Consider the following 57,671-nt stretch of genomic DNA (forward strand, 5'->3'; position numbering starts at 1 on the left):
TGATTGGCAACGATAGCTATGGAGGTACACCCAGTAACATTTCGAACCTGGAAGTTAAGCCCATAAACGCTGAAAGTACTTGGGGGGCAGCCCCCTGGGAGGATAGGAAGTTGCCAATCTTTTTTATTTTTTGTAAAAATAAAAAGATTAATTTAATGGTGGTAGTAGAAACTTTATAATGATAAAAGATAATTTAAAGGATTAAATTCGTCTGTTATATGATTTGAAAATCAAATTTTTTAGAAAAAAATGTATTTTTTCCAACCAATTTATCTTGACTTTTTCCATTTAATTGGGTATAGTAAATATAGAAACATAAAAAATCAGGAGGTATTTAGAATGCACGTAATAGATAAAGACACTTGTATTGGATGTGGAGCTTGTGAAGGGACTTGCCCAGTATCAGCAATATCAGCTGACGCTAATGGAAAATATGAAATTGGAGAGGCTTGTGTAGACTGTGGAGCTTGCGCAGGAGTTTGCCCAGTATCAGCAATAACAGCATAGTTATGAATTTGAAGTTTAAAGCTTAGGGAAAAACCTAAGCTTTATTTTTTTTTGTTTTTTTTGTATACTAAAGTAAAAAGGACGGTTATTATGAATTTAAATTTAAGCCAAAAAGAAGCTGTAGAAAATGTTGATGGACCTTTACTTATAATAGCTGGTCCAGGTTCTGGAAAAACAAGAACTCTAGTTGAAAGAATGATCTATATGATAAAGGAAAAAAATATAAAACCAGAAGAAATTTTAGTTTCTACTTTTACAGAAAGAGCAGCAAGAGAGTTGACAACAAGAATAGGAAATAGATTAAAAAATGAAAAAATATATTTAGAAGGTTTGTATATAGGAACACTTCATTCAATTTGCTTAAAACTAATAGATGAGAATATAGAGTATTCAAATTTAAAAAAAGGATACAGAGTTTTAGATAATGTAGATCAAAAGTTTTTTGTTTTTTCAAAATTAAAATTTTTTAAAGAGGTTAATGGATTCAAAGAGTTTTTTCAAAATAAAAATTATTTAACAAATTGGAAAATTGGAGAAATTTTAATAAAATGGTTTAATAAATTTAGTGAAGAGGGGCTTAATTTAGATGATAATAGCTTTTTAACACAAAGTTATCAAATGTATAAAAGATTAATTTTTCAAGAGAATGTCATAGATTTTTCTATGATTCAATGTGAGGCTTATAGAATTTTAAAGGAAAATTTAGAAATTTTAAAAAAACTTCAAAGTAAAATAAAATATACAATGATTGATGAATATCAAGATACAAATACAATACAAGAAAAATTAATTTTTCTAATAGGTGGAAAAGAACAAAATATTTGTGTAGTTGGAGATGACGATCAAGGAATATATAGGTTTAGAGGTGCTACAATTAGGAATATTCTTCAATTTGAAGGTAGAGTGGGAAGAGTATGTAAAATTGTTAAATTGGAAGTAAATTATAGGTCAGAAAAAGATATTGTTAATTTTTGCAAAGAGTGGATAGATAGCTTATATTGGGATGACTTTAGACACTCAAAAGAACTAATAGTGCCTAAAGAAAAAAATATAGATAGAACACGAGTTGTAAAATTATCTGTGGAAAATTCTGAAAATAAATGGCAAGAAAGAATTGCTAATTTTTTGATTTTTATGAAAAATTCAAAAAAAATAAGTGATTATAATCAAGTAGCTTTTTTATTTAGATCAGTGAAGAATAAAAAAATAGTTTCACTGGCGCATTATTTGGAATATAGAGGGATTGGTGTCTATTCTCCCAGATCAAATCTATTTTTTAATAGAGATGAAATTGTACTAATTATAGGTATTTTTCTTTATGTTTTATTAAGAGAAAATAGTAGGGTTTATAATAGTGAATATAAATTAGAAATATTAGATTATTATAAAAAATGTTTAAATATTTTAGAGAAAAAAATAAAAGCAGACGAAGAGTTAAAAAAAGAGTTAGAAATAATAAAGAGTGAATATGAAAATATAGATAAAAATATAGGAAGCCTTCTAAATCTATATTACAAAATTATCTCTGTAAAATGTTTTAAAGAGATATTTGAAAATGAAGATAATAGTGTCTTAGAAAATAGAGCTTTATATAATTTAGGTATATTTTCAAAAATTGTTGAAAAGGCAGATAAAATATCTAGTGTTCAAAATTTAAATAATGAAAATATAGTAAAAATTGGAGATTATTTTTTTACAATGCATTTGAAATTTTTAAAACAAAATGGAGTAGATGAGTATGAGGATATAAAAGAGTATGCTCCAAAAGGGGCAGTTTCATTCTTAACAATTCATCAGTCAAAAGGATTAGAATTTCCTATTGTAATAGTAGGATCTTTAGAAAGTGTTCCTGAGTCAGATAAAAATGATGAGGAAGAACTAGAAAAAAAATACATTCCTTATAACGATTTTGAGCCTGAATATAGAATAAAAGATTTTGATTTTTGGAGGTTATACTATACAGCCTTCTCAAGAGCTAAAAATTTGTTGATTTTGAGTTGTATAGAAAGTAGCAAAGGGAAAAGACAGATACCATCTTTACCATTTAAAAGAGTTTATGAAAATATTCCAGATATATTATCTGGAGACTTAAATTTTTCAGAGTTAAATATAGAAAATACAAGTATTATAGATATTAAAGATAGTTACTCTTATACAGGAGATCTTTTAAAATATAAAGAGTGTCCGTATAGATATAAATTAAATAAAATTTATGATTTTCAAAGAAAAAAAACAATTGAAAATTTTTATGGAACTTTAATTCATGAAAGCTTTGAGTATTTAAATCTTTCTATATTAAATGGCAAGGATTTAAATGTAGAGAAAATACAAAATAAATATTATTCTGATTATGAATCTATGAAAAAGAAGGAGAATTTATTTTTAGATAAAGAGGTTTTAAATAGAGGATTAGAACAAATTTTAAACTACTATAATGGTGATTTGTTAAAAAAGAAAATAATAGATGTTGAAAAAAGTTTATTTGTATTCAGAGGTAGTTATACGATTGAGGGGAAATTAGATTTAATTATACAGGATGAAGAAAATTTGAAAATTGTAGATTTTAAAACAGGATCAGACAATATAGATAGAGAAAGTTTAGAAAATTATATATCACAAATAAAACTTTATTGTTATTTATTATCAATGAATAGTGAAAGGAAAGTTTCAGGAGGATACATATATTTTGTAAAAAATGAAAATAAAATTGAAGTTCCCTATAATTTAGGAGATGAAGAACATATTTTAAAAGATTTTGATACGATAACAGAGCAGATATCTAACGGTATATTTTCAGAAAAAAGATTATCTGAAGAAAAATGTTTAAAATGTGAATTTAAAAAGCACTGTTTTGGTATAAATATGATATAATAATAATAAAAAAATTAGGTGATAAAAATGTATGTAGTGTTAAAAGAAAGTGCTACATCTGAAGAGATCTTAGAGCTAAAGAAGTTTATAGAAAAAACAGGGCATGGAGCTTTAGAGATTTTAGATGGTAGCATAAAAAAAATAGGAATAATGGGAAAAAAGGGTGGACTAACTAAAGAGGAATTGAAGGAATTCCCAATAGTTAAAGAGATCGTAAAGGTAGGAAAGCCTTTTAAGTTCGTTAGTCGAGAGTTTAAAAAAGAGGATACCCTTATAGAAATAAAAGGTAGAAAAATAGGTGGAACAGATTTAATTCTAATGGCAGGGCCATGTTCAATTGAAAATAAAGAGATGATGATGGAGATTGCTAAAGTTGTAAAGGAAAATGGAGGAGAGTTTTTAAGAGGTGGAGCTTTTAAGCCAAGAACATCTCCATATGACTTTCAAGGTTTAGGAGAAGAAGGTCTAAAGTATATGAGAGAAGCATGTGATAAATATGACCTTATAATGGTAACAGAGGTAATGGATACCAGAGATATAGAGTTGATAGAAAAATATACAGATATATTTCAAGTTGGAGCTAGAAATATGCAAAATTTTAGCTTATTGAAAGAACTAGGAAAGACAGATAAACCTATTCTTTTAAAAAGAGGATTGAGTGCTACAATAAGAGAGTTTTTAATGGCAGCAGAATATATAGTTGCTTTTGGTAATGAAAAAGTTATTCTTTGTGAAAGAGGAATTAGAACATTTGAAATTGCAACTAGAAATACTGTTGATATAAATGGAGTGGCACTTTTAAAAGAAAAGTCTCATCTTCCAATCATAATAGATGCAAGTCATGGAACAGGTAAAAAATCTTTAGTTGAGCCAGTGACGTTAGGTTGTATGCTGGCAGGAGCAGACGGTGCCATGGTAGAAATACATCAAAATCCAGCATGTGCTTTATCTGATGGAGAACAAAGTTTAAATTTTCAAGAGTTTGAAATTTTATGTAAAAAAATGAAAAAAACATTGGAATTTAAAGAGAATTTAAAATGTTTATAGATAAAGAGTTTTATTATGAACTTGAAGAGTTTTCAAAGTTAGGATTAAAGGCAATTTATACCACTAAAAGTTTTGGAGATGTAAAAAAAGAAGAGGACAGAAATAAAATTGAGTCTTTATTAAACATCGAGAATAAAAAAATATATTCAGGATTTCAAACTCACTCATCAAATATTGTAGTTATAGATGAAGAAACAGCAACTTATTCAGAAGACACAGATGGATTTATAACTAAAAGAGATGATATAGTTATATTTACAAAATATGCCGATTGTTTGCCTATATACATATATGATAGTGAAAATGGAGCTTTTGGATGTGTTCACTCAGGATGGGTTGGAAGTTTTGAAAATATCGGTTTAAAAGCTATTGAGATGATGATAAAAGAGTTTGGTAGTAAAGTGAAAAATATTATAGTAGCATTTGGAATAGGAATATCTCTTGAGAATTATGAGGTATCAGAAGAGTTTTATTTGAAATTTAAGAGAAAATTTAGTGAGAAACTTTTAAAAAAAGTTTTTTTGAAAAAAGAGAATAAATATTATTTTGATAACCAACAACTTAATTATAATCTCATGAAAGAGATTGGAGTACAGGAAAAAAATATAGTAACTAATAATCTATGTACATATAGAGATAATTTCCACTCTTATAGAAGAGAAAAAGAGAGTTCAGGAAGAAATGGAGCATATATATTTGTTGACAAAAATAGAGAAAAATGATACAATAATTTGCTAATAAAATGCACATTGATTATTTCTAAACAAGGTGCCCTAAGGGGATGTTTAGTTTTGAGATCAGTGGAAGAAATAACCAAAATTAGGAGGAATTAAAAAATGGCAGTAATTACTATGAAACAATTACTTGAAGCTGGAGTTCACTTTGGACACCAAGCTAAGAGATGGAATCCAAAGATGTCTAGATACATCTTCACTGAGAGAAACGGAATCCACGTAATCGATTTACACAAATCTTTAAAGAAAATTGAGGAAGCTTACGCTGTAATGAGAGAAATCGCAGCTAACGGTGGAAAAGTTTTATTCGTAGGAACTAAAAAGCAAGCTCAAGAAGCTGTAAAAGATCAAGCTGAAAGATCAGGAATGTACTACGTAAACAACAGATGGTTAGGTGGAATGTTAACAAACTACAAAACTATCCAAACTAGAGTAGAGAGATTAAAAGAGTTAGAGAGAATGGATGCTGATGGAACATTAGATACAGCATACACTAAGAAAGAGGCTTCTAACTTCAGAAAAGAGTTAGTAAAACTTTCTAAAAACTTATCAGGAATTAAAGATATGAAAGAAGTTCCAGCTGCTATATTCGTAGTAGACGTTAAGAAAGAAACTTTAGCAGTAGTGGAAGCTGCTAAATTAGGAATCCCTGTATTCGCTATGATCGATACAAACGTAGATCCTGATTTAATAACTTACCCAATCCCAGCAAATGATGACGCTATCAGATCAGTAAAGTTAATCGCTTCTGTAATGGCTAACGCTATCATCGAAGGAAACCAAGGAAAAGAAAACGCTGCAGTTTCAAACGACGAAATCGTTGTTGAAGAAGGATCAGCTGAGTAATAAATACTTGAATTTAATGGAATTGAGGGCATAGCCCTCAATTCCTTGTACTATATAGATATGTAGAAATTCTAAAAATTTAGGAGGAAAAAATGGCAGAGATTACAGCAAAATTAGTAAAAGAACTAAGAGATAGAACTGGTGCTGGAATGATGGATTGTAAAAAAGCATTAGGAGAAACAAACGGAGATATCGAAAAAGCGATAGACTTACTAAGAGAGAAGGGAATTGCTAAAGCTGCTAAGAAATCAGGAAGAACAGCTGCAGAGGGATTAATATTTGACGGTGTTTCTGCTGATAACAAAACAGCAGTAGTGTTAGAGTTCAACTCTGAGACAGACTTCGTTGCTAAAAACGATGAGTTCAAGGCTTTAGGAGCAAAAATGGTAGAGATCGCTTTAAGACCAGAGATCAAAACTGTTGAAGATTTAAAAGCTGCTGAGATTGATGGAGTTACTGTTGAGACAACTATAACTAACTTAATCGCAAAAATCGGTGAGAATATGTCTCTAAGAAGATTTGAAAAAGTAACTACTGAAGGGTTTGTAACTACTTACAACCACTTAGGAGGAAAATTAGGAGTTATCGTTGAGATGACTGGAGAAGCAACAGAAGGAAACATCGCTAAAGCTAAGGATATCGCAATGCACGTAGCAGCTATGGATCCTAAATATGTTGATAGATCAGTTGTAACAACAGATGATTTAGATAGAGAGAGAGAGATTTCTAGAAAGCAATTAGAGGCTGAAGGAAAACCTGCTCAAATCATCGAAAAGATTTTAGTTGGAAAAATGAACAAGTTCTATGAGGAGAGCTGTTTAGTTGACCAAATTTTCGTAAAAGCTGAAAATAAAGAGACAGTTGCAGAGTACGCAGGAGATATTAAAGTAGTTTCTTTCGCTAGATACAAAGTTGGAGAGGGAATCGAAAAAGAAGAGGTAGATTTCGCAGCAGAAGTTGCAGCTCAACTTAACGCGTAATACAACAAAGTATAGGGGTGCGACTTAGCACCCCCTTTTTTTAAGCTAAATATGATAATAGAGGAGAGTTTTGAGATGAAGCCAATTTATAATAGAATTCTATTAAAATTAAGTGGAGAAGCTTTAATGGGAGACCAAGAATTTGGAATCTCTTCAGAGACAATAACTTCATATGCTAAACAAATAAAAGAGATAGCAGACTTAGGGGTAGAAGTAGGAATAGTTATCGGTGGTGGTAACATATTTAGAGGGTTATCTGGAACTGAGCAAGGAATAGATAGAGTAACTGGAGATCACATGGGTATGTTAGCAACAGTTATAAACTCATTGGCTCTTCAAAACGCAATTGAATTATTAGGAGTACCTACAAGAGTGCAAACAGCAATCGAAATTCCAAAGGTAGCTGAACCCTTCATAAAAAGAAAAGCTCAAAGACATTTAGAGAAGGGAAGAGTTGTAATATTTGGTGGTGGAACAGGTAACCCTTATTTCACAACTGATACAGCAGCGGCACTTAGAGCAATTGAGATCAATGCAGATGTTGTAATAAAAGCAACTAAAGTTGATGGAATCTATGATAAAGATCCTGTAAAGTTTGCTGATGCAAAAAAATATACAGAAGTTACTTATACAGAAGTTTTAAATAAAGATTTAAAAGTTATGGATGCAACTGCAATCTCTTTATGTAGAGAAAATAAGTTACCAATAGTTGTATTTGATTCATTGACAGAAGGAAATATAAAAAGAGTGGTTCTTGGTGAAAAAATAGGAACAACTGTAATAAACGGATAATTTTAGGAGGGTAAAATGAGCGCACAAGTAATAATGAATGATTGTAGAGATAAAATGGATAAAGCTATTGAATCTACAAAGCATAAATTTGCATCAATAAGAGCAGGTAGAGCTAACGTTTCAATGTTAGATGGAATAAAAATAGAGCAATATGGATCGTTAATGCCTTTAAATCAACTTGGAACTGTATCAGCTCCAGAAGCTAGACTATTAGTGATTGATCCTTGGGATAAATCAGTTATACCTATGATTGAAAAAGTAATAATGACTTCAAACTTAGGATTAACTCCAAATAACGACGGAAAAGTTATCAGATTAATGATTCCTGAGTTAACTGCTGATAGAAGAAAAGAGTACGTAAAATTTGCTAAAACTGAAGCAGAAAATGGAAAAGTTGCAGTTAGAAATATCAGAAAAGATATGAATAATAACTTAAGAAAGTTAGAAAAAGATGGAGATATAACTGAGGACGATTTAAAGAGATTTGAAGATGATGTTCAAAAGTTAACAGATGCAACAATAAAAACAATTGATCAACTTCTAGCTTTAAAAGAGAAAGAGATTACAACTGTATAGTTTAAATTGAAAGAGAGCTAATTAGCTCTCTTTTTTTGTAAGTGAAATATACAATATTAAAAACAAACCACTAAAAAATAATAAAATTATTAAAACCTTATTAGCTGAAGAATAATTTCCAGATTCAATAGCAGAGTATAGAGCCAACGGTAAAGTTTGAGTTTTACCTGGGATATTTCCAGCTATTAAAATAGTTGCTCCAAATTCACCAAAAGCTCGGCCAATTCCTAAAATAACTCCTGAAAAAACTTTTCTATAGCTCAAAGGAAGATAAATATACCTAATCATATTTAATTTAGAAACTCCAAGGCATTGTGCTGTTTCTATATAAGCTTTATCAATAGTATCAAATCCGACTTTAACGCCTTGATAAATTATAGGCAGAGAAACTATTATTGCAGCAATAGCTGCTCCTTCAAAAGAGAATATGAATCTAAAGCTAAAAAGGTTATAAAAAATTTTTCCAATAAAACTATTTTTTCCTAAAAAAATAATCAACATATACCCAATAACAGAAGGGGGTAAAAAAATAGGTAAAGTAACTATAAATTCTATTGTTTTTTTAAAATTATTTTTATTATTAAAGGAAAAATAAAGTATAATGCTAAAAAGCAAATTAAATGTTAGAGATAAAAAAACAATACTTAAAGACAATTTAAGAGGTGTAATCATTCCCAACCTTTTCCTCTTAAAAATTTTAAAAATTTCTCAGCATCCTCTTTATTTTTAGTTGTTTTTGAAATACCAATTGAATATTCAATTGGTTTATGAAGTTTTTTAGGAAAAATTTCAACAATTTTTGAATTTTTTAACAGCTTTGTATCTGTTAGGTAGATAATTCCAAAGTCGGCCTCCCCTAATTCAACATAGGAAAGTACACTCCTAACATCTTTTCCGTATACTAAAGAGTAATCTTTCAGTGGAAGATTATTTAAAACTTCAGTTGCATATTGACCAGCAGGAACATACTTGGGGTCACCAATAGCTAAAACACCACTATTGGAAGATGTGTTGCTATTTTTTATTAAAACTAAAGAGTTTTTTAAAATAACTTCTTCATTGTATATGTGATTACTGTTTTTTAAATCAATCATATAATCCCTATTAGCAAGAAATATAATATCAACATCTCCACCTTGTTCTAACTGTCTTTTTAAAGTTCCAGAACCTCCTAAATTTAAAGAGATATTTAATTCAGGGTCTATAGCTTTGTATTCTTGAATATTTTTTTCTAAATACTCTTTTAAAGAGGCTGCGCCACTTATTAAAATCTCTTTAGAAAGGATAGACTGAAATAAAATAATGAAAATAAAAATAATATTTTTCACAAATACCCCCATTAATTAATATTATTTATTCATTTGATAAAGAGTATATAGACCTCTAAGACTTAATTCAGGACAATATTCATCAATTTCTTGAATCTCAGCAAGAAGGATTTTTCCAAGACCTCCTGTAGCTATAACATATGGGTCAGAAACAATTTTTTTAATTTCGTGTATAATATTTTTTAATTGTCCAGCGTATCCATAGAAAATTCCAGCTTGGATTTGTTCAGCTGTATTTTTACCAAGAATACTTTCAGGGGTACTAAACTTAACTTTAGGAAGTTTAGCAGTATTTCCAAATAAAGCATTGATAGACATCTCTATTCCAGGTAAAATTCCACCTCCAATGTACACTCCATCTTTTAAAACTTCATACGTAGTAGCAGTTCCAAGATCAAATATAACAAGATTTCTATTTGGATAATCAATTATAGCTTGAGCAATATCAATAATTCTATCAGCACCAAAACCATTTATTTGAAGATTTTCAGCAAAAGAAAATGGAAGTTTTAAATTTAAATCTATAATCATAGGTTCGATTTTAAAGTATTTTCTTCCTAGGAATTGAAATATTCCTATTAAATTTGGAACAACAGATGAAATAACAATTCCATTTAGTTTTTTAATTTCAATACCATTAAAATCGCATATATTTTTCAAGTATGAAAAGTACTCATCCTCAGTTAATTTTTCATTTGAAGATACTCTAAAGCTAAGTAGAACTTCTCCTTTCGGATTAAGCAAACCAGTAACAATATGAGTATTTCCAATATCTACAGCTAAAAGCATGTAATCACCGCCTAATAAAAATTTAGATAATCAATATTATAAACTATATTTGAAAAAATGTAAATTTTTCTCGGATAAATTATTTAAATGAATTATAATATAACAAATAGAGTATGAGGTGTTTATATGAAAAAATCAGTAGGGATAGTTGTAGAATATAATCCTTTTCATAATGGACATAAATATCATTGTTTAAAGGCTAAAGAACACGGTGATGTTGTTGTTGCAGTTATGAGTGGAGATTATGTACAAAGGGGAGAACCAGCTTTTATAAATAGATGGACAAGAGCAGAGTTAGCTTTAAAAAATGGTGTCGATATAGTGGTGGAGTTGCCAATATTTTATTCAACTCAAAGTGCAGAGATATTTGCCAGAGGGGCGATAGGGATATTAAACTTAATGAATATAGAAAAAATAGTTTTTGGGTCTGAAACTGGAGATGTAAAAAAATTAATCGAAAGAGGAGAGTTAGAAGAGAAAGAGGAGTTTAAAGTAGAATTAAAAAAGCAATTGAAAGAGGGACATTCTTATCCAACAGCTTATTCAAATACTTTAAAGATATTAGATAAAACAGATGAATTAGATTCTAATGACATTTTAGGTGTTGAATATATTAAAGCTTTAAAGTTTTGGAAAAGTAAAATAGAACCAATTGCTATAAAGAGAGAAAAAAGTGGATATTATTCAGAGGAGATAAAAGATGGAATTGCCAGTGCCACTGGTATTAGAAAAAAAATTCAATCTGGAGAAGAGATAAAAGATGTTGTACCAGATACAACATATGAAATATTAAAAGAGAGTTTAGAAAAAAATAGTTTTGCAAAACTACAAGATTTTTATCCATTTATAAGACATAGAATACTTTTAGAAAAAGAAAGATTAGAAAGAATTCAAGATATAGAACAGGGATATGAAAATAGAATATATGAGGCTGCTTTTTCTTCTAAGGATTTTGAAAGTTTTTTTGAAAAAATAAAAAGTAAAAGATATACTCAGGGAAGAGTTCAGAGAATTTTAATTCATATATTGTTAGGAATAGAGAAGAAACAAGTAGAGAGAGTAAAAGAAAAGATTCCCTATATAAGAGTCTTAGGATTTACTAAAGAGGGACAAAATTATTTGAAAAAATTAAAAGATGAAGAAGTAGAAGTTTTAACATCATTAAAGAATATACAAAAATATTTAGAAAAAGATTCCTTAGATTTGCTAGAACAAAATGAAGTGGCAAGTAAGATTTACGCAATGGTAAATCCGTATGAGGATAGAAAAATACCTATAATTATAAAGTAGAGGCACTATGGAGATAATAAAATTAACAAAAGATATAGAAGATATTTTAAACATTTTAAATACTCAAGGTAAAGGGTATATTGTAGGTGGTTATGTAAGAGATTATCTGCTAGGGTTAATTCCTAAAGATTGTGATTTTTGCACAGATATAGATTATCCAAGATTAAAAGATATTTTTAAAGACTATTCACCAAAAGAGATTGGTAAAGCCTTTGGAATAATTCAAATAGTCTATAAGGGAAAAAGTTACGAGATTGCAAAATTAAGAAAAGATATAGTATTCACATCTTTTAGAAATATAGCTGAAGTGGAATTTATTAGCGATATCTACGAGGACTTAAAGAGAAGAGATTTTACAGTTAATGCAATAGCTTATGATGGAAATAATCTGATTTATTCATCAAAAAAAGAAATGGATGATATAAAAAATAGAGTTTTAAGATTTGTTGGAAATGGAAAAAAAAGAATAGAAGAGGATCCTTTAAGAATACTAAGAGGAATAAGAATAGCTGGTGAAAAAAATTTATTAATATTAGAAACTACAAAAAAAGAGATAAAAGAGTGTAAAAAAGAGATAAAAAGAGTTTCTATTGAAAGAGTTCAAGATGAGTTTTTTAAGATGTTAAAAGGAGAGAACTCAAGTAACTCTTTTAAATTTTTATATGATTTAGGAGTTTTGGGAGAACTATTTCCAAAGACATATGAAGATATGAAATTAAATGAAGTATTGGAAGATTTAGATAAAATAGATAAACTGTTTTTATCAGAAGAATTTTTAATATTAAAATTAGTAATTATTTTTAATAAAAATAAAGATGAATTAAATCTTTTAAAGTTGGATAATAAAAGTAAAAAATCGATTTTAAATATAATTGAAAATTTAAAAAAAATAAAAAATGTTTGTAGTAAATACGAAATAAAAAAGATGATTATGACTATAGGGCTAAAAGATTTCAAAAGTATATTAGAGATAGAAAGTTTGAGAAATAATGTGTCTTTAATAAAAGAGAGATTCAATGAAATTATAATAAATAATGAACCTATTTTTATGAAGGAGTTAGCAATTTCAGGAAAAGATATATTGGATTTAGAAATAAAAGATGGGAAAAAAATTAAAGAGTTATTAGAAAAATCCTTAGATATAGTTTTAAAAAATCCTGAACTAAACCAAAAATATTGTTTACTAAAATTGATAGAGGAGGAAAAAATTTGAAGCGAAGAATACCTTTAGCAACACAGATATTTTATGGAGTAGGAGTAAGCTATGCTATTGTGGATCAAATATTTGCCCAGTGGATTTTGTACTTCTATCTTCCACCAGAAAACTCTGGACTTAAACCATTTTTAACACCAGTTTTAATATCATTAGCATTGGCTATTTCAAGAGTTGTAGACATGATTTCAGATCCAGTAGTGGGATATTTATCAGATAAATTTAATAGCAGATGGGGAAGGAGAATACCATTTATTGCTGTAGGGGCTATTCCATTGGCTATAGCAACAGTAGCTTTTTTCTATCCTCCAATGGTAAGTGAAAGAGGAACATTTATTTATTTAGCGATAATAGGGTCTTTATTTTTTACTTTTTATACAATTGTAGGAGCTCCCTATAATGCTTTAATACCAGAAATTGGAGAGAACTCAGAGGAGAGATTGAATCTATCTACATGGCAATCAGTTTTTAGATTAATATATAGTGCAATTGCCATGATTTTACCAGGAGTTTTAATTAAGTATTTTGGTAAGGGAGATACATTAGTTGGGATTAGAGGGATGGTTATCTCTTTGAGTATTTTGTGTGTTTTAGGACTGTATGTAACTGTATTTTTAGTTCCTGAAAAGAAATATTCAAGGCCTGTTGAACATGTAGGAAATATAAAAGAGATTTTAAAAGAAGTAGTGAAAGATAAAGACTTTAGAAATTATTTGTTGGGATTACTATTTTTCTTTGTAGGATTTAACTCTTTAAGAGCTATGATGAACTATTATGTTGAGGATATAATGGGTTATGGAAAAGAAACTATAACTATAGCATCAGCTTTATTATTTGGAGCATCAGCACTGTTTTTCTATCCTGTAAATAAATTATCAAGAAAATTTGGATATAGAAAAATTATGCTGGGATCACTAATTGGATTAATAATACTAACAATAGCTTTATCACTGTTAGGGAAAATAATACCTGTAAAATATGGATTTTTAATATTCGCTCTTTTAGGAATACCAATATCAGGAGCAGCATTTATATTTCCGCCAGCAATGATGAGTGATATCAGTGAAAAAATAAGTAAAAGAATAAATAATAGAATCGAAGGAGTTTGCTTTGGAATTCAAGGGTTTTTCTTAAAAATGGCATTTTTAGTATCAATAGTTGTATTACCATTGATGCTTGTTTTAAGAGGAAGTGGAGAGGTAACAAAGTTTGGTATATACTCATCGGCAATGTTTTCAGCAGTATCTTTTGTAATCTCATATATATTTTATTTTAAATATAATGAATAGGAGGAGTGTTGAAAAAAACAGAAATTGGGGCATTAATTGTAATTTTTGCCTCAATTTTCTTTTTTAGGTTGTATTGGACAACATCTAAAGAGAAAATTGAGATAGGAGATATTATTGAACTAACTGGTAGAGTAGATGCAGGAAGAGGAAGAGTTGAAAATATAAATGGAAAATATCCAGTAAAAAAAATGTATTTTACAGTAAACAAAGTAGAAGATGGAGAGAAAATTATTTTAGGAGAAGTGAAAAAAATAGAGTTTTCTAAATGGGGAGCTCAATATACCATAGAAGCAGAAGAGGTAAAAAATAAAGAGAATATATTGAGAAATTTTTTTATAAAAAAAATAAAGAAAATAAGTGAAGATTACTCCTTTAGTTTAGAACATTTTTTAAGAGCAACGATCTTAGGAGAGGGACATTTATTGGATGAAGACATAAAAGAAAAATTTAGATACACAGGAACAGCTCACTTATTGGTAATATCGGGTTTACATATAGGAGTAATTATTGCGGGAGTATCATTGTTACTATTAAAATTAAACATTCAAAAAAGAAAGAGGTATATTCTAGTTTTTATCATTTTAACACTGTATGTTATTTCTATTGGAAAATCTCCATCAATATTTAGAGCGTATATAATGGGATCAATTTATTTATTAGGAAATATTTTATATGAGAAAGTAAATAGTAAAAAAAGCTTTATACTAGCTTTTTGTTGTTCGCTTATAATTTTTCCAACATGGATTTACTCTATATCTTTTTGGATGTCATATATAGCAGTATTTTCTATAATTTTTATCTATGAAAAAATTCCTAAAATAAAAAAATATAAGAATAAATATTTAAATAAAATATTAGATATGTTATTAATGACTTTAACAATTCAGCTTTGTATGACACCAATTTTATATATATTTTTTAATACTATTCCTTTATTTTCAATTTTTAGTAATCTAATTATAATTCCAATAGCATCACTTTTTATAATGATAAGTTTTATAACAATATTTTTATCAAATTTTTATTTAGAATTTTTGACAGTTTCATTGGTCAACTATACTTATGTAATTCTAATAAAGGGTGTTGAGTTATTGAGTGAAATTCCTTATTTGACTTTAGAATTATAGTTATGCTAAGCTATTCATACGAGGTGATAAAAATGATTGTTTTAAAGGTTATAATTTTACTATTTTCTTTGGTGTTACATGAATTAGCTCACGGATATATGGCACTTTTTTGTGGAGATAAAACAGCTAAATATTCAGGAAGACTATCTTTAAATCCATTAAAGCATTTAGATCCAATAGGAGCATTAGTACCAATTTTTATGCTGTTGAGCGGTTCAAATTTTATAATAGGATGGGCTAAACCAGTACCTGTAAATTATTTTGCTTTTAGAAATGGGAGAGTTGGAGAATTTTTAGTTTCAATAGCAGGTGTTTTAACAAATTATTTATTGATGATACTTGGTGCTATATTGATAAAATATGGAGTAATACCATTCAATGATATATCCATATACTTTATAATAATAAATATGGCTTTAGGGACATTTAACCTTTTGCCGATTCCTCCACTGGATGGTTCTAGAGTTATAGCATCCTTTTTAAATGATGATAATAGAGTGAAAATATTTACTCTAGACACATATGGTATTTTATTTATAATAGTATTAAGTTATTTTGGACTTTTAAGTAAAATAATGTCTCCTATATACAATATTTTAGTGAGATTTATAGATTTAATAATTAGGAGTTAAGTTAATGAAAAGTATAAAAAAAGCTGTGAGAATAGAGTTTGAAGAAAGAAAATCAAAATTTATAGGTTATGCTAAACCAATCTCAACGAAAGAGGAAGCTGAAGAGTTTATAAGTATGATTAGGGAGATGCATCCAGATGCTACTCATAATTGTATAGTTTATAGAGTTATTGATAATGGACAGGAGTATTTTAAAGCTGATGATGATGGAGAGCCTAGTGGAACAGCTGGAAAACCTATGGGTGAGATACTGACTTATATGGAGATCAATAATGTGGTAGTGGTAGCTACGAGGTATTTTGGTGGTATAAAGTTAGGAGCTGGTGGTTTAGTAAGAAATTATGCTAAAACTGCAAAACTAGCAATTTTAGAGGGAGAAGTTATAGAATTTATAGAGAGATTTGAGTGTTTGTTAGATTTTTCTTATGAAAAGATAAATGAAGTAGAGACATTGCTTATAAATGGGAATGAAGAGTTAGTGAATAAAGATTTTAACGAACGTGTAACGTATAGAGTTAAAGTTTCAAATGAGACATTAGAAAAGTTAAAAGAGATTAAAGATATACTGGTAATTATGTAAAAACAGGTAGATTACTCTACCTGTTTACTTTTATTTTATAATCTTTTTTTTTGAATAAAAATAGCAATAGTAAAGTTAAAGTAATATAAGCAAACTCAACAACAATTATATAGTATGGCCATTCTCCAAAATAGTTAAGAGGAGAAGAGAATGTAGGCTTTCTATTGATATAAAGATAGTTTGTTCCAAGAACTGTATTAATAAAATAAACACCAGCTGCAATAACATTTAAACCAAGAAGTGAAGCAGTCCAAGATTCCAAAGATGGTCTTAATTTAAAAACTTTGTACTCTACTATTGCAACAAAAATTATATAAAAATGTGTTGAGAAAAAACTTATGTTGAAGAAATGAGGAAATGTTTCTCTCGCTTCAGGTGTCAATAGAGCAAAAACCGCTCCGATAGACCAAAAAAATGTTGCATATAAAAAAGGTGGGAATCTAAATATAGATCCAAATACTGCAAATATAAGTGTTATATTGCAAAGGTGTAGTGGAAGTAGCTGATACCAAGCTTCACCAATTAATTTGTATTTGATAAAAAGTTCACCACATTTAATTAACAAGATAACAAAAGATATAATCCTCATAATTTTTTTTGGTTGTGGATTATATGCAACTCCAAAATAAAGAAACAGAAAAACCAAAGAATATCCCAAAAGATAAAAAAGATGTAATTTATCAAATAGTTCGAACTCCATGTACTCCTCCTAATTTATTTATGAAAACCTAAATCTGCGGGGTTGATATCCCCAGAAACGTGTTGAATAGTTCCACCTAGACTTTCAAACTGTGCTCTTTTTTCAGCGGTTTTCTTAATAAGATTTATAGTTTTTTCATTTAGTAACGATTTATTATAATGCCCTTTAGACCAATAATCAATAATTAATTTACTATCTCCAAAAATTTTAAAGTTTCTTTCTCTTAAAGCTATATCAATAGCTAAAAAAATACCAATTAATTCGCCATAGTTATTTGTACTACCTTGTGGTGCAAGGTAATTTCCAAATTCGTTTATCATTTTTTCAGGCATAATATTGTCTAATAAAGAGATACCTGAACGATTTGTAACTCTGACCTCAACTCCAATTCCTCTTCCAGTTCCAGCATCAAAATAGATACCATCTTCTAATTTAGTTTTAGCTTCTTGAATTTTTGATTTTTTATCTTCGTACAACCCACCATTTTTCAACCATTCTTTAGCTTCGTTTTCAGTTTTGAAAGATTTATAACGAGCTTTTTTTCCTTTAGTAGCGTTTTGGCATTCAGGCCAAGAGGTCACAATTTTTGAGTAGTTTTCATTATCTATAATAAAAGCATAATATTTTGTAGCCATAATTCTCCCTTTAAAGTTTTATAATATTTTATCATAAAATTAAAAAAAATAAAAAGGAAAGAGAACAAAATAGTAAAAAAACTTTAAATAGATAATAAAAAAATGTTGCAAAAATTGAAAAATTATGATAGAATTTTTACGATAAATAGAAAGATTTTAGGAAGGTGAAATTAATGAGAAAAGGAATTCATCCAGAGTACAAAGTAATAACTGTTGATTGTACATGTGGAAACAAATTTGAAACAAGATCAACTTTAGCAAAGGGAGACGAGCTTAAAATAGCTGTTTGTTCAAACTGTCACCCATTCTATACTGGAAAAGCTAAGTTCATAGACGCAGCTGGAAGAGTAGAGCAATTCAATAAGAGATTTGGATTAAAAAAATAAGAAAACGGGACTATGTCCTGTTTTTTTTTAAAGAAATATAACTAGGGAGGTTAAAATGGCTGTAATAGAAATAAATCATCCACTAATACAACATAAATTAACATTATTAAGAAATAAAAATACGGATACAAAATCATTCAGAGAAAATTTAAATGAGATATCTAAGTTGATGACTTATGAAGTAACAAAAAATTTAGTTTTAGATGAAATTGAGGTTGAGACTCCTCTAATGAAAACAACTGGATATACATTGGGAACAAACATTGCAGTTGTACCTATTTTAAGAGCTGGATTAGGAATGGTAGATGGAATTGTATCTTTAATTCCAACAGCAAAAATAGGGCATATAGGAGTTTATAGAGATGAGGAAACTCTACAACCAGTATATTATTACTGCAAACTTCCTGTAGATGTTCAAAACAAACAAGTTATATTAGTAGATCCAATGTTAGCAACTGGTGGATCAGCAATTTATGCAATAGACTATTTAAAAAATGCTGGAGTAAAAAATATAGTATTTATGTGCTTAGTAGCAGCTCCAGAGGGAATTGCAAAAGTTTTACAAACTCATCCAGATGTAGCAATCTATACAGCTAAAATTGATCAAGGATTAGATTCGAATGGATATATCTATCCTGGATTAGGAGATTGTGGAGATAGAATATTTGGAACAAAATAGATAAAAAAAGCTGAACCAAGTTCAGCTTTTTTTTATTGAGTTAAAATTATTTGAATTATTATATTTATAGTTATATAATTTAGAACAAAATTAGAAGTAAGAGGAGGTATGGGTGTTAAGTGTTATAATTCCAGCTTATAATGTTGAAAAATATATTGAAAGATGTATAAATTCAGTTTTAAATCAAAAATTAAAAAATATTGAAATAGTAATCATAGATGACGGATCAAAAGACAAAACTTCAGATATTTGTTTAGAAGTATCTAAAAATAATAAAAATATAATATATAAAAAAGTTCAAAATAGTGGTTGTAGTGCTGCTAGAAATTTAGGAATCTCAATAGCTAAAGGAAAATATATAGCTTTTTTAGATTCTGATGATTGGGTAGATTTAGACATGTATATAGATATGTTGGAAGAGGCTGAAAAAAAACAAGCAGACATAGTTATCTGTGGTTTTAAAAAATTGGATGAGAATAAAAAACTTCTTTCAACAGTTAAAGTTCCTAAAAAAAGTAATAAAGATGAGTATACTGATTGTACAACAGAGTGGTTTTCATCACCATGTAATAAAATTTATAAAAAAGATCTATTAGAAAAAAATAACATTAAATTTTTGTTAAATATTTATACTGGTGAAGATATGTTTTTTAATTTTATGAGTTTTTTTTATAGTGATAAGATAACTTCTATAGATAAACCTTATTATAATTATTTTATGAATCAAAATTCAGTTTCAAATAATTATAAAAATAGAACAGATATTTATATTGTTATAAGAGAGTTAATCTCTTTCTATAAAAGAAATGGGGTATATGAGAAAAATGTAAATAAAGTTAGGGAATGCTTTAAATATCATGGTATAATATACCCCTTTGATGTACTTCAAAAATTAAGTGAAAATAAAGTTGAAAACTGGAAAAGGTTTTATATAAAGATAAAAGAAGAAATAAATAGCTTAAAAGAAATAGCAACCGTAGATATAAAAATATATTATTGCTATAGAGTCTTTAGATTAAAAATGATATGGCTTAAGAGATTAAAAAAAATGTTAACAATAAAATAGGGTGTGGGACAGTGAAAAAAATATTAATAAAGGCATATGCGCAATTAAATTTAGGAGATGATCTTTTTATAAAAATGCTTTGTGAAAGATATAAAGATACTGAGTTTTATCTTTTTGCTACTCCTGAATATGAAAATCTAAAAGGGATTGAAACAAATAATTTGAAAATTTTATATAACGATACCTTCATAAAAAAGATATTATTTCGTTTAGGAAGAAAATTTGGAGTATCCAATATATTAGAGGATTTAAAAGCAAAAGAGTTAGATGGTGTTGTTAATATAGGGGGATCAATTTTTATAGAAAACGATTTTTCAAAAGAAGATTTCAAGATTAGAGAAAGAAATTTAGAATTTGGAAAAAATTATTTTGTTTTAGGAGCAAATTTCGGTCCTTATAAAAGTGAAAGTTTTAAAGAGATGTACCATGAATTTTTTAAAAAATGTAAGGATGTATGTTTTAGAGAAAGATATTCATATGAAATTTTTAAAGATTTAGAAAATGTAAGGTTTGGAAAAGATATAGTTTTTAGTTTAAAGCAAGATGCCATAGCAAAAGAAGACTATGTTTTATTTTCTATAATTTTACCATCAGCTAGACAAGGATTTTCTGGAATAGAATCAGAATATTTTAATAGATTGAAAACATTGACTTTAGATATTATAAAAAGTGGGAAAAAAGTTAAATTCATGTCTTTTTGTCAAGGAGAAAAGGATGAAGAAGCTATAAAAAAAATATTAAATATGATTCCAAATGAACAACATAAATATATTTCTAAATATTTTTATAGAGGAGATATGAATGAAGCATTAGAAGTACTAAATAAAGCTGATAGTATTGTAGCAACAAGATTTCATGCAATGATATTAGGATTCGTTCTTAAAAAACCTGTTTTTCCAATAGCATATAGTAAAAAAATGACAAATGTTTTAGAAGATTTAGAGTTTAAACAAAATTATGTTTCTTTAGAAAATTTACAAGGATTAAATTTTGAAAAATTTAAAGAAAATGAGGCACTATCTCCGAACACTCTCATAAGAGCAGCTCAAGATGGAGAAAGGCATTTTTTAAAATTAGATGATTTTTTAAGTGAATAGAGGTTGATATGGCTAGAAATGAACTAAAAATAGGAACAGCTCTTTCAATGATGACAATAGTTATAAGTTCTGTTATTCAAATATTATATACACCTCTATATATGAGGTATTTAGGACCAGGAGATTATGGAATAAACTCGTTGGTACAGTCAATAATGGGATATATATCTATTTTAAATTTAGGATTAGGAAATACAATGCTCAGATATACAACAAGATATAGAGCAGAAGGAAAAATAGAAGAGGAAAAATCTTTAAATGGAATGTTTTTAGTTATTTTTTCTATTTTAATGACTATAGCTTTTGTTATAGGAGTTTATATTTATATAAATATAGGAAAGTTTTTTGGTGAGAGATTTACACTGCAGGAACTGGAAAAAACAAAAGCAGTATTTGTAATATTAGCATTAAATGTGATTATATCTTTTCCCATGGGAATTTTTTCTACAAACATAACATCTAAAGAAAAGTTTATATATCAAAGAGGAATAAAACTTATAACAATCATATTGAATCCAATAGTGGGTGCGATTTTAATGATGAGTGGATTTGGACTTGTAGCAGTAACTATTTCCACTGTATGTTTTGCAATATTATCCTATTTGTTTGATATGCTTTATGCTTTTAAATTAGGAATGAAAATAAAATTTTCTAAATTTAATAACAATATTTTAAAAGAGATATTTATTTATTCATTTTTTATTTTTTTAAATGTATTAATTGATCAAATCTATTGGGGGACTGATAGAGTTATAATAGGAAAATATGTGGGAGTTCAAGGAATTGCAATATACTCTGTTGGAGCGATTTTTAATACTCTTTATATGGGGTTTGCATCAGCCGTTTCAGGTGTTTTATTTCCAAGAATAAATAGATTAATAGTAGAAGAAAAGCATCAAGAAGTAGATGAAATGTTTTTAAAAATTGGAAGATTACAATATATACTTTTAGGTTTAATATCTTCTGGATTTATATTGTTTGGAAAAGATTTTATAACTTTATGGGTTGGGAAAGAGTATATTGAAGCATATAGTATAGCATTATGGATAATGATACCCTTGACAGTGCCTTTAATTCAAAGTACTGGAGTAAGTATAATGCAGGCTAAGAATATGCATCAATTTAGATCTATCGTTTATTTTATAATAGCTATTTTAAATTTAGTTCTTAGTATTATTTTTGTAAAAAGAGTAGGAGCAATAGGATGTGCTATAGCTACAGGACTTTCCTTTATTTTAGGGCAGATAATAGTTATGAATATCTATTATAAAATTTCAGTAAAGTTAGATATAGTTAAATTTTGGAAGAATATTTTAAAGATGTCAATACCAATAGCTATTGTAATGATATTTGGATATGTTATAAACTTGTATTTAGTAGAGATAAATTATTTAAATTTCTTAGTAAAGATAGGACTTTATACTATAGCATATGGAATATTACTTTGGTTTATGGGGCTAAATAGCTATGAAAAATCTCAAGTTTATATATGGAAAAAGTAAAAAAGTGATGTAATTAAACATCACTTTTTTTATTAGTAATATATTCCTCTGTTAAGAAATGGATTCCTAAAAATAAGATATACCATCCAAAAACAACATAAACAGCTTTGTCAGTTAGTAAAGGTAATACTATGATTAAAGAACCAAAAAGAAAATGTAGAAGACCTTTTACAATAACTAAGATTTTTACTTTAGCTTTTGTATTCTCCCAAGATGTAAGTTTATTGTCTCTGCCTAAAATTAGTATTAAACCTTTTAAACAAAGAAGTCCGCCAATATAACTTGTAAAAAATAGTTGGCTTGTAAAAGTATTTAAAAGAATGACAGCTACAGATAGAAGCTCTACTAGTCCTTCTCCCAAAACAAGTCCCCAATGGAAATATGGACTTTTTCGATTAGTCATTGAATAGAAAATATGATATATACCATTTAAAAATAAAATAGTACTTAAAATATACTCTATATTTTGATTAAAAAATCCCATATTGCTAATTCCAAGAGCACCTATTAGAATGTAAAAAATTCCTAGTGTTAAGAAAAATGATTTAAATTTTATTGTCATTATAAATTCTCTCCTTATAAAGAATAGTTATTAATTGAATTATATCAGAGTTTAGAAAACACTTCAATTAAAAAAAACTTCACATAAACGCGATAGATTGGTATAATATTAAAAAAGTTTTTTTAGGAGGGACAGATGTTTTCAAAAAATATACAAAATTTAAAAACATCTCCAGTGAGAGAGTTAATACCATATTCAAAAAAGGCTAAAGATGCTGGTGTAGATATAATACATTTAAATATAGGTCAACCAGATTTAGAAACTCCAAAGGAGTTCTTTGAAGCATTAGAGAATTTTGGAGAGAGAACAATAGCTTATTCAGACTCATCAGGGAGAAAAGAGTTAATAGACTCAATAAAAAAATATTATAATAATTTAGGAATAAATTATGAAAATGACGAAATACTAATAACTGCTGGTGGAAGTGAAGCACTACTATTTACATTGATGACACTTTTTAATGCAGATGAAGAAGTTTTAATTCCAGAACCATATTATGCAAATTATAACAGTTTTTTTGCTATGTTAGGAATAAAAGTTGTAGGAATTCCTACAAAATTTGAGGAAAACTTTAAACTTCCAGAAAAAAGTGTAATTGAAAATTTAATTACAGAAAAAACAAAAGCTATAATGTTTTCAAATCCAGGAAATCCTACAGGATCAGTTTATTCCAAAGATGAATTGTTAATGTTAAATGAGATTTCAAAAGATAAAAATTTATTTTTAATAAGTGATGAAGTTTATAGAGAGTTTATTTATGATGGAAAAGATACTGTTAGTTGTGGAACTTTTGTAGATAACCTAGAGAGAATAGTATTAATAGATTCTATTTCAAAAAGATTTTCAACATGTGGTGCAAGAGTTGGAACTATTTTAAATAAAAATAAAGAGTTTATGTCTTATATTTTAAAGTTATGTCAATCAAGATTATCAATATCAACTCTTGATATGATCGGGGCAGAAGCACTATATAGATGTATGGGTAAAGATTACTATGAAGCTGTGAATAAAAAATATATGGAAAGAAGAGATTTTCTATATGAAGGATTAAATAAAATAGATGGAGTAGTATTAAATAAACCAGAAGGAGCATTCTACTGTATTGTGGAACTTCCTGTAAAAGATGCGACGGACTTCTCTAAATGGTTGCTTGGGGAGTTTTCATATGAAAATTCAACGGTTATGCTAGCACCAGCAAAAGGGTTCTACCAAAATGAAGAGTTAGGATTGAATAAAATTAGAATATCATATGCTTTAGAATTGGATAGATTGGAAAAAGCTATAAAAATAATAGAGTTAGGATTAAAAAAATACAACAGTAAATAGAGAGGCTGACCTTAATGGTCAGCCTTATTTTTTTAAAAGAAGCTCTCTAAACTCTTTAGCAGTCATTCTATTGCTTTTAATCTCTTTCTCTATTTTTGTAGGTGCTACTACTTTAGGAGTATATAAAGAATTAGTGAGGGAGTTGATGTGTGTAATGGCTACAGCGATAGCATCAGCGGCATCATCTGGTTTAGGAATCTCATCTAATTTTAAGATTTTTTGAACCATAAGTTGTACTTGCTTTTTATCTGCTTTACCATAACCAGTAATTCCCATTTTAACTTGAAGTGGTGTATAACTTTCTATTTGTAAATTGTTTTTTCTACCAGCTAAGATGATAACTCCTCTAGCTTGTCCAACACTGATAACAGTTTTGTTATTTTTGAAAAAGAAAAGTTCTTCAACAGCCATAAACTGCGGAGCGTAAAAATCTATAATCTCTTCAAGTTCATTAAAAATTTGTAAAAGTCTATCTTCCATAGGAAGGTTTTTATCAGTGAAAATACATCCATATTTTATTAAATTAATTTTATTTCCTTTATAATCTAAGATGGAATATCCAACGATTGCAGTACCAGGGTCAATACCTAAAATTCTCAAAAAAATCACCTCTAAAATAGTGTAACATGAGACAAGAAAAAAAACTAGGAGATGTGTATAAGTTTAAAAATTATGGTATAATAGAAAACATAAAAAGATAGAATAACAGGAGAGTACATATGATTTTAAAAAGAGCTATGGCAGCACAAATAATAGAGGAATTAAAGAAACAGAATAAAAAAGTAGTTTTTACAAATGGGTGTTTTGACATTTTACATGTGGGTCATTTAACATATTTAAATGAGGCTAAAAGACAGGGGGATATTCTTGTTGTTGGAGTAAATTCAGACGCATCTGTAAAAAGATTAAAGGGCGAAAGTAGACCAATTAATAGTGAAGTAGATAGATCTGAAATGCTTTGTGGCTTAAAAGCTGTGGATTATACAGTTATATTTGAAGAGGATACTCCTTGTGAGTTATTAGATGAATTAAAACCTTCAATTCATGTAAAAGGAGGAGATTACACAAAGGATGATCTTCCAGAAACAAAAATTGTAGAAAAAAATGGTGGAGAAGTTAGAATTTTAGGATTTGTAGAGGGAAAATCTACAACAAATATAGTTAATAAGATACAAGGATAGGTGAATTATGAAGAGAATATTAACATTTGATCAAATCAATGTTTTAGCTAAAAAACTAGCTGATTACGTTTCACCAAATACAGTAGTAGCTTTAATTGGTGACTTAGGAACAGGGAAAACAACTTTTACAAAAACTTTTGCAAAAGCATTTGGAATAGAGGATAATTTGAAAAGTCCTACATTTAACTATGTTTTAGAGTATTTAGATGGAAGATTACCTCTTTATCATTTTGACGTGTATAGACTGGGAAGCCCAGAAGAGATTTATGAAATAGGTTATGAAGATTATATAAATAACGATGGAGTGGCCCTTATAGAGTGGGCAAATATAATCGAAAGCGAGCTGCCTAAAAAATATATAAAAATAGAGTTTGAATATGCTTTAGATAAAGAAGATCAAGAGGTTAGAAGTGTTAATTTAGAATATATAGGAGATAAAAATAAAGAGGAGGAGATGTTAAAATATGTTGATTTTAGCAATTGATACATCTACAAATATAGGAACAGTAGCTATATATGATAATAAAAAAGGTGTCGTAGGAGAGATAACTTTAAATGTTAAACAGAACCACTCAGCGATAACAATGACAACAATAGATACCCTGTTTAATTTAACTGGAATAGATAAAAAAGAGATTGATAAAATTGCTGTAAGTATAGGTCCAGGTTCGTTTACTGGAATAAGAATTGGAGTTGGACTAGCTAAAGGACTAGCATATGCTTTAAAAAAACCAATTGCAGGAATAAACGAATTGGATATGCTTGCCAATATCTATAGTGGAGATAAAAAAGTTATAGCAATGTTGGATGCAAGAAAGGAAAGAGTTTTCTCTGGAGTATATAAGAAAAAGAATGGTGCCTTCACGTTAGATGGAGAATATATGGCTGAAGAGCTAGAGAATATATTGAAGGGTGTGAATGAGGAAACGGTATTTGTTGGAGATGGAGCTTTTGTGTATGAAGATATAATAAAAGAAAGATTGGGAGATAAATGTATATTTATTAAAAAATCTTTAAATATATCTAGAGCTTCTTTATTGGCTGAATTAGCTGAAGCTAAAGAGGATAATCTATTCACTCTTGAGCCATACTATGTAACAAAATCTCAAGCGGAAAGAGAAAAAGAAGGTAAATAAAAATCGAGGTGGGCTTATGAATTCTTTTAAATTAAGAGATGGAATCTATTGGGTTGGAGCATTAAATCCAGATCTGAAAGTGTTTGATGTAATTATGGAAACTGAATTTGGAACAACGTATAACTCCTTCTTAGTTAAGGGAAGCGAGAAAATAGCAGTTTTTGAAACTGTAAAGGAAGGGAAGTTTCAAGAGTTTTTAGAAAGATTGAAGACATGCTTAGATGATGTCAGTAAAATTGATTATATTGTATTAAACCATACTGAACCAGACCATACAGGTTCTGTTGGCAAGCTATTAGACTTAGCACCAAATGCTAAAGTTGTTGGATCAAAAAATACAATCGAATTTTTAGGGGGGATATTGAATAAAGACTTCCCACATATAGTCGTAGGTCAAGATGATACGTTATCTTTAGGAAATAAAACTTTAAAATTTATATCGGCACCATTTTTACATTGGCCAGATTCTATATATACGTATATAGAGGAAGATAAGCTTTTAGTGACGTGTGACTCTTTTGGTTCACATTTTAGCTTTGATGGAATTTTATTATCAAAAATTCCAGTTGAAAGACAAAAAGATTATATGGTTGCTTTAAGATATTATTATATGTGTATATTTTCACCCTTTAGAAAATATATGTTAGAGGGAATTGAAAAAATTAAAGATTTAAAGATAGATATGATACTTCCAGGGCATGGACCTATTTTGGATATTGATATAGATAAAATTATACAGACATATAAAAGTTGGTCTACAGTTAAAAATCCAAACGAATTTAAAAGCATCATAATTCCATATGCAACAGCTTATGGATATACGAGAGAGTTAGCTCAAGAGATTGAAAAAGGTATAAAAGATTATAACTCTACAATAGAGGTAAAAAGTTATGACTTAGATATAGCGAATTTTGGAAAACTAGAAGGAGAGATTCTAAGAGAGTTTCAATGGGCAGATGGGATATTATTTGGGAGTTGTACGATAAATGGAGATACATTACCAGTAATTTGGAACTTATTGACAACATTAAATCCAATCGTTCATGGAGGAAAATATGTTTCAGCATTTGGAAGCTATGGATGGAGTGGAGAAGCGGTTCCTAATATAATATCGAGATTAAAAGAGTTAAGAATGCATGTTATAGATGGAATGAAAGTTAATTTTAGAGCTTCGAGAAAAGAGTTGGATGCTGCATTTGAATTTGGAAAAGAGTTTGCAAAACATATGTGCTTAAAAACTCTTCCAGAAAAGGTGGTGGATACAGTTATGGAGAACTTAAACCCAGATAGAAAATTAATGAGATGGACATGTAGTGTTTGTGGAGAGTCATATGTCCAAATTGATTCACCAGAGATTTGTCCAGCATGTGGAGTTGGAAGTGAGTATTTTGTACCATCATCACTGGAAGAAAAAATAGAAAAAAATGATGTTGAAGAAAAAATAGTTATAATAGGTGGAGGAGTTGCAGCCTTATCTACTGCTCAGATAATTAGAGAAAGAAATGATAGAGCAAAAATACTTATTTTGTCTAAAGAAAGTGAGTATCCATATTACAGAACACTACTATCTGAGATGATAGGGGAGGATATTTCTAGAGAAAATTTTTTAGTAAAATCAGAAGAGTGGTATAAAGAAAAGAAAATTGAAGTTTCCTTAGAGACAACGGTTGAAAATATTGATTCTAAAAATAAAATTCTTAATATTAAAGGTGGACAAGATATATCATATGACAAACTTGTAATAGCTACAGGAGCAAGAGCAATGGTTCCTAGTATTGGAAACTCCAACTTAGATGGTATATTTACTGTTAGAAGTAAAGAGGACGTAGATGCAATTAAAAACTATAGCATAGGAAAGAAAAAAGCTGTTGTAATAGGTGGAGGAGTTTTAGGATTAGAATCGGCATGTGGACTTCAAAAGTTAGGACTAGAAGTATCGGTTGTTGAAATGATGCAAAGAATGCTTCCGAGACAACTTGATGAAGAGGGGTCAAAAATATTTGAAACATGTATTGAGAATAGTAATATAAAACTTTACAAAAATTCTAAGGCAGAAAAATTTGATGGAACTCAGAGAGTAGAGGGAATTCATTTGGATAGTGGAGAAGTAATTGAAGCTGATATTGTTATAATTAGTTCAGGAATAATTCCAAATAAAGAGCTAGCAGAAAAGGCTAACATAGTTGTCAATAGAGGGATAGTTATCAATGAAAAAATGGAAACCTCTATAAAAGATATATATGCGTGTGGAGATGTAGCTGAATATAAAGGGAATGTAATTGGACTGTGGCAAATCTCTTCAGATCAAGGAAAGATAGCAGGTCTTAACACTATTGGAATTGATGAAAAATATGAAGAAAAAATCCAACCAGTTACATTTGAAGGAATGGGAACAAAAATATTCTCAGTAGGTGGTGTTTTAGAAACTCAAGATTCTATTTGTGAAAGGGACTACGACGCTTTAATCTATAAAAAATTAAACTTTAAAAATAATGAATTATCCTCTGGAATACTAATTGGAGATACAGAAAAAGGTATAGTTATAATAAAAGGATTAAAAGATAAAGAAAAAAAAGGAAATCTATTAAAAAAGTTCTATAAGTAGGTAGTAAATTAAAATTGACAAAAATACTTGTCTATGTTAAAGTACAAATATATTTAAAGGAATATTTTCCATAGTAAGGAGGAAAGAATGGGAAAGGTTTTAAGTTTAAATAATTCAAATTTTAAAAGTGAAGTAATTGAAACAAAAGGATTAGTATTAGTTGACTTCTGGGCTGATTGGTGTGGACCTTGTAAAATGTTAGCTCCAATTTTAGAGGAACTTTCAGGAGAGGCTGAAGCAAAGATTTGTAAAGTAAATGTAGATGAAAGTGGAGACTTAGCAGGAGATTACGGAATTAGAAGTATTCCAACAATGATAATATTCAAAGATGGAGTTAAAGTTGATCAAATCGTTGGGTTAAGACAAAAATCAGAGCTTTTAGAAAAATTGAATTCTTATTAAAATAATAAATAAAAAGGTTGCTACTGGCAACCTTTTTTGTTTTATGGTATAATTGAAATTAACATAAAATGGGAAAATGGGAGGGCCAATGAAAAGTAAAATCTATTTAATTTTAGCTTTAATGGTTGTTGCTATAACCAGTTTAAAAGCGCAAACAGAAAAGATTGATAATTTACAAAACGAAGTTGAGATAGACTTGAATTCAGATACGATGACTTCAACAGATGGAGTAAATGTAAGATATGGATCTTTAAAGTTAAAAGCTTTTGAAGTTAAAGTTGACAGAGAAAAAAATAGAGCTTATATTCCAGGAGAGTTCTATCTAGAAGCAGATGAGCCTACAGGAAAATTGAGAATGGACTCACTAAATGGAGAGTTTGATACAGAGGGAAAAACTGGAAGTTTTGGTAAAAGCTTTGGATATCTTGAAGTTGGTCAAGTGACAGGAGCAGAGAAACCAAATGATAGAATTTATTTTGGTGGAAATAAAACTGAATACTTAAATGGAAAAACTTATTTAAGAGAAGCCTGGTTTACAACAGACCCTAAAATTCTTGTAAATAGAAATCCAGAAGAGGTAGGGTATCATTTACAATCTGACACAATAGTAATTGAACCAGATAAGCAGGTAACCTTTAGAAATACAAATCTTTTCATAGGAGATACAGACATAATCCCATTTTCATTGCCGTGGTATAGATTTAATATAAGACAAGGATCAGAAGTTCCTTTATTTCCAAGTTGGGGAAATGATGATGATTATGGATGGTACATTACATCAGGAGTTTTATGGGGAGATAAAGATAGCAAATTTAAAGGTGGTATAGCACCAAAATTTGGAGATAGAATAGGACTTTTAATAGGTCGAATGGAAAATTGGTATGATTTTGGAACTTATGGAAAAGGACAGTTAAATATCAATGATTGGTTAATAGATAAAAAAGCTGATGGAAATGATGTAGAAAGAAATTTTAATAGATGGGATTTCAATTACAACCATAACTATTCTGGTGAATACGGATTTTTAAATTTAAACTATAAAAATGCCACATACAATATGATTCCAACCCTAGATGATGCAATTGATAAGTATTTTTATCGACAAAAAGAAGGGGATACTTGGAAGTATATCGATGGAGTTCCAGATAAAGGTGGAAGCTTAGGATTTTATACACTAAATACAGAGCTAACAAATTTAGGAGAGGAAAAAGACATCACCATTAAAGCTGATGTTAATCTTGTTTCTGATAAAAAAGTATATGGAGTAATAGTTGCAGATCAGTTAGATGATATGGACTATGGATCGTCAGCAGATTATGATTTAACAAGTGATGTATCTATAAAGAAAGAGAATGATAGATACTCAGTGGGAGCATACTATAACTATCTTTATGATATGGATCCAGGATCTACAAAACAGGATTTACAGTCAAGAGCAGAAAACTTTGGATTTAATTTTAATGATAAAGTAAATAAAATTAATATATCTTATGACGATAAAACAGGAAATAGATTCAGGGAGCTAAACTCTTGGGAAAGAGATCCTAACTTTAGTAAGCTAGATAATCAAGGTTTTTATGGAATAAAATTTGATTATACTCCGTGGACAGTAGAGCAATATAGTATATATGATAGTAAGGATTTAAAAACTTCTCTAGGGGAGTATTATTTATATAAAAATATATTTTATAAAGTTGGCTATGACTATACTGAGTTTGAGCATAAACTAAATCTTCAAAGTGATCCATTTAGAGAAACTGCTATGTATTGGAAAGATAAAAAAAATGGAATAAAACTAGATAACGCTACCAATAACTATAGGGATACACAATACAATAGATACGAAAATATAATCTACAATAGAACTATAGAAAATAGAGGTTACATAGATTTTATGTATGACAACTTCAAATTAACTGTTGCTGGTGGTAACACTAAAGAGGAGATATGGGATAGAGAAGGAATCTATACCTATAGTGATTTTAATAATCCGTGGGACAGAAATGCTTACAGAGTTTATATGAATGAATCAGATTTTTACGAAGTGGGATTATCTAATGAAAAGCTTTCGTTAGGGTCACTAGGAAATTTAGAACTGTATGGAAACCTTAGATTTGATCAATATGACAAAGGTTATGTTGATAAAGAGATTTCAACAGAGGATAAATCGACTAGAGTTAGAGCTGGATTTGCTCATGATATAACTCTGCTTGATAATAGTGATAATAGAGAGAGAGTAACAGACCTAGCTTTAAATAATAGGTTAACATATATGTATCAGGATTATTCTTATGACTCAGATTCAAAAATGACGAGTGATAGAAGAATGTATCACAAAGAGAATGTAAGCGAAGTATCAGATACATTAATATTTGATTTAGGAAATACTCAAACAATCTATACAATAGATTATAAAGATATAAAAAGAGCTAGTAATGATGATAAAAAAGGCGAAGTTTTAAATCAAAAGTTAGACTTTTTAATAGATGATGAAAATAGTTTTGGTTTAGAATATGGTTTAGATAAAAGATTTACAGACTACAATACAAAAAAAGAAAACCATAATGATTTAACTTTTGAAAACTATGGTGCTAACTATAGATATGCAAATAACTATTTCTATTATAAAAATCGTAGAATAGATTCAAGCATATGGGAAATAGAAAGTATAGATCCTAACAAAAATGTAAATAATGCTGAGGAAAAAATTAGAGAAGATGTATATGGTTATACTTATGATTTTGGAAAAAATAAGTTAAATCTCGAGTATATTCAAGGTAAAGATGAAAGAGATGAGTCAGGAGCAAAAGTAATCAATACTAAAAATAAAACTTATTCAGTTTCATATTTAGTAGGTGGAGATGTAGAGCATCTGTATAGAGCTAGTTATGAAGATTATAAAAATGCTGGAGATTGGAATACATCACTATCTAATTATAATTCAGATGTAGTTTATTTAGCTTATACATATAAAGATAAGAGATTTACAGATGCAGAGTTAGTTTCATATGCTTCTTCAGAGTATAAGAAAACTCCAGACCAATTATCACAAGTTGAAATAGATAGAATTAGACAAGTTCTTGAAGATAGAGAAAACTCTAGAGCTAGAACATTTAATTTAAATAGAATAATTGATGATAGAACATATTTTGGAGATTACAAAAGAGGTTTCCATACATCTCTTATGATGCAGAGAAATGATAAGAGATATGAAATGACTGGTGATTATTTAAAGTCACTAGAAGAGTTAGAAGGAAGATTGTTCTATTCATATAATAGAATAGGAGTAGGTTACATCTATAATCAAAAATCTAACTATACAAACTATGGGGTATCAGATGAGAAAAAATTAGATTGGAGAGATTCAGAAAGAGAGCATGAGTTTAGCTTACATGCAAAAGTAGGAAAACCAAGTGAAGGTTGGAGAACAAAAGCATACGTTAAATTTTATGATCAACTTGCAGGATCAACTGATGATAATGGAAGAAGCACATTTGATGGCTTTGGTGTCGAGATAGGAAAAGAGTTCGGATACTATGAGTGGGCAGTAGCTTATGAAAGAGATTACTCATATAGAACTAAAGATTATGAGTGGAGTATGGCTATCCAATTTAAACTATTGACATTCCCAACAAGTAATATATTTGGATTAGGTGCAACAACTGATCAAAATAAAAAGACAACTCCAGACACATATCTATTTAATGGAATTAAAATAGATGATCTAGAGGATTAATATATTTATAGAAGAAAAGGAGAAAAACATGAAAGTAATATTACCAAGTGGAGATATAAAAGAGTTTGAAAACAGTGTAAATATGTTTGAAATTGCAAAGTCAATTAGTAACTCTTTAGCTAAGAAGGCTGTTGGAGCAAAAGTAGATGGGAAGGAAGTTGATATGAGCTATGTACTAGATAGAGATGCTCATGTTGAAATAATAACTCCTGAAACTGAAGATGGAGAAGAGATAATAAAGCACTCAACTGCACACCTATTGGCACAAGCAGTTACAAGACTTTTCCCAGGAACTAAAGTAGCAATAGGTCCAGCAATAGAGAATGGATTCTACTATGATTTTGATCCTGAGAATCAATTTACAGATGAAGATTTAGAAAAAATTGAAGCTGAAATGAAGAAAATTACAAAAGAAAATATAAAAGTTGAAAGAATAGAGATGACTAGAGATGAGGCTGTAGAGCACTTTAAGAATCTTGGGGAAACTTATAAAGTAGAAATCATTGAAAGTATTCCAGCTAATGAGATGTTAACATTTTATAAGCAAGGAGATTTCATAGATTTATGTAGAGGGCCACATGTACCTTCAACATCATATTTAAAAGCTTTTAAATTAAAGTCAGTGGCTGGAGCTTACTGGAGAGGAGATTCTAATAACAAAATGTTACAAAGAATCTATGGATTTGCATTTGCAACTGAGCCTCAATTAAAAGCACATCTAAAGTTTCTAGAAGAAGCTGAGAAAAGAGATCACAGAAAGCTAGGAAGAGAGTTAGAGTTATTCTTTACAAGTGATTTCGGACCAGGGTTCCCATTCTTCTTACCAAACGGAATGAAGATGAGAAATGTTTTAACAGATTTATGGAGAAGAGAGCATGAAAAAGCTGGATATGAAATGATCCAAACTCCAATAATGTTAAATAAAGAGTTATGGGAAACTTCAGGACACTGGATGAATTATAGAGAAAATATGTATACATCTGAAATTGATGAAACAGAGTTTGCTATAAAACCAATGAACTGTCCAGGTGGAGTTTTAGTATATAAGCATGGGATGCATTCATATAAAGATTTACCAATAAGAGCGGGAGAGTTAGGAATTGTTCATAGACATGAGTTTTCAGGAGCTCTTCATGGATTAATGAGAGTAAGAAACTTTACTCAAGACGATGCTCACATCTTTATGACTCCTGAGCAGATAGAAGATGAGATTATAGGAGTAGTAAACTTAATAGATAAGTTCTATAGAGGATTATTTGGATTTGAGTATGCGATTGAGTTATCAACAAGACCTGAAAAAGCTATCGGAGCTCAGGAGATTTGGGATAAAGCTGAATCTGCATTAGAGGGAGCTTTAAAGAGATTAGGAAGAGATTATAAATTAAATCCAGGAGATGGAGCATTCTACGGACCGAAATTAGACTTTAAAATTAAAGATGCTATAGGAAGAACTTGGCAGTGTGGAACTATTCAACTAGACTTTAACTTACCAGAGAGATTTGATATCTCTTATGTTGGAGAAGACGGAGAAAAGCATAGACCAGTAATGATTCATAGAGTTGTTTATGGATCTTTAGAAAGATTTATGGGAATCTTAATAGAGCATTATGCAGGGGCGTTCCCAACTTGGTTAGCACCTTGTCAAGTTAAAGTATTAACTATAAATGATGAAGTTGCTCCTTATGCACAAGAAGTTGTGGATATGCTAAAAGATGCTGGAATAAGAGCAGAGATAGATACAAGAGCTGAATCTATTGGATATAAAATTAGAGAAGCTAATGGAAGATATAAAGTTCCAGTTCAATTAATAATTGGAAAAAATGAAGTAGAGAATAGAGAAGTAAATGTAAGAAGATTTGGTTCTCAAAATCAAGAATCTATGTCATTAGAAAACTTTATAGGTATGATAAAAGAGGAAGCAGCACCAAAATTTAACGACTAATATTTTAGAGATTGTATTATAATTAATACAATCTCTTTTTTATCTTATAGAATTGATTTTATTTTAAAACTATGATAAAATTAAGAGTAAAATAAATATAAATCCATAATATTATGGTAGATGTTCGGAAACCTCCATCTAAAAAAAACTAGGCTTAAAGTATTAAAATACAAGGGAGATTTATACCCTTTTTTTAAATTTGAGCAGGAGTTTCCTGCTCTTTTTTTATTTAAAAATAAAGTTAGGAGAAGAAAATGGGAATTAGATACAGTAAGATAGAAAATAAAAATAAAAGAGAGATTGTTTTATTAAAAAGTTTTCCATGTAAATATGGGAAGTGTAAGTTTTGTAATTATATAGAGGATAATTCAACGGATGAATTGGAGATAGATAAGGTTAATTTGGAAACTTTACAAGAGGTTACAGGAGAGTTTGGAGCTTTAGAAGTAATAAACTCAGGGTCAGTGTTTGAGCTACCTACGAAAACATTAGAAAGAATTAGGGAAGTTGTTTTTGATAAAAATATAAAATTGCTATACTTTGAAATTTATTATGGATATAAAAATAGATTAGATGAAATTAGAGAGTTTTTCAAAGGTATAGATATAAGATTTAGAATGGGAATGGAAACATTTGATAATGATTTTAGAATAAACTCGTATGGAAAAAACTTCAAAATAGACACACCAGAAATTGAAGAGTTAAGTGAAAAATTATATTCAGTTTGTCTATTAATTTGTGTAAAAGGTCAAACAAAAGAGATGATAAAAAAAGATATTGAACTTGGATTAAAGTACTTTAAAAGTATAACTGTAAATATATTTATAAATAATGGAACTGAAGTTGAAAGAGATGAAGAACTTGTAAAATGGTTTGTAGAAAATTATGGTCAATTACAAGATGATTCAAGAGTAGAACTATTGATTGATAATAAAGATTTAGGAGTTTTTGAACAATAATTTTTTAAGGAGATAGTTATGAGAAATGAAATTTTATGGGTAGTAATGCTTTTTGTTAATTTTTTTAGCATAATTTTTATATATAAGAAATTTGGAAAGTTAGGGCTTTTTATTTGGGTTCCAATAAGTAGTATATTAGCAAATATTCAGGTAGTACTTTTGGTAAATCTTTTTGGATTTGAAACAACTTTGGGAAATATAATGTATGCAGGTGGATTTTTAGTGACAGATATTCTATCTGAAAATTATGGTGAAGAGGAAGCAAAAAGTGCTGTTAAATTAGGGTTTGTAAGTATGATTGTAACAGCAGTAATAATGAAAATAGCGGTATCATTTGTTCCAAGTACAGTTCAAGCTGGAGCAGAAAATTTTAAAAGTTTAAAAATGATATTTGATTTTATGCCTAGAATACTTTTTGCAGGATTGGTTGCATATGGAGTTTCACAAAGACATGATGTTTGGGCTTATAAGTTTTGGAAAAATAGATTTCCAGCTAAAAAGCATATTTGGATAAGAAATAATTTTAGCACCTTAGTAAGTCAATTGATTGATAATCTAATTTTCACAACAATTGCTTTTGCAGGGATTTATCCAGTTGAAGTTTTAGTAGAAATATTTATAGTAACTTATGTTATGAAAGTTATAGTAGCTACAATGGATACACCATTTGTTTATTTAGCCAGTTACTTAAAAGAAAATAAAAGTGTGACAGAAAAGATAATTATCTAGTGTTGAGGATTCTCAACACTTTTTTTATTTTAAAATAGTATTGAAAAAAAAGGATATCCATACTAAAATAAGTAAAATAACTAAAAATGTATATAGGAGGAGTTATGAAAGTAGTAGTGGCTATAGATTCGTTTAAAGGAAGTTTAAGCTCTTTTGAACTTGGACAAGCGATAGAAGTTGGAGTAAAAAGAGTATATCCAGAGGCTCAAGTAATAAAGGTACCAATTGCTGACGGAGGAGAGGGAACAGTAAGCTCTTTAGTTGAAGGAACAAAAGGTAAATTTGTAACAGTAGCAGTAAATAATCCTCTTATGGAAAAAATTGAAGCTAGATATGGGATAATGGGAGATGGAAAAACTGCGGTAATTGAGATGGCAGAAGCATCAGGATTGCCATTAATACCAGTGGAAAAAAGAAATCCTATGAAGACAACTACTTATGGGACAGGAGAGTTAATAAAAGATGCAGTATTAAAAGGGTGTCGTGAATTTATAGTTGGAATAGGTGGAAGTGCTACAAATGACGCAGGTCTTGGTATGTTACAAGCTTTAGGATATAAATTTCTAGATGAAAACAAAAAAGAATTAGGATTTGGAGGAGAGATTCTATCTAAGGTAAAATATATAGATTCAACAGAAAGATTACCTGAATTAAAAGATTGTAAGTTTTTAGTAGCTTGTGATGTTGATAACCCTTTCTATGGTCCAAAAGGTGCTGCAGAGATTTATTCAAGACAAAAGGGTGCCACTGAGGATATGGTACAGGAACTAGATAAGGGATTGAAGGATTTATCAGAGGTAATAAAAAAAGAGTTACATATAGATATTTCTAATCTTTCAGGAGCTGGTGCTGCAGGAGGTTTAGGAGGAGGTTTAGTAGCTTTCTTAAATGGTAAGTTGTCTCCAGGAATAGATATGATATTAGAGAAAGTAGGTTTAGAAAAAGAGTTGTTAGAGTGTGATTTTGTTATAACAGGAGAAGGTAGACTAGATCATCAGACAGCTATGGGAAAAGCTCCCGTAGGAGTTGCAAAGATAGCTAAAAAATTTGATATTCCTGTAATAGCATTAGCAGGAGGAGTAACAGATGATGCAGTACAAACTCATGAAAAAGGAATAGATAGCTTCTTTTCAATAATAAATTATCCAATAACATTGGAAGAGGCTATGAAAAAAGAGACAGCTGAAAAGTTTGTAAAAGGAAATACTGAGGAGATATTTAGATTGATAAAAGTTTGTGAGAAAAAATACTCAAAATAAAATAGGAGGCAAAAATGACAGCGTTTGGAGCAGTATTGGGATTAATAATAGCTATAATATTGATAATGAGAAAAGCTAATCCAGCTTATAGTTTAATTTTAGGTGCTATAATAGGAGGATTAGCAGGAGGAGTATCTCTTCCAGAAACAGTAAATCTAATGATTAGTGGAGTAAAGGATGTAACACCAGCTATAGTTAGAATTTTAACAGCTGGTATTTTAGCAGGAATATTGATAAAAACAGAAGCAGCTACAAAAATAGCTGAAACAATTATAGATACTTTAGGAGAAAAAAGAGCAATATTTGCGTTAGCTTTATCAGCTCTTATTTTAACGGCAATAGGAGTATTTATAGATGTAGCAGTAATAACTGTATCACCAATAGCTTTAGCTATTGCAAAAAGATTAAAAATATCTAAAATGGCAATGCTATGTGCGATGATAGGTGGTGGAAAATCAGGAAATATAATATCGCCAAATCCAAATACAATAGCAGCAGCAGAAAACTTTGGAGCACCACTTCCATCTGTTATGTGGGTAAATATAATACCAGCAATAGTTGGATTATTTGCAACAATTTTAATAGCTAAATTTTTAGTTGAAAAGGGTGAAAAGGTTTTAGAAAATGAAATTGAGCAGGGGAGTGAAGAAAATTTACCAAGTTTTTTTGGGAGTATAATAGGTCCAATTATAACAATAAGTTTATTAGCTTTAAGACCTATAGCTGGAATTAATATAGATCCATTAATTGCACTTCCAGTTGGAGGATTAGTTGGAATTGTAGCAATGGGAAAAACTTCAAAGTTAAAAGAATCTATGGAATATGGTTTACAAAAGATGTCAGGAGTAGCTATTCTTTTAATAGGTACAGGAACAGTTGCTGGAATAATAAAAAATTCAACATTAAAAGATGTTATACTATCAGTTTTAGGGAAAGCAAATATTAGTGAGCAATTGATAGCACCGATAGCAGGGGCTTTAATGTCAGGAGCAACAGCTTCAACAACAGCTGGAGCGACAATAGCATCAGCAACATTTTCTGGAGTGATATTAGCAGCAGGAGTAAGTGCTGTTTGGGGAGCCGCAATGGTAAACTCAGGAGCAACAGTTTTAGATCACCTACCTCATGGATCATTTTTCCATAGTACAGGTGGAGCTAGCAATACAAAGTTAGAAGAAAGATTAAAATTAATCCCTTATGAATGTGCAATAGGATTTATATTAGCTCTTTCTACTTTTGTAACTTATTTAGTAATAGGATAAAAAAAGATGCTGAAAATTTTTCAGCATCTTTTTTATATAATAATATCTTCCCTTTGAATCTCTTTAACTTCACCAGGAGTCATCCCCTCAAGAGTTAAATTACCAAACTTTACCCTCTTAAGATAGATAACTTTATTTTTAACAGCTTTTAACATTTTTTTAACTTGATGATATTTCCCCTCTGTAATAGTTAAGTGGATACTTTTAGAGGTTAAATATTCCACTTTACCTGGAAGTGCAGTATAGTTAGTATCTAAAACTACACCTTGTTCTAAAGCGACGATATCCTCTTGGGAAATTTCTCTATCTAGTTCAACATAGTATGTTTTTTCCATATTTCTATCTGGATGAGCCATAGCATGACTTAAATCTCCATCACTTGTAAAGAGTAGAACCCCCTCTGTATCACGATCAAGTCGCCCTACAGGGAAAACAGAATTTTTATCAATATATTCAGGTAGAAGTTCAGCAACAGTTTTTTTATTATCATCTTCCATGGCAGTTATATATCCTGATATTTTATACATAATATAGTATTTCAATTGTTTTTTCTCTGGAATTACTCCATCAAAAGTAATAATATCTTCTCCCCATTCAACATCAGTTGCATCATTAACTTCAATATTACCATTAACAGTAACTCTTCCTTGGGCAATTGCGGCTTTAATTTTTTTTCTACTTGCAACACCACAGAGAACTAAGTATTTTTCTAATCTCAAATTTTAACCTCACAAAATTTATTTTACATAAGATGTTAACATATTTTTGATAAATTTGCAAAATAGACTATTTTTTTCAAACAAATTATGCTAATTTATATGTGGGTTAAATAATTTTAAGTAAATTTTGGGAGGAAAAATGAGTTTTTTAGTAGAAAAGTTTTTACAGTATGTTCAGATTGATACAACAGCAGATGCTAAAAGTCAATCGTGTCCAAGTAGTGAGATTCAATGGAATTTAGCTAAGATTATAGTTAAAGATTTAGAGGAGATTGGTTTAGTAGATATATCATTAGATGAAAATGGATATATTATGGGGACACTGCCATCAAATACACAAAAGAGTATTCCAACAATTGGATTTATAGCACACATGGATACAGCTCCTTCATTTAATGGAAAAGATGTAAAACCAAGAGTTATAGAGAACTATGATGGGAATGATATTATATTAAATAGTGATTTAAATATATCAATGACAGTAAAAGATTTTCCAGAGTTAAAAAAATATGTAAATCAGAGATTAATTGTAACAGATGGAACAACGCTTTTAGGAGCAGATGACAAAGCTGGTATAGTTGAAATAATGACAGCATTAAAATATTTAAAAGAGAATCCAACTATTGAACATGGAGAGATTAAAATAGGAATAACTCCTGATGAAGAGATAGGAAGAGGAGCAAATCTATTTGATGTAGAAAAATTTGGAGCAAAGTTTGCCTATACAATTGACGGTGGAGAAATTGGAGAGTTAGAGTTTGAAAACTTCAATGCTGCATCAGCAAATATAGTAATCAAGGGAAGAGATATTCATCCGGGAGCTTCAAAAAATAAGATGATAAATGCTATGTTATTAGCAATGGAACTAAATGCTATGTTACCAGCTAATGAAAGACCTGAATATACAGAAGGTTATGAAGGATTCTTTTTATTAACGAATTTCAAAGGAACAATAGAAACAACAGAGATAGATTATATAATAAGAGATCATTCAAAAGAGAAGTTTTTAGAAAAGAAGGAACTGATTGAAAATGCTGTAAAATATCTTCAAGGAAAACACAAAGATGCAGAGATAATTCTAACATTAAAAGATAGCTATTATAATATGAGAGAGATGATAGAACCAGTTTATCATATTGTAGATTTAGCAAAAAATGCAATGCTAGAGGTTGGAGTAAAACCAATAATAAAACCAATTAGAGGTGGAACTGACGGAGCAAGACTGTCGTTTAAAGGATTACCTTGTCCAAACATATTCACAGGTGGACATAACTTTCACGGTAAATTTGAGTTTATTCCAATAGAATCAATGGAGCAATCAGTAAAAGTAATATTAAAAATTGTTGAAATTTTATCTAGATAGAAATAGTTTTGAGGAGGTAAAAATGAAAACATATCATTTTATAGTTAAAGGTGAAGTTCAAGGTGTTGGATATAGAATAACAACATATTTAAATGCCACAAGAATTGGAGTTACTGGTAGTGTAAAAAATTTACCAAATGATAATGTAGAAGTTTTTGCTCAAGGAGATGAAAAACTAATAGATAATTTTAAAAAATATTTAAAGATAGGTTCTTCTATGAGTCACGTTAGTGAGATAGATGAAGAGATATTAGATAAACCAGAATTTAAAGATTTTCAAGTTATATATTAATGGCGGTAGTTTTCTACCGCCATTTTTTAGTTATTATTTATTTAAAATATTATTTAAAAGCATTGCTAAATCTGCAGCATTACATTCAACGACATGAGCCGTAATTACCTCGTCATCTTCATTTTTTATATGTACAAAAACTCTATCATTTATTAAAAGAATTTCTGTAACAACTCCTTCAGCAATTTTATATGTACCTGTAGCTTTAGAAATAGCAAAAATTTCGAAACCTTCTGTTGTAATATCTAGTGAATCTAATTGTTGTTTCTTTAAAAAATCTCTTGCGAACATTTCTGATTGTACATAAAAATTTTCTAAAATCTCCACGTATTTACTTTTTTTTATTAATTTATCAACTAAAACAGCTAAAGAAAATGGATGATAAATCTCTTCTACACTGTATGGAGATGGAATTTGTTCCTTGTTCTTAAGAAAGATTTCAACTCCAGTTTCGCCATCTTTTATAGTTTCAATAATAGGTGTTTTACTATCATCAAGGTAATCTATAACGTCTATCTCTAAATTTCCAACAGATAATTTCTTAGTTTTTTCTTTTTTCATTAATATTTCGAATTCATCTTCAATTTTTTCATAAAAATTAACGATAAAATCATTAAAAAAATTTTCATACATAAATTAATCACCACCAATATTTTTTAACATATTATAACATAAAATATATGATATAATATACAGAAGAGAAAAAAATAGTGAGGTAGATAAAATGATAATTTGTCCAGTTTGTAATAAAAAAATGACAAGAATAGAAAGAAAATATATATGTGAGGGAAATCATAACTTTGATGTCTCAAAATATGGTCATGTAAACTTATTATTATCTAATCAGAAAAACAGTAAAATTCCTGGTGACAATAAAGAGATGGTCTTAAGTAGAAAAAACTATTTAGAGAAAGGTTATTACAAAGGAATATCTGATGGTGTTAATCAAATTGTTGAGAATTACTTAGATAATAAAAAAGAGTTAAATATACTAGATATAGGTTGTGGAGAGGGATATTATACAAATAGATTAAAAGAAAAACTAGATGCACTAAATATAAAGAGTGATATTGTAGGAATAGATATTTCAAAAGAGGCTGTTATTTCAGCAGCAAAGTCATATAAAAATATGGAATGGATTGTAGCAAGTGCAAGCTCTTTACCAATAGAGGATGAATCATTAGATTTTATAATCTGTATGTTTGCTAAAATAATACCAGAAGAAAATATGAGAACTTTAAAAAAGGGTGGAAAGTTAATAGTTGTTTCAACTGGTGAGAATCATCTATTACAATTAAAAGAGGTAGTTTACGAATCTGTAAGAAAAGAGTTCTACTCTCCTATAGAGGATTTAAAAATATTTAATCATTTAGAAACTGTAAATTTAAAGTATGAAACGGAAATTTTAGAAAAAGAAAGTATAGAAAATTTATTTAACATGACTCCTTATAGATGGAGAAGTCCACAAAAGGGTGTTGAAAAATTATTTGCATTAGATAGATTAAAAACTACGATTGAAGTGAATATAGATATTTTTGAAAAAAAATAAAAAAATAAAACTTTTTAAAAAAACTTTACGTCAAAAAAGTGTAATTAGAAAGTTAGAAATAATTTTTTAATTATAAGAAGATTTTATACTTACAAAAGTATTATTTAATCCCCCCTGTAGACGACCTTCTATCCCCCCCGGAAGGTCGTTTCGTTTTTTTGTACTTCTAATAAATATTTAGAAGTATTTTTTTTTATAAATTTATATTGTATAATATACTAGGCCAATTTTAGGGGGAGATAAAGTTGAAGCAAATAGATAGAGTTATTTTGATAAACGTAATAACAACAGCCATAGTTTCAGGTGTATTTAATGTTTTTACAGGAATACATGTTAAAAATTTAGGGTTTGGAGAGGGAATAGTAGGTCAAGTACTCTCAATTGGGAGTGTATCAATTGCATTAGGCTCAATGTTAAATGCTTATTTAAGTTCAAAAATTGGTTTCAAAAAAACAATTTCATTGGGACTGATTTTAATGAGTATTGGAATTTTAGGAGTAAGTTTTTTAACAAGTCCATTTTTAATCAAACTATTTTCAGGAGTGATGGGGCTTGGATATGGATTTCCATTTTCTTCAATAGGAGTACTTTTAATTGAAAACTCAACAGAAAAAGAGAGAGTAAAGGTTTTTAGTAAAAATTTTGTGAGTCAGAGTTTAGGAACTGTTTGTGCTAGTTATGGTGCTGGAAGATTAATTAAAACTTTTGGAAAAATATTTGCAGCAGAAAAATCAATTCCATTGGTTTATTTATTTTGTGCTCTTTTAATTTTATTTAGTTTTTATCCTTTAAATGGATTGAACGATAGAGAGGTAGTAAAAAGTAAGAAAAGCAAAGATTTTTTCAAAGGTTTTAAAGAGGTTATGAGTGGACAAGCTTTAAAATTTGTTATTTACAATACAATTATAGGTTTTGGAGCTGGATTAGTAATTCCGTTTTTTAGTGTATATTTAAAATTTTCTTTGAATATAGATAATGAAAAAGTTGGAGTTATTATGGGGTTATCTCAATTGGGATTAGTTATAGGAGGTTTATTAGTTCCACATATTTCCAAAGTATTAGGAAGAGAAAATACCGTTGTAATATGTCAACTGTTATCAATTCCATTTTTAATTTCAATTGCATTTCCTCAAGGTATATTTATATTGGGAGTTTCATTTTTGTTGAGATCAACTTTGATGAACTTAAATCAACCACTTATTCAAAATATATCTTTAGAAACCGTAGATTATGAAAATAGAGCGTTGATGAGTAGCATAGTATCTATGTCATCTAATGTAACAAGAGCAATAAGTATGATTATAGCAGGGTATTTAATGGAAAATATATCGTATAATTTTCCGTACTATCTAACTGTAGTTTTATATTTAATTGGAACTGCTGTTTTTTATAAAAATTTTAAAGTAGAAAAACCATTAAGAGGAGGAGCAGATGAATAAAAACTTTGTTCATTTACATTTACACACAGAGTACAGTCTCCTAGATGGGGTTGGAAGAATAGAGGAGTATTTAGAAAGAGCTAAAAGTTTAAATATGAAAGCAATAGCTATTACAGATCATGGGAATATGTACGGAGCTATAGAGTTTTATAAATGTGCTATGAAAAAAGGTATTAAACCAATTATTGGTATTGAAGCATATGTATCAGAATTTGAAATGGAAAAAAAAGAGGGAAGAAATTTTCATTTGATACTTCTAGCTAAAAATCTAACTGGTTATAAAAATCTTTTAAAAATATCTTCAGTAGGATTTTTGAAGGGATTTTATTATAGACCTCGTGTGGATAAAGAGTTTTTAAGAAAACATAGTGAGGGTATCATAGCTTTATCAGCATGTATGCAAGGAGAGGTTTCAAGGGCAATTCTTGAAAATGAAAATGAAAAAATTATAGATGAAAAAATAATGAGCTATATAGAAATTTTTGGTAAAGAAAATTTTTATTTAGAGGTTCAAGGAAATGGAGTCGATGGTCAAAGAGAGTTGAATAAAGAGTTACAAAGATACTCTAAAAAACATGAACTAAAATGTGTAGCAACAAATGATACACATTATGTTTATGAAGGTGATCATGTACTACAAGATTTAGTGATTTGCATTCAAACTGGAGCTAAGGTTTCAGATACAAATAGAATGAAAATTGAAACTAAAGAGTTATTTTTAAAAAGTAGAATGGAAGTTATAAATTCTTTAGGCGAAGAATTTATTGATGCTATTGATATGACTGAAGAGATAGCAGAAAAATGTAATTTGAATTTGGAATTTGGAGAGTTAAAGTTTCCGAAGTATGAAATCCCAAATTGTGTAAAAACTCCAGGAGAGTTTTTAAGAAAAATAGTCTATAAAGGATTATCTCAAAGATATCCAAGTGGTTTAAATGAGGAACTACTAAAAAGAGTAGAGTATGAATTAGATGTTATTTTGAAAATGGGTTATGAGGAATATTTTATAGTTGTATGGGATTTTATCTCTTATGCAAAAGGAAAAAATATACCAATTGGACCAGGAAGAGGATCAGCGGCAGGAAGTTTAGTAGCTTATGCTTTAAAAATAACAGATTTAGATCCAATAAAATATAACCTGATTTTTGAAAGATTCTTAAATCCTGAGAGAATATCGATGCCAGATATAGATATAGATATTTGTCAGGAGAGAAGAGAGGAAGTAATTGAATATGTTACTCAAAAATATGGCGAAGATAAAGTAGCACAAATAATAACTTTTGGTAGAATGAAAGCTAGAGCAGCTCTAAGAGATGTTGGAAGAGTGTTGGATGTTAACTTAGCTAAAGTTGATAAGATAGCAAAACTAATACCTGCATTTTCCACATTAGAGGAAGCATTGAAAGCAAATTCAGAGCTAAGAGATATATATACAGAGGACAGTGAAATTAGAAATCTAGTAAATCTGTCCCAAAGATTAGAGAATAAAGTTAGGCATGCTTCTATACATGCTGCTGGAGTTGTAATAACTAAAGATCCATTGATGGAGGTAGTTCCTTTATACAGTGACAATAAGGATCATAAAATTTCTACACAATATCAAATGAAGGAACTAGAGGAGCTAGGTCTACTTAAAATGGATTTTCTAGGACTTAGAAACTTAACTAATATTCAGAGAACTATTGAGTATATTAAGGAAAGCAAAGGAAAAGATATAAAGTTAGAAGAAATCTCATTAAATGAAGCTTCAGTCTATGAAATGCTCTCATCAGGAGATAGTTTAGGAGTGTTTCAACTAGAATCTATAGGTATAAGAAAAATATTAGTTCAATTAAAGCCTAGTAGATTTGAAGATGTTATCGCATTACTAGCTCTTTATCGTCCTGGACCGTTAGGGTCTGGAATGGTTGAGAGTTTTATAAATTGTAAAAATGGATTAGAAGAGATAAAATATCCTCATCCAACATTAGAAAAAGTGTTAAAAGAGACATATGGTGTTATCCTATATCAAGAACAAGTAATGAAAATAGCTAATATAATGGCGAGTTATTCTTTAGGAGAAGCTGATCTTTTGAGAAGAGCAATGGGGAAAAAACAAGCTTCTATAATGGATGAAAACAGGGAGAAGTTTGTTAAAAGATCTATAGATAATGGATATTCTAAAGAAAAAGCAGAAGAGATATTTGATTTGATAGATAAGTTTGCAGGATATGGATTTAATAAATCCCATTCAGCAGCTTATGCTTTAATAGCTTATTGGACAGCATATTTTAAATATTTTTATCCAGAGGAGTATTATGCTTCCATAATGACATCTGAAAAAAGTAATGTAGAAAATGTTGCATTTTATATAGAGGATGCAAAAGCACATAAATTAGAGTTGAAATTATCAGATGTTAATAACCCAGTATCTAAATTTACAGTAGAAAATGGTGGAATTAGATTCTCCCTAGCAGCTATAAAGAATGTTGGGGAAAGTTTAGCTCAAAAAATTCAAGTTGAATTTGAAAAAAATGGAAATTATTTAAGATACGAGGATTTTATTTATAGATTGAGAGGACAAGGGCTCAATAAAAAAAATATAGAAGCATTGGTTTATTCTGGAGCTTTGGATTCTCTTCCTGGAAATCGTAAGCAAAAGATAGAATCAATTGAGAAAGTTATCGATTATGCCAATAAAAAAATAAAAGAGGATGACATTCAGCAGATGAATCTTTTTGGAGGAGCAAAATCAGAGATGGTAAATTTTGTTTTACCCGATGTAACAGATTTTACCCCAGATGAAAAATTAGAAAAAGAAAAAGAGTTTTTAGGATTTTATTACAGTGCACATCCTCTAGATAAGTATGATTGGCTAATAAAAACATATAAAATGAACAAAATTTCAGAAATAAAATTAGAAAATTCCCTGCATATAATTAAAACTTATGGTATACTAAGGGATGTGAAAAAAATACTGACAAAAAAAACAAAAGAACCTATGTGCACTTTTGTTATTGAAGATTATTATGATCAAATTTCTGGAATTATTTTTCCAAGAGAGTATAAAGATTATTTAAATATAGAACTTGAAGGTAAAGCAGTAGTAATAGATGGGAGCATTCAAATTGATTATTTTAATGGAAATGAAAATAAAAAATTAGTTGTAAAAAGTATGAAAGCTTTAAATTCAATAGAGTTTAGTAAAAAAAATAGAATATATATATTAATTAATGAGAAATCTAAAGACAAGTATAATAGATTAAAAGAGATACTTTTAGATAATAAAGGAGAAGTTCCTTTAAGTTTTGCTATAGATATTGATGGAAATAAAGAGATAAAAAACTCAAAATTAACCATTGAAGTAACTCCTAGATTAATAAGAAAAATAGAGGAGTTGTTAGGAGAAAAAAGTGTAGTTATAAGATAAAATTACACTTGTAATGTAACCTTGAATGATTTTTTAAATTATGTTAAAATAAGTGATAAAAACTGATGGAGGAACTTATGAAAAAAGAAGAGTTTCAAATTGAAGATTTAATTAATGTTTTAAGTGAATGTGGATTAACTGAAATTAGTTATGAGGAAAATGAAAATTTAAAAATAAAAATAAAAAAATCTCCACAGCCAAAAGTTGTAATGCCTAAAGAAGCTCCACAGCCTGTGAAAGAGATGGGTAAAAAAGAGGAGAATATAAAAACTGTAGTTTCTACAGGAATAGGAAAATATTTCTATAAAGATACTGTTAAAATAGGTGATAAAATTAAAGTAGGACAAGATCTTGGTTATATTTATGTAATGGGATTAAAAACACCTTTAAAATCTACAGTAGGAGGAGAAGTAGTGGAGATAACTGTAGAAGATGGAGGAGTAGTTGACTACGGTAAAGTATTATTAAAAGTAAAGGCCACAGCAAGATAATTGGGAGGATTTTATGTTTAAAAAGATATTGATTGCTAATAGAGGTGAAATCGCTGTTAGAATAATAAGAGCAGCAAGAGAGTTAGGAATAAAAACAGTTGCTGTATATTCAGAAGCAGATAAAGATAGTTTACACGTTAGATTAGCAGATGAAGCAGTTTGTATAGGGGGACCTTTAAGTACAGAATCATATTTAAAAATACCTAATATATTGGCAGCAGCAGAGATAACAGGAGCAAATGCAATACATCCTGGATATGGATTCTTATCTGAAAATGCTAGATTTGCAAGAATATGCCAAACTCATAACATAACGTTTATTGGACCAAGTCCAGAAGCTATTGAAAGTATGGGTGATAAAGCTACAGCTAGAAAAACTGCGATAGAAAATGACGTACCATTGACAAATGGAACTGGAATTATAAGAAGTATAGAGGAAGCTAGAAAAGAAGTTGAAGAAAGAATAGGGTATCCAGTAATGATAAAAGCTACTGCTGGTGGTGGTGGAAAAGGTATGAGATTAGCTAGAACTCCACAAGAGTTAGAAAGCAAAATCATCGCTGCCCAAACAGAAGCAGAGTCTGCATTTGGAAATCCAGATGTTTATATAGAGAAGTTTGTTGAAAACCCAAGACACGTTGAAATTCAAATTATGGGAGATAAACATGGAAATGTTATTCACTTGGGAGAAAGAGATTGTTCTATTCAAAGAAGACATCAAAAGTTAATAGAGGAAGCACCATCATATAAATTGCCATCTAAAGTTAGAAAAGCAATGGGTGAAGCTGCTGTAAAATTAGCAAAATCAATTAATTACGATTCAGCAGGAACTTTAGAATTTCTAGTTGATAAAGATGATAACTTCTATTTCATGGAAATGAATACAAGAGTTCAAGTTGAACATACAGTGACTGAGATGGTTACTGGAATAGATATTATAAAATTACAAATCAAAGTTGCAGAAGGAGAAAGAATAAACATATCTCAAGAGGATGTTGTGTTATTTGGACATGCAATTGAGTGTAGAATAAATGCAGAGGATACAGCGGCAGGATTTTTACCATCGCCAGGGAAATTAGAAACTTACATTGTTCCTGGAGGACCTGGAGTTAGGGTAGATTCACACTCATATCAAGGATATGAAATTTCTCCATACTATGACTCTATGATTGGAAAGCTTATTGTCCATGGAATCACTAGAGAAGAAGCTATAGAAAAGATGAAAAGAGCTTTAAATGAATTTATTATAGAGGGAATTGATACGACAATACCGTTCCATTTAGAGGTATTAGATAATAAAGTATATAGAGCAGGAAAAGTTACAACGAAGTTTATTGAAGAAAATTTTGAAAAAAATTAAATAATAGCTAGGAAAAACTTTAAATAAATGTAATAATATATGTATAATATCTACGGAGGTGTTTTTATGAACGAGTTAGGAAATATAAAAATAGCAGATGATGTTGTAAAGACGATATCAGCAAAGGCAGCACAAGATGTTTCTGGAGTTTATAAATTAGCAGGTGGAGTAGCAGATGAAGTTAGTAAAATGCTAGGGAAAAAAAGACTTACAAATGGGGTTAAAGTAGAAGTTGGAGAAAAAGAGTGTAGTGTAGAGATATATATTATAGTTGAGTACGGCTATCAAATCTCTGAGGTTGCTCAAAATGTTCAAAAAAATGTTTTAACAGCAGTAAGTACAATGACTGGATTAAAAGTTGTAGAAGTGAATGTATTCGTACAAGATGTAAAAATTTTAACAGATGAGTATGAAGAAAAGCACGAGGATATAGAGATTGTATAATTAAAATATGAGAGAGGCGTTTTATTACGCCTCTAATCTTTCTTTACAGGGGTGAGTTTATTGATAAAAAAGTTAATATTTTTCTTTGCATGGATAGGAATATTTACTATAGCTGTAACAGGAATAGGGTATATAATAATGCCACAATATTTTTCAACAATAGACACAAGCTCACTTATATTTAAAGTTGTTATTTTTAATATATGCTTAATATATATGTGTATATCAATATTAAAATTATTATCTAATTTTTCCAAAGAAAAAGATTATGTTATAAAAAATGAGCATGGATCAGTTCATATTTCAACAGATACAGTAAAAAATTTAATAAGAGAGATTTTGTTAAAAGATAGTGATATAAAGGGTTTGAAAATAGAGTGTGGAAATAGAGGGAGCAAGTATTTTGTTAAATTAAATTTAGATATGATATCAAATAATAACTTGTCATCAAAAACAGTAGATATACAAAATTTGATAAAAACTAATTTAGAACAAAAGTTAGACTTAAAAGTTGATTATATAGAGGTAAAAATTTCTAGATTATCACCTAGAAGAGACTCAATTGAATAGGAGGAGCAAATATGATGTTAGAAAAGATTATTGAAAATTTTATTCTTAATTTTAAGAAATATCTATATGCCATCTTAGGATTAGTGATAGGAGTTCTTTTAGTTGAATATGGAGTGTTAAAAACAATTTTTGTATTATTTTTAGCATTTATCGGTTTTAAATTAGGGGATAGAGATTTTCAAGAGAAGTTAAAAAAACAAATATTAAATAGATTAAAGGATTAGAAAGGAAACAATAATGAGTAGAAGAGTAGCAAGAGAAGAGTTATTTAAAATAGTTTTTGAAGCGGAGTTAACTGAAGTAAAGATAGATGAAACTTTAGCAAGTTATTTGTTAAGAGATGAAACTAATTTAAATACAAATGAAAGAGAGTTTATTGAAAAATATTCTAATGGAATGGCTTTAAATGATGATAAAATTACAGAAACATTAAAAAATAATATCACTGGTTGGAGTTTAGAAAGAATCGGAAATGTTGAGAAAGCACTTTTAAAAATAGCAACATACGAGGTTTTATTTGAGGATGTTCCAGCTGAGATAGTTGTTAATGAAGTTGTAGAGTTAGCAAAAAAATATGGTGATGAAAAGTCACACGAATTTATCAATGGTGTTTTAGCAAAAGTAGTAGTTGAAAAAAGTAGATAATAAGTTTAAAAAGGAGAAGTAGTTCTAAAAATTACTTCTCCTTTTTTATTTTATATTATCTAATTTTTTCTAAAATTAATAGCTTCCAATAGATGTTGTTTTTCAATATTGAAAGAATCTTCTAAATCTGCGATTGTTCTAGCAACTTTTAAAATTTTGTGATATGTTCTCATAGATAGATTTAAATTTCTAATAGCTGCTCTAATTATTTGCTCACATTCATTATTTAAAGAGCAATATTTTTCAACTTCACTATTATTCATATCACGATTAAGTTTATTATTATTAAAACGTATATTTTGAAGTTCTCTAGCTTTGATAACTCTATCTCTAATAATTTGAGAGGTGTCACCTCGATCTTCATCTAAAATCTCTTTATCATTGAGTCTGTAGATTTCAACATATAAATCAATTCTATCGATGATAGGACCTGAAAGTTTTTTTGAATATCTTCTAATATCATAAGGTGTACACGTACATAACTCTTCATCAAATCCATTTCCGCAAAAACAGGGGTTACATGCAGCGATAAAGATTAATTTAGCGGGGAACTCCATTTTTCCTAAACTTCGTGTTATAGATATTCTTTTTTCCTCTAAAGGCTCTCTTAAACTTTCGATAACAACTCGATCAAACTCTGTAAATTCATCTAAAAATAATACACCATTATTAGCTAAACTTATTTCACCTGGCTTAGGTGTTCGGCCACCTCCAATTATGGAGGTTGTTGTAGAGGTATGGTGTGGCTCTCTAAATGGTCTATTGATAATAATTGGAACTCTTTCACTGAGTTCACCAGCAATACTATAAATTTTAGTAGTTTCAATAATTTCATTTTCTGACATAGGTGGTAGTATGCTAGTTAATCTTTTAGCTAACATAGATTTACCGCTTCCAGGAGCACCAATCATTATTATATTATGTCCTCCAGCAGCAGCAATTTCAAGTGCTCTTTTAGCTCGTATTTGTCCTTTAACATCCCACATATCTAAAGTATATTGAAAATTTTTTGCTGTATTTATAACTCTTTTACTACGAGTAATACCCTCTTCAATAAATTTAACAACATCTCTAAGATTTTTAACAGCTATGATCTCGATATCTTTTATAATAGAAGCCTCTTCTAAATTTTCTTCAGGAATAATAACACCTTTAAATCCTTTACTTTTAGCCAATAGAACTCCACTGATTATACCTTCAGACCTTCTAATTTCTCCAGTTAAAGAAAGCTCACCCATCAGTAGATATTCTCTTAAAATACCATTGTAATCTGAGAGAAATTTCATGCCAACCATTATTCCAATAGCAATAGGTAAATCAAAGTGTGACCCTCTTTTTTTTATGCTAGCAGGAGTTAAATTAACTACAATTCTTTTAGGGTCGAGTAAATACCCCATATTTTTAATCCCTGATCTTATTCGATCTCGACTTTCTGATATAGTTGCATCACCTAAGCCAACTATGTTAAAAATAGGAAGACCATTAGTCACATCCACTTCGACTTCAACTAAAAATGGTTCAACTCCTAAATAACTTGAGCTTAATACTCGAACTAACATAAAAACCTCCTTATTTATAAATATTATAAAATTTAAAATGGATTAAATTTATGACAAATATTGAAGTAAGTATTTTATATGACTACTGATATTTTATAATTTTCTTTTTTTTTTAAAAAATAAATAAAAAAAGTTTGACATATCCACGAAAAAAGTGTATATTATATTTGTAAACAGAATTGTAACAATTACAAAATAGTAACTATAACAATTTAAAGTAAATAAAAAAATAAAATATATGTAGAAAATAATCAAGGAGGATTTAAAATGGCAAAAGTAAAATGTACAGTATGTGGAGAAGTATTCGAAGAGGCTTTAGGAACTTGTCCTTTATGTAAGGTAGGATTAGATAAATGTGTTCCTTTTGATGAAACAGCAGGAAGAGTATGGGCAACTGAGCACAAAGTAGGAGAAGGATTAGCTTGCGGAGATGAAGAGATCATCGAAGGATTAAGAGCAAACTTTAACGGAGAGTGCATGGAAGTTGGAATGTACTTAGCAATGGCTAGAGTAGCAGATAGAGAAGGATATCCAGAAGTAGCAGAAGCTTACACAAGAATAGCTTTTGAAGAGGCTGGACACGCTGCAAGATTTGCAGAGTTATTAGGAGAGGTTGTAACTGACTCTACAGAAGAGAACTTAAAGAGAAGAGTAGAAGCTGAATACGGAGCAACTTCAGGAAAATTCGATATCGCAAAAAGAGCTAAGCAATTAGGATTAGATGCAATTCACGATACAGTTCATGAAATGGCTAAAGATGAAGCTAGACACGGAAGAGCTTTCTTAGGATTATTAGAGAGACATTTCCAAAAATAATAGATAAATAGTTAGAGTGCTTAATATGTTTAAGCACTCTTTTTCGTTATGTTGAAGTTTTTATTAGATTGTGATACTATTAAAGTATTATAAAAGAATAAAAGGTGAGATGCTTGGGGAAAATAATTTATGTAACAGGTGGAGCAAGAAGTGGAAAAAGTTCTTTTGCTGAAAAAAAAGTTTTTCAATTGAATAAAGAAAAAATTTATGTAGCTACAGCGATATCTTTTGATGAAGAGATGAAAGAAAGAGTAAGATTACATAAAATTCAAAGAGGAGAGAATTGGGTAACAATAGAAGCATACAGAAATCTTTATAAAATTTTAGAAGAATATAAAGATTTGAATGGAGTTGTATTGCTAGATTGTTTAACAAATTTAGTCTCAAATATTATGATTATGGATAGAAATATCAACTGGGATAAGATAACTCAAGATATTGTTAAAGAGGTTGAGGAAGAGATTGAGAATGAAGTTCAAAAATTAATAGATTTTATAAAAAATAGTTCATTAGATATGGTTGTAGTTTCTAATGAAGTTGGAATGGGCTTAGTTCCTCCATATGCTTTAGGAAGATATTTTAGAGATATTGGTGGCAGAATAAATCAATTGGTTGGAAGAGAATGCCATGAGGCTTATTTAATAGTTTCTGGATTAGAGTTAAAATTAAAATAGAGTTTGGAGGAGAGAATGAGAGGGTTAGCTTTACTTTTTAAATTTATGACAAGATTACCATTTCCTGGAGGAAATACTTTTGATTCAAAAGCTTTAGGAAAAGGAATGAAGTGGTTTCCAATAGTAGGATTAGTAATAGGTATTATAAACTTTATTGTGGCGACAGCTTTAGAAGGGTTTATCCCATCGCCTGTTTTAATGGCAATAATTTTAGTTACACTTGACGTTATAGTAACTGGTGGATTACATTTAGATGGGCTAGCAGATACTTTTGATGGTATATTTAGCTATAGAAGTAAACAAAAAATGTTAGAGATTATGAAAGACTCTAGAGTTGGAACAAACGGTGTTTTAGTTTTAATACTTTATTTTATATTTAAAGTTGCTTTTTTAGTAGAAACATCGGAGTTATTTGGAATAGATCAAGGTGTAATAATGCTTATTGTACCTATATTAGCTAGAATAAATAGTGTAGTTAACTGTGCTTTTGAGCCTTATGCAAGAGCCACTGGAATGGGTAAAACTTTTGTGGATAATACTGATAAAACTGGATTATTAATATCTTATATCACAGTTACAATTATGTTATACGGAATTTCTCAGTTCTTTATGCTACCTTTTACAAATTTATTTATTGTTTTAAATATATTAGTAATTTGTGGATTTTTCTTTGGAAAGTTAATGACAAAAAAAATAGGTGGTATAACTGGAGATACTTTAGGAGCACTACTAGAACTATCTTCAGTACTTTCATTAGTTTTAATGTATATAGTTTTATAGGTGAGATTAATGGGAAGAGTTATTTTAGTTAGACATGGTGAATCGAAATTAAATATTGAAGGGGTTTACTATGGAGTCTTAGATCCAGAATTAACAAAAAAAGGGAAAGAGCAGGCACAAAAAACTAGGGAAATTTTAAAAAATATAAATTATGAGAAGATATATGCAAGTGATTTAAAAAGAGCAATAGACACAGCAGAGATTGTAAATTATAAAAAATTAGAAATTTTAATTGATCAAGAATTACGTGAATTGAATTTTGGAATATTTGAAGGATATACCTATGAAGAACTTTTAGAGAAATATCCAGAGGAGTTAGAAAAAAGTCAAAGTAATTGGGAAAATTATAATTATATAACTGGTGAAAGTGTTTTAGAGCTTCAAAAAAGAGCTATTAATTTTATAGAGAAGAAAGTTGATTTAGATGGAGATACGGTATTAGTTACTCATTGGGGAGTAATTAATACTATTTTAAGTCATTACTTTTCTAATGGATTAGAATCTTATTGGAAATTTAGTGTAGAAAATGGTGGGATAGTTATAATTGAATTTTCTGAAGGATATCCAATATTAAAGGGATTAAATATAGGGGGCTAAAATTGGACAGAATAAAAAAGATTCAAAATGAGATTGTTGGTGTTGATATAGAAGCTATAAAAGAGTGTAAAAAAATATTAGACTCAAGAATGAAGCCTGAGAAAAGTTTAGGTGTTTTAGAGGATTTAGCAATGAAAGTGGCGGGAATAACAGGACACCCCTTAAATGAACTAAAAACTGGATGTCATTTTATAGCATCAGCAGATAATGGAGTTATAGAAGAAGGAGTATCCTCTTGTCCTATAGAGTATACGAGAATAGTTTCAGAAGCAATGTTAAGCTCTTTTGCAGCTATTGGAATTTTATGTAAAAGTTTAGGAATACCTCTAAATTTGATAGATATAGGAATTAAAGGAGATATTCCAAGAAGCTATGAAAATTTATATATAAAAAAAATAGCTTATGGAACTAAAAATTTTACTAAAGAGCCTGCGATGAGCTTAGATGAAGTAATAGAGGCAATCTTGGCTGGAGTAGAAATAATAAAAGATAAAAAAGAATATGATTTTTTCTCTAATGGAGAGATGGGAATAGCTAATACAACAACAAGTTCAGCTATTTTATATGCTTTGACAAAAGAGGAGATAGAAAAAGTTGTTGGTTGTGGTGCAGGTCTTTCAGACGAGGGATTAAAAAGAAAAAAGGATGTTATAAAAGAAGCTTGTATTAAATATGATTTATTTAACAAAGAACCAATAGAAGTTTTAAGATGTGTAGGTGGCCTTGATATTGCTTGTATGGTGGGACTTTATTTAGGGGCGGCATCAGAAAGAAAACCTATGTTAATAGATGGATTTATATCAGCAGTAGCTGCATTAGTAGCAACTAAAATAGAACCAAAAGTAAAAGATTACTTAATTGGAACTCATATGAGTGAAGAACCAGGAATGAAAGTTGTTATGTCAGCATTGGATTTAAAAACATTTTTGCATATGGAGATGCGTTTAGGAGAAGGAACAGGAGCAGTTTTAGCATATCCTATTTTGAAAGCTGCAGTAGAGATTCCTAAAATAATGAAAACAAAAGACGAGGTTTATGAAATATTTCAATAAAGTAATAAGGGGTGATTATTTTGGAAAAAAACCAAATGCAAGGACACCGAAAGAGATTACGAGAGAAGTATTTAAAAATTGGATATAAAGGTTTAGAGGACTATGAAATTTTAGAGTTATTGTTGACATACTCAATAAAATTAAAAG

The 57,671-nt window shown here is 29.2% G+C and carries 58 protein-coding genes and 1 rRNA gene (1 of these 59 running past the window's edge); 49 read left to right on the forward strand and 10 right to left on the reverse strand.

Translation table 11 applies throughout. The annotated features are described in order from the left end of the window. The first annotated feature begins 2 nt into the window (after nt 1-2). The 9 genes from rrf to frr all read left to right on the forward strand — a co-directional run bounded on the left by rrf (nt 3) and on the right by frr (nt 8,353). Nucleotides 3-119 (forward strand): 5S ribosomal RNA (rrf, locus tag ACRC8M_RS12145). 220 nt (nt 120-339) lie between these two features. Further along, on the forward strand, nt 340-507 hold the full coding sequence (locus tag ACRC8M_RS12150) for a 4Fe-4S binding protein (protein ID WP_023052384.1): 168 nt from the start codon (nt 340-342) through the stop codon (nt 505-507). 90 nt (nt 508-597) lie between these two features. Next, on the forward strand, nt 598-3,378 hold the full coding sequence (locus tag ACRC8M_RS12155; RefSeq protein ID WP_438529378.1) for a UvrD-helicase domain-containing protein: 2,781 nt from the start codon (nt 598-600) through the stop codon (nt 3,376-3,378). Nucleotides 3,379-3,405: 27 nt separating this feature from the next. After that, complete coding sequence (aroF, locus tag ACRC8M_RS12160; RefSeq protein WP_438529379.1) at nt 3,406-4,425, forward strand: 3-deoxy-7-phosphoheptulonate synthase; 1,020 nt, start codon at nt 3,406-3,408, stop codon at nt 4,423-4,425. Beyond that, nucleotides 4,416-5,147 carry a peptidoglycan editing factor PgeF gene (pgeF, locus tag ACRC8M_RS12165; RefSeq protein WP_438529380.1) on the forward strand — a complete coding sequence of 244 codons (732 nt, stop codon included), beginning with the start codon at nt 4,416-4,418 and terminating at the stop codon, nt 5,145-5,147. Before aroF ends, pgeF begins: the two co-directional genes overlap by 10 nt. A 114-nt stretch (nt 5,148-5,261) precedes the next feature. Next, nucleotides 5,262-6,005: a 30S ribosomal protein S2 gene (rpsB, locus tag ACRC8M_RS12170; protein WP_438529381.1), complete on the forward strand. Its 744-nt coding sequence runs from the start codon at nt 5,262-5,264 to the stop codon at nt 6,003-6,005. Nucleotides 6,006-6,097: 92 nt separating this feature from the next. Beyond that, entirely contained in the window at nt 6,098-6,985 is an 888-nt protein-coding gene (gene tsf, locus ACRC8M_RS12175) for a translation elongation factor Ts (RefSeq protein ID WP_438529382.1), read from the forward strand. A gap of 75 nt (nt 6,986-7,060) precedes the next feature. Continuing rightward, nucleotides 7,061-7,777 carry a UMP kinase gene (gene pyrH / locus ACRC8M_RS12180; RefSeq protein ID WP_185891049.1) on the forward strand — a complete coding sequence of 239 codons (717 nt, stop codon included), beginning with the start codon at nt 7,061-7,063 and terminating at the stop codon, nt 7,775-7,777. Nucleotides 7,778-7,792: 15 nt separating this feature from the next. Beyond that, nucleotides 7,793-8,353, forward strand: coding sequence for a ribosome recycling factor (frr, locus tag ACRC8M_RS12185; protein WP_438529383.1), 561 nt, complete (start codon nt 7,793-7,795; stop codon nt 8,351-8,353). A gap of 21 nt (nt 8,354-8,374) precedes the next feature. Here frr and ACRC8M_RS12190 read toward each other — a convergent pair whose 3' ends face one another. Genes ACRC8M_RS12190 through ACRC8M_RS12200 form a run of 3 tightly spaced genes read right to left on the reverse strand, consistent with a single transcriptional unit; the run spans nt 8,375 to nt 10,470 of the window. Then, nucleotides 8,375-9,025, reverse strand: coding sequence for a molybdate ABC transporter permease subunit (locus tag ACRC8M_RS12190; RefSeq protein ID WP_438529541.1), 651 nt, complete (start codon nt 9,023-9,025; stop codon nt 8,375-8,377). After that, nucleotides 9,022-9,681, reverse strand: a complete 660-nt coding sequence (gene modA, locus ACRC8M_RS12195) for a molybdate ABC transporter substrate-binding protein (protein WP_438529384.1) — start codon at nt 9,679-9,681, stop codon at nt 9,022-9,024. Before modA ends, ACRC8M_RS12190 begins: the two co-directional genes overlap by 4 nt. Before the next feature lie 21 nt (nt 9,682-9,702). Then, entirely contained in the window at nt 9,703-10,470 is a 768-nt protein-coding gene (locus ACRC8M_RS12200) for a type III pantothenate kinase (RefSeq protein ID WP_438529385.1), read from the reverse strand. A gap of 126 nt (nt 10,471-10,596) precedes the next feature. Between ACRC8M_RS12200 and ACRC8M_RS12205 the strand changes: the two genes are divergently transcribed. From ACRC8M_RS12205 to ACRC8M_RS12230, 6 genes are read left to right on the forward strand one after another with little or no spacing between them, the layout of a single operon-like run. Then, nucleotides 10,597-11,760 carry a nucleotidyltransferase gene (locus ACRC8M_RS12205; protein WP_438529386.1) on the forward strand — a complete coding sequence of 388 codons (1,164 nt, stop codon included), beginning with the start codon at nt 10,597-10,599 and terminating at the stop codon, nt 11,758-11,760. A 7-nt stretch (nt 11,761-11,767) separates the two neighbouring features. Continuing rightward, nucleotides 11,768-12,973, forward strand: a complete 1,206-nt coding sequence (locus ACRC8M_RS12210; protein WP_438529387.1) for a CCA tRNA nucleotidyltransferase — start codon at nt 11,768-11,770, stop codon at nt 12,971-12,973. Next, entirely contained in the window at nt 12,970-14,262 is a 1,293-nt protein-coding gene (locus ACRC8M_RS12215) for an MFS transporter (RefSeq protein ID WP_438529388.1), read from the forward strand. The genes ACRC8M_RS12210 and ACRC8M_RS12215 overlap by 4 nt, the downstream gene beginning before the upstream one ends. 8 nt (nt 14,263-14,270) lie before the next feature. After that, a complete protein-coding gene (locus tag ACRC8M_RS12220) occupies nt 14,271-15,389 on the forward strand; it encodes a ComEC/Rec2 family competence protein (protein WP_438529389.1) in 1,119 nt (372 codons plus the stop codon). Nucleotides 15,390-15,421: 32 nt separating this feature from the next. Continuing rightward, nucleotides 15,422-16,021 carry a site-2 protease family protein gene (locus ACRC8M_RS12225; protein ID WP_438529390.1) on the forward strand — a complete coding sequence of 200 codons (600 nt, stop codon included), beginning with the start codon at nt 15,422-15,424 and terminating at the stop codon, nt 16,019-16,021. Between the two features lie 4 nt (nt 16,022-16,025). Beyond that, nucleotides 16,026-16,601 carry an IMPACT family protein gene (locus ACRC8M_RS12230; RefSeq protein ID WP_438529391.1) on the forward strand — a complete coding sequence of 192 codons (576 nt, stop codon included), beginning with the start codon at nt 16,026-16,028 and terminating at the stop codon, nt 16,599-16,601. Between the two features lie 16 nt (nt 16,602-16,617). Here the strand turns inward: ACRC8M_RS12230 and ACRC8M_RS12235 are convergent, their stop codons facing one another. Both ACRC8M_RS12235 and ACRC8M_RS12240 read right to left on the reverse strand, forming a co-directional pair. Then, nucleotides 16,618-17,301, reverse strand: coding sequence for a TMEM164-related integral membrane acyltransferase (locus ACRC8M_RS12235; protein ID WP_438529392.1), 684 nt, complete (start codon nt 17,299-17,301; stop codon nt 16,618-16,620). A 14-nt stretch (nt 17,302-17,315) separates the two neighbouring features. Then, complete coding sequence (locus ACRC8M_RS12240) at nt 17,316-17,936, reverse strand: ribonuclease H1 domain-containing protein (protein WP_438529393.1); 621 nt, start codon at nt 17,934-17,936, stop codon at nt 17,316-17,318. 173 nt (nt 17,937-18,109) lie between these two features. Here ACRC8M_RS12240 and rpmE point away from each other — a divergent pair, with 173 nt between their 5' ends. From rpmE to ACRC8M_RS12265, 5 genes are all read left to right on the forward strand, one after another. After that, on the forward strand, nt 18,110-18,322 hold the full coding sequence (rpmE, locus tag ACRC8M_RS12245) for a 50S ribosomal protein L31 (protein WP_023051931.1): 213 nt from the start codon (nt 18,110-18,112) through the stop codon (nt 18,320-18,322). 55 nt (nt 18,323-18,377) lie between these two features. Beyond that, nucleotides 18,378-19,001 carry a uracil phosphoribosyltransferase gene (gene upp / locus ACRC8M_RS12250; RefSeq protein WP_023051930.1) on the forward strand — a complete coding sequence of 208 codons (624 nt, stop codon included), beginning with the start codon at nt 18,378-18,380 and terminating at the stop codon, nt 18,999-19,001. 112 nt (nt 19,002-19,113) lie between these two features. After that, the gene (locus tag ACRC8M_RS12255) at nt 19,114-20,067 is read left to right on the forward strand and encodes a glycosyltransferase family 2 protein (protein ID WP_438529394.1); all 954 of its coding nucleotides are present in this window, start codon (nt 19,114-19,116) and stop codon (nt 20,065-20,067) included. 11 nt (nt 20,068-20,078) lie between these two features. Beyond that, the gene (locus ACRC8M_RS12260; RefSeq protein WP_438529395.1) at nt 20,079-21,164 is read left to right on the forward strand and encodes a polysaccharide pyruvyl transferase family protein; all 1,086 of its coding nucleotides are present in this window, start codon (nt 20,079-20,081) and stop codon (nt 21,162-21,164) included. 8 nt (nt 21,165-21,172) lie between these two features. Continuing rightward, entirely contained in the window at nt 21,173-22,666 is a 1,494-nt protein-coding gene (locus ACRC8M_RS12265; protein ID WP_438529396.1) for a lipopolysaccharide biosynthesis protein, read from the forward strand. A 13-nt stretch (nt 22,667-22,679) separates the two neighbouring features. Here the strand turns inward: ACRC8M_RS12265 and ACRC8M_RS12270 are convergent, their stop codons facing one another. Continuing rightward, nucleotides 22,680-23,228: a DUF308 domain-containing protein gene (locus ACRC8M_RS12270; RefSeq protein WP_438529397.1), complete on the reverse strand. Its 549-nt coding sequence runs from the start codon at nt 23,226-23,228 to the stop codon at nt 22,680-22,682. 135 nt (nt 23,229-23,363) lie between these two features. Between ACRC8M_RS12270 and ACRC8M_RS12275 the strand changes: the two genes are divergently transcribed. Next, the gene (locus ACRC8M_RS12275; protein WP_438529398.1) at nt 23,364-24,554 is read left to right on the forward strand and encodes a pyridoxal phosphate-dependent aminotransferase; all 1,191 of its coding nucleotides are present in this window, start codon (nt 23,364-23,366) and stop codon (nt 24,552-24,554) included. 24 nt (nt 24,555-24,578) lie between these two features. Here the strand turns inward: ACRC8M_RS12275 and ruvC are convergent, their stop codons facing one another. Further along, on the reverse strand, nt 24,579-25,154 hold the full coding sequence (ruvC, locus tag ACRC8M_RS12280) for a crossover junction endodeoxyribonuclease RuvC (RefSeq protein WP_438529399.1): 576 nt from the start codon (nt 25,152-25,154) through the stop codon (nt 24,579-24,581). Between the two features lie 119 nt (nt 25,155-25,273). Between ruvC and rfaE2 the strand changes: the two genes are divergently transcribed. The 11 genes from rfaE2 to ACRC8M_RS12335 all read left to right on the forward strand — a co-directional run bounded on the left by rfaE2 (nt 25,274) and on the right by ACRC8M_RS12335 (nt 39,765). After that, on the forward strand, nt 25,274-25,735 hold the full coding sequence (gene rfaE2 / locus ACRC8M_RS12285) for a D-glycero-beta-D-manno-heptose 1-phosphate adenylyltransferase (RefSeq protein ID WP_438529400.1): 462 nt from the start codon (nt 25,274-25,276) through the stop codon (nt 25,733-25,735). 7 nt (nt 25,736-25,742) lie between these two features. Continuing rightward, entirely contained in the window at nt 25,743-26,219 is a 477-nt protein-coding gene (gene tsaE / locus ACRC8M_RS12290; protein ID WP_438529401.1) for a tRNA (adenosine(37)-N6)-threonylcarbamoyltransferase complex ATPase subunit type 1 TsaE, read from the forward strand. Continuing rightward, on the forward strand, nt 26,200-26,871 hold the full coding sequence (tsaB, locus tag ACRC8M_RS12295) for a tRNA (adenosine(37)-N6)-threonylcarbamoyltransferase complex dimerization subunit type 1 TsaB (protein WP_438529402.1): 672 nt from the start codon (nt 26,200-26,202) through the stop codon (nt 26,869-26,871). The genes tsaE and tsaB overlap by 20 nt, the downstream gene beginning before the upstream one ends. Before the next feature lie 16 nt (nt 26,872-26,887). Further along, the gene (locus ACRC8M_RS12300) at nt 26,888-29,476 is read left to right on the forward strand and encodes an FAD-dependent oxidoreductase (RefSeq protein ID WP_438529403.1); all 2,589 of its coding nucleotides are present in this window, start codon (nt 26,888-26,890) and stop codon (nt 29,474-29,476) included. An 87-nt stretch (nt 29,477-29,563) separates the two neighbouring features. Next, nucleotides 29,564-29,878, forward strand: a complete 315-nt coding sequence (gene trxA, locus ACRC8M_RS12305; protein WP_438529404.1) for a thioredoxin — start codon at nt 29,564-29,566, stop codon at nt 29,876-29,878. An 88-nt stretch (nt 29,879-29,966) separates the two neighbouring features. Then, a complete protein-coding gene (locus ACRC8M_RS12310; protein ID WP_438529405.1) occupies nt 29,967-33,614 on the forward strand; it encodes a hypothetical protein in 3,648 nt (1,215 codons plus the stop codon). 28 nt (nt 33,615-33,642) lie between these two features. After that, on the forward strand, nt 33,643-35,556 hold the full coding sequence (thrS, locus tag ACRC8M_RS12315; protein WP_438529406.1) for a threonine--tRNA ligase: 1,914 nt from the start codon (nt 33,643-33,645) through the stop codon (nt 35,554-35,556). Between the two features lie 254 nt (nt 35,557-35,810). Continuing rightward, nucleotides 35,811-36,515, forward strand: a complete 705-nt coding sequence (locus ACRC8M_RS12320; RefSeq protein ID WP_438529407.1) for a radical SAM protein — start codon at nt 35,811-35,813, stop codon at nt 36,513-36,515. A gap of 18 nt (nt 36,516-36,533) precedes the next feature. Beyond that, complete coding sequence (locus ACRC8M_RS12325) at nt 36,534-37,244, forward strand: queuosine precursor transporter (RefSeq protein ID WP_438529408.1); 711 nt, start codon at nt 36,534-36,536, stop codon at nt 37,242-37,244. Nucleotides 37,245-37,348: 104 nt separating this feature from the next. Then, the gene (locus tag ACRC8M_RS12330; protein ID WP_438529409.1) at nt 37,349-38,503 is read left to right on the forward strand and encodes a glycerate kinase family protein; all 1,155 of its coding nucleotides are present in this window, start codon (nt 37,349-37,351) and stop codon (nt 38,501-38,503) included. A 14-nt stretch (nt 38,504-38,517) separates the two neighbouring features. After that, nucleotides 38,518-39,765 (forward strand): GntP family permease, encoded by a 1,248-nt coding sequence (locus ACRC8M_RS12335; protein ID WP_438529410.1) that lies wholly within the window; start codon nt 38,518-38,520, stop codon nt 39,763-39,765. Nucleotides 39,766-39,797: 32 nt separating this feature from the next. Here the strand turns inward: ACRC8M_RS12335 and ACRC8M_RS12340 are convergent, their stop codons facing one another. After that, complete coding sequence (locus ACRC8M_RS12340) at nt 39,798-40,484, reverse strand: pseudouridine synthase (protein WP_438529411.1); 687 nt, start codon at nt 40,482-40,484, stop codon at nt 39,798-39,800. A gap of 139 nt (nt 40,485-40,623) precedes the next feature. Here ACRC8M_RS12340 and pepT point away from each other — a divergent pair, with 139 nt between their 5' ends. Together pepT and ACRC8M_RS12350 are read left to right on the forward strand one after the other, a co-directional pair. Further along, nucleotides 40,624-41,847, forward strand: a complete 1,224-nt coding sequence (gene pepT, locus ACRC8M_RS12345) for a peptidase T (protein WP_438529412.1) — start codon at nt 40,624-40,626, stop codon at nt 41,845-41,847. Nucleotides 41,848-41,869: 22 nt separating this feature from the next. Then, nucleotides 41,870-42,139, forward strand: coding sequence for an acylphosphatase (locus ACRC8M_RS12350; protein ID WP_438529413.1), 270 nt, complete (start codon nt 41,870-41,872; stop codon nt 42,137-42,139). Nucleotides 42,140-42,172: 33 nt separating this feature from the next. On the opposite strand, the gene ACRC8M_RS12355 is transcribed toward ACRC8M_RS12350, so the two are convergent. Beyond that, the gene (locus tag ACRC8M_RS12355) at nt 42,173-42,772 is read right to left on the reverse strand and encodes a hypothetical protein (RefSeq protein ID WP_438529414.1); all 600 of its coding nucleotides are present in this window, start codon (nt 42,770-42,772) and stop codon (nt 42,173-42,175) included. A 91-nt stretch (nt 42,773-42,863) separates the two neighbouring features. Between ACRC8M_RS12355 and ACRC8M_RS12360 the strand changes: the two genes are divergently transcribed. The 9 genes from ACRC8M_RS12360 (at nt 42,864) to nusB (ending at nt 52,046) form a co-directional block, all read left to right on the forward strand. Then, nucleotides 42,864-43,688, forward strand: coding sequence for a methyltransferase domain-containing protein (locus ACRC8M_RS12360; protein ID WP_438529415.1), 825 nt, complete (start codon nt 42,864-42,866; stop codon nt 43,686-43,688). Nucleotides 43,689-43,933: 245 nt separating this feature from the next. After that, nucleotides 43,934-45,127, forward strand: coding sequence for an MFS transporter (locus ACRC8M_RS12365; RefSeq protein WP_438529416.1), 1,194 nt, complete (start codon nt 43,934-43,936; stop codon nt 45,125-45,127). Beyond that, nucleotides 45,120-48,536, forward strand: coding sequence for a DNA polymerase III subunit alpha (locus ACRC8M_RS12370; RefSeq protein ID WP_438529417.1), 3,417 nt, complete (start codon nt 45,120-45,122; stop codon nt 48,534-48,536). The genes ACRC8M_RS12365 and ACRC8M_RS12370 overlap by 8 nt, the downstream gene beginning before the upstream one ends. Nucleotides 48,537-48,613: 77 nt before the next feature. Then, a complete protein-coding gene (locus ACRC8M_RS12375) occupies nt 48,614-49,027 on the forward strand; it encodes an acetyl-CoA carboxylase biotin carboxyl carrier protein (protein ID WP_438529418.1) in 414 nt (137 codons plus the stop codon). Between the two features lie 13 nt (nt 49,028-49,040). Further along, complete coding sequence (gene accC, locus ACRC8M_RS12380) at nt 49,041-50,387, forward strand: acetyl-CoA carboxylase biotin carboxylase subunit (RefSeq protein WP_438529419.1); 1,347 nt, start codon at nt 49,041-49,043, stop codon at nt 50,385-50,387. A gap of 66 nt (nt 50,388-50,453) precedes the next feature. After that, nucleotides 50,454-50,831, forward strand: a complete 378-nt coding sequence (locus ACRC8M_RS12385) for an Asp23/Gls24 family envelope stress response protein (protein ID WP_040405960.1) — start codon at nt 50,454-50,456, stop codon at nt 50,829-50,831. 60 nt (nt 50,832-50,891) lie between these two features. Continuing rightward, a complete protein-coding gene (amaP, locus tag ACRC8M_RS12390; RefSeq protein ID WP_438529420.1) occupies nt 50,892-51,401 on the forward strand; it encodes an alkaline shock response membrane anchor protein AmaP in 510 nt (169 codons plus the stop codon). 11 nt (nt 51,402-51,412) lie between these two features. After that, nucleotides 51,413-51,625 carry a DUF2273 domain-containing protein gene (locus tag ACRC8M_RS12395; protein ID WP_438529421.1) on the forward strand — a complete coding sequence of 71 codons (213 nt, stop codon included), beginning with the start codon at nt 51,413-51,415 and terminating at the stop codon, nt 51,623-51,625. A 13-nt stretch (nt 51,626-51,638) separates the two neighbouring features. After that, nucleotides 51,639-52,046: a transcription antitermination factor NusB gene (gene nusB / locus ACRC8M_RS12400; RefSeq protein WP_438529422.1), complete on the forward strand. Its 408-nt coding sequence runs from the start codon at nt 51,639-51,641 to the stop codon at nt 52,044-52,046. Between the two features lie 59 nt (nt 52,047-52,105). Here the strand turns inward: nusB and ACRC8M_RS12405 are convergent, their stop codons facing one another. Continuing rightward, nucleotides 52,106-53,605: a YifB family Mg chelatase-like AAA ATPase gene (locus tag ACRC8M_RS12405; protein ID WP_438529423.1), complete on the reverse strand. Its 1,500-nt coding sequence runs from the start codon at nt 53,603-53,605 to the stop codon at nt 52,106-52,108. Nucleotides 53,606-53,872: 267 nt separating this feature from the next. Here ACRC8M_RS12405 and ACRC8M_RS12410 point away from each other — a divergent pair, with 267 nt between their 5' ends. The 6 genes from ACRC8M_RS12410 to radC all read left to right on the forward strand — a co-directional run. Beyond that, nucleotides 53,873-54,421, forward strand: a complete 549-nt coding sequence (locus ACRC8M_RS12410; RefSeq protein ID WP_438529424.1) for a ferritin-like domain-containing protein — start codon at nt 53,873-53,875, stop codon at nt 54,419-54,421. A 113-nt stretch (nt 54,422-54,534) separates the two neighbouring features. Then, nucleotides 54,535-55,095 (forward strand): bifunctional adenosylcobinamide kinase/adenosylcobinamide-phosphate guanylyltransferase, encoded by a 561-nt coding sequence (gene cobU / locus ACRC8M_RS12415; protein ID WP_438529425.1) that lies wholly within the window; start codon nt 54,535-54,537, stop codon nt 55,093-55,095. Nucleotides 55,096-55,110: 15 nt separating this feature from the next. After that, a complete protein-coding gene (gene cobS / locus ACRC8M_RS12420; RefSeq protein WP_438529427.1) occupies nt 55,111-55,875 on the forward strand; it encodes an adenosylcobinamide-GDP ribazoletransferase in 765 nt (254 codons plus the stop codon). 9 nt (nt 55,876-55,884) lie between these two features. Then, on the forward strand, nt 55,885-56,472 hold the full coding sequence (locus ACRC8M_RS12425) for a histidine phosphatase family protein (RefSeq protein WP_438529428.1): 588 nt from the start codon (nt 55,885-55,887) through the stop codon (nt 56,470-56,472). A gap of 2 nt (nt 56,473-56,474) precedes the next feature. Continuing rightward, the gene (gene cobT / locus ACRC8M_RS12430; protein ID WP_438529429.1) at nt 56,475-57,524 is read left to right on the forward strand and encodes a nicotinate-nucleotide--dimethylbenzimidazole phosphoribosyltransferase; all 1,050 of its coding nucleotides are present in this window, start codon (nt 56,475-56,477) and stop codon (nt 57,522-57,524) included. A 20-nt stretch (nt 57,525-57,544) separates the two neighbouring features. Continuing rightward, nucleotides 57,545-57,671 carry the beginning of a RadC family protein gene (radC, locus tag ACRC8M_RS12435; protein ID WP_438529430.1) on the forward strand. 566 nt of this gene lie beyond the right edge of the window, so only the first 127 of its 693 coding nucleotides appear in the window; it begins with the start codon at nt 57,545-57,547; its stop codon lies off the right edge, out of view.

This window comes from Cetobacterium sp., assembly GCF_051653945.1.
GTDB lineage: Bacteria > Fusobacteriota > Fusobacteriia > Fusobacteriales > Fusobacteriaceae > Cetobacterium_A.

Excerpts from the sequence above, each read along its gene's own strand:
- ACRC8M_RS12265 (WP_438529396.1), top strand. The coding sequence starts at position 21,173 with ATGGCTAGAAATGAACTAAAAATAGGAACAGCTCTTTCAATGATGACA.
- ACRC8M_RS12190 (WP_438529541.1), bottom strand. The coding sequence starts at position 9,025 with ATGATTACACCTCTTAAATTGTCTTTAAGTATTGTTTTTTTATCTCTA.
- cobS (WP_438529427.1), top strand. The coding sequence starts at position 55,111 with ATGAGAGGGTTAGCTTTACTTTTTAAATTTATGACAAGATTACCATTT.
- ACRC8M_RS12310 (WP_438529405.1), top strand. The coding sequence starts at position 29,967 with ATGAAAAGTAAAATCTATTTAATTTTAGCTTTAATGGTTGTTGCTATA.
- trxA (WP_438529404.1), top strand. The coding sequence starts at position 29,564 with ATGGGAAAGGTTTTAAGTTTAAATAATTCAAATTTTAAAAGTGAAGTA.
- ACRC8M_RS12205 (WP_438529386.1), top strand. The coding sequence starts at position 10,597 with ATGAAAAAATCAGTAGGGATAGTTGTAGAATATAATCCTTTTCATAAT.
- ACRC8M_RS12235 (WP_438529392.1), bottom strand. The coding sequence starts at position 17,301 with ATGGAGTTCGAACTATTTGATAAATTACATCTTTTTTATCTTTTGGGA.
- ACRC8M_RS12150 (WP_023052384.1), top strand. The coding sequence starts at position 340 with ATGCACGTAATAGATAAAGACACTTGTATTGGATGTGGAGCTTGTGAA.
- ACRC8M_RS12270 (WP_438529397.1), bottom strand. The coding sequence starts at position 23,228 with ATGACAATAAAATTTAAATCATTTTTCTTAACACTAGGAATTTTTTAC.
- ACRC8M_RS12375 (WP_438529418.1), top strand. The coding sequence starts at position 48,614 with ATGAAAAAAGAAGAGTTTCAAATTGAAGATTTAATTAATGTTTTAAGT.
- ACRC8M_RS12225 (WP_438529390.1), top strand. The coding sequence starts at position 15,422 with ATGATTGTTTTAAAGGTTATAATTTTACTATTTTCTTTGGTGTTACAT.
- ACRC8M_RS12330 (WP_438529409.1), top strand. The coding sequence starts at position 37,349 with ATGAAAGTAGTAGTGGCTATAGATTCGTTTAAAGGAAGTTTAAGCTCT.
- pyrH (WP_185891049.1), top strand. The coding sequence starts at position 7,061 with ATGAAGCCAATTTATAATAGAATTCTATTAAAATTAAGTGGAGAAGCT.
- tsaB (WP_438529402.1), top strand. The coding sequence starts at position 26,200 with ATGTTGATTTTAGCAATTGATACATCTACAAATATAGGAACAGTAGCT.
- ACRC8M_RS12200 (WP_438529385.1), bottom strand. The coding sequence starts at position 10,470 with ATGCTTTTAGCTGTAGATATTGGAAATACTCATATTGTTACTGGTTTG.
- ACRC8M_RS12320 (WP_438529407.1), top strand. The coding sequence starts at position 35,811 with ATGGGAATTAGATACAGTAAGATAGAAAATAAAAATAAAAGAGAGATT.
- ACRC8M_RS12210 (WP_438529387.1), top strand. The coding sequence starts at position 11,768 with ATGGAGATAATAAAATTAACAAAAGATATAGAAGATATTTTAAACATT.
- ACRC8M_RS12395 (WP_438529421.1), top strand. The coding sequence starts at position 51,413 with ATGATGTTAGAAAAGATTATTGAAAATTTTATTCTTAATTTTAAGAAA.
- rpmE (WP_023051931.1), top strand. The coding sequence starts at position 18,110 with ATGAGAAAAGGAATTCATCCAGAGTACAAAGTAATAACTGTTGATTGT.
- ACRC8M_RS12370 (WP_438529417.1), top strand. The coding sequence starts at position 45,120 with ATGAATAAAAACTTTGTTCATTTACATTTACACACAGAGTACAGTCTC.
- ACRC8M_RS12300 (WP_438529403.1), top strand. The coding sequence starts at position 26,888 with ATGAATTCTTTTAAATTAAGAGATGGAATCTATTGGGTTGGAGCATTA.
- tsf (WP_438529382.1), top strand. The coding sequence starts at position 6,098 with ATGGCAGAGATTACAGCAAAATTAGTAAAAGAACTAAGAGATAGAACT.
- tsaE (WP_438529401.1), top strand. The coding sequence starts at position 25,743 with ATGAAGAGAATATTAACATTTGATCAAATCAATGTTTTAGCTAAAAAA.
- ACRC8M_RS12405 (WP_438529423.1), bottom strand. The coding sequence starts at position 53,605 with ATGTTAGTTCGAGTATTAAGCTCAAGTTATTTAGGAGTTGAACCATTT.
- upp (WP_023051930.1), top strand. The coding sequence starts at position 18,378 with ATGGCTGTAATAGAAATAAATCATCCACTAATACAACATAAATTAACA.
- ACRC8M_RS12335 (WP_438529410.1), top strand. The coding sequence starts at position 38,518 with ATGACAGCGTTTGGAGCAGTATTGGGATTAATAATAGCTATAATATTG.
- ACRC8M_RS12350 (WP_438529413.1), top strand. The coding sequence starts at position 41,870 with ATGAAAACATATCATTTTATAGTTAAAGGTGAAGTTCAAGGTGTTGGA.
- ACRC8M_RS12155 (WP_438529378.1), top strand. The coding sequence starts at position 598 with ATGAATTTAAATTTAAGCCAAAAAGAAGCTGTAGAAAATGTTGATGGA.
- pgeF (WP_438529380.1), top strand. The coding sequence starts at position 4,416 with ATGTTTATAGATAAAGAGTTTTATTATGAACTTGAAGAGTTTTCAAAG.
- ACRC8M_RS12410 (WP_438529424.1), top strand. The coding sequence starts at position 53,873 with ATGGCAAAAGTAAAATGTACAGTATGTGGAGAAGTATTCGAAGAGGCT.
- thrS (WP_438529406.1), top strand. The coding sequence starts at position 33,643 with ATGAAAGTAATATTACCAAGTGGAGATATAAAAGAGTTTGAAAACAGT.
- frr (WP_438529383.1), top strand. The coding sequence starts at position 7,793 with ATGAGCGCACAAGTAATAATGAATGATTGTAGAGATAAAATGGATAAA.
- rpsB (WP_438529381.1), top strand. The coding sequence starts at position 5,262 with ATGGCAGTAATTACTATGAAACAATTACTTGAAGCTGGAGTTCACTTT.
- ACRC8M_RS12230 (WP_438529391.1), top strand. The coding sequence starts at position 16,026 with ATGAAAAGTATAAAAAAAGCTGTGAGAATAGAGTTTGAAGAAAGAAAA.
- ACRC8M_RS12275 (WP_438529398.1), top strand. The coding sequence starts at position 23,364 with ATGTTTTCAAAAAATATACAAAATTTAAAAACATCTCCAGTGAGAGAG.
- ACRC8M_RS12355 (WP_438529414.1), bottom strand. The coding sequence starts at position 42,772 with ATGTATGAAAATTTTTTTAATGATTTTATCGTTAATTTTTATGAAAAA.
- accC (WP_438529419.1), top strand. The coding sequence starts at position 49,041 with ATGTTTAAAAAGATATTGATTGCTAATAGAGGTGAAATCGCTGTTAGA.
- nusB (WP_438529422.1), top strand. The coding sequence starts at position 51,639 with ATGAGTAGAAGAGTAGCAAGAGAAGAGTTATTTAAAATAGTTTTTGAA.
- pepT (WP_438529412.1), top strand. The coding sequence starts at position 40,624 with ATGAGTTTTTTAGTAGAAAAGTTTTTACAGTATGTTCAGATTGATACA.
- aroF (WP_438529379.1), top strand. The coding sequence starts at position 3,406 with ATGTATGTAGTGTTAAAAGAAAGTGCTACATCTGAAGAGATCTTAGAG.
- ACRC8M_RS12360 (WP_438529415.1), top strand. The coding sequence starts at position 42,864 with ATGATAATTTGTCCAGTTTGTAATAAAAAAATGACAAGAATAGAAAGA.
- ACRC8M_RS12385 (WP_040405960.1), top strand. The coding sequence starts at position 50,454 with ATGAACGAGTTAGGAAATATAAAAATAGCAGATGATGTTGTAAAGACG.
- ACRC8M_RS12425 (WP_438529428.1), top strand. The coding sequence starts at position 55,885 with ATGGGAAGAGTTATTTTAGTTAGACATGGTGAATCGAAATTAAATATT.
- ACRC8M_RS12240 (WP_438529393.1), bottom strand. The coding sequence starts at position 17,936 with ATGGCTACAAAATATTATGCTTTTATTATAGATAATGAAAACTACTCA.
- ACRC8M_RS12325 (WP_438529408.1), top strand. The coding sequence starts at position 36,534 with ATGAGAAATGAAATTTTATGGGTAGTAATGCTTTTTGTTAATTTTTTT.
- rfaE2 (WP_438529400.1), top strand. The coding sequence starts at position 25,274 with ATGATTTTAAAAAGAGCTATGGCAGCACAAATAATAGAGGAATTAAAG.